Origin of the sequence: Photorhabdus viridis (genome assembly GCF_040256935.1) — a bacterium.
Taxonomy (GTDB): Bacteria; Pseudomonadota; Gammaproteobacteria; order Enterobacterales; family Enterobacteriaceae; genus Photorhabdus; species Photorhabdus viridis.
On the sequence record NZ_JBEJZY010000007.1, the window covers coordinates 57,672 to 115,342 of the forward strand.

Annotated in this window: 55 protein-coding genes and 2 pseudogenes (2 of these 57 cut by a window edge); 31 read left to right on the top strand and 26 right to left on the bottom strand. The window is 45.0% G+C overall.

Annotation, left to right across the window (positions count from 1 at the left end; translation table 11 throughout):
• The 3 genes from glsB to ABR397_RS04235 all read left to right on the top strand — a co-directional run.
• Positions 1-36, top strand: the 3' portion of a protein-coding gene (gene glsB, locus ABR397_RS04225; RefSeq protein WP_350304602.1) for a glutaminase B. It extends 891 nt beyond the left edge of the window; the window shows 36 of its 927 coding nt (coding positions 892-927); the start codon falls outside the window, past its left edge; it ends in the stop codon at positions 34-36.
• A gap of 28 nt (positions 37-64) precedes the next feature.
• Positions 65-787 carry a YggN family protein gene (locus ABR397_RS04230; protein WP_350304603.1) on the top strand — a complete coding sequence of 241 codons (723 nt, stop codon included), beginning with the start codon at positions 65-67 and terminating at the stop codon, positions 785-787.
• A 116-nt stretch (positions 788-903) separates the two neighbouring features.
• Positions 904-1,854 (top strand): siderophore ABC transporter substrate-binding protein, encoded by a 951-nt coding sequence (locus ABR397_RS04235; RefSeq protein ID WP_350304604.1) that lies wholly within the window; start codon positions 904-906, stop codon positions 1,852-1,854.
• Positions 1,855-2,071: 217 nt separating this feature from the next.
• Here ABR397_RS04235 and ABR397_RS04240 read toward each other — a convergent pair whose 3' ends face one another.
• From ABR397_RS04240 to ABR397_RS04265, 6 genes are all read right to left on the bottom strand, one after another.
• Positions 2,072-2,734, bottom strand: a complete 663-nt coding sequence (locus ABR397_RS04240; RefSeq protein WP_350304605.1) for a hypothetical protein — start codon at positions 2,732-2,734, stop codon at positions 2,072-2,074.
• A gap of 649 nt (positions 2,735-3,383) precedes the next feature.
• A complete protein-coding gene (gene hemW / locus ABR397_RS04245; protein WP_350304606.1) occupies positions 3,384-4,514 on the bottom strand; it encodes a radical SAM family heme chaperone HemW in 1,131 nt (376 codons plus the stop codon).
• A complete protein-coding gene (locus ABR397_RS04250; RefSeq protein WP_350304607.1) occupies positions 4,507-5,100 on the bottom strand; it encodes an XTP/dITP diphosphatase in 594 nt (197 codons plus the stop codon). The genes hemW and ABR397_RS04250 overlap by 8 nt, the downstream gene beginning before the upstream one ends.
• A gap of 26 nt (positions 5,101-5,126) precedes the next feature.
• A complete protein-coding gene (locus ABR397_RS04255; protein WP_350304608.1) occupies positions 5,127-5,675 on the bottom strand; it encodes a YggT family protein in 549 nt (182 codons plus the stop codon).
• Between the two features lie 18 nt (positions 5,676-5,693).
• The gene (gene proC, locus ABR397_RS04260) at positions 5,694-6,515 is read right to left on the bottom strand and encodes a pyrroline-5-carboxylate reductase (RefSeq protein ID WP_350304609.1); all 822 of its coding nucleotides are present in this window, start codon (positions 6,513-6,515) and stop codon (positions 5,694-5,696) included.
• Positions 6,516-6,540: 25 nt separating this feature from the next.
• Entirely contained in the window at positions 6,541-7,236 is a 696-nt protein-coding gene (locus tag ABR397_RS04265; protein WP_350304610.1) for a YggS family pyridoxal phosphate-dependent enzyme, read from the bottom strand.
• Positions 7,237-7,257: 21 nt separating this feature from the next.
• Here ABR397_RS04265 and ABR397_RS04270 point away from each other — a divergent pair, with 21 nt between their 5' ends.
• Positions 7,258-8,277, top strand: coding sequence for a type IV pilus twitching motility protein PilT (locus ABR397_RS04270; protein WP_350304611.1), 1,020 nt, complete (start codon positions 7,258-7,260; stop codon positions 8,275-8,277).
• A 47-nt stretch (positions 8,278-8,324) separates the two neighbouring features.
• On the opposite strand, the gene ruvX is transcribed toward ABR397_RS04270, so the two are convergent.
• The 4 genes from ruvX to rsmE form a co-directional block, all read right to left on the bottom strand.
• A complete protein-coding gene (gene ruvX, locus ABR397_RS04275) occupies positions 8,325-8,744 on the bottom strand; it encodes a Holliday junction resolvase RuvX (protein WP_350304612.1) in 420 nt (139 codons plus the stop codon).
• Positions 8,745-9,308: a YqgE/AlgH family protein gene (locus ABR397_RS04280; protein ID WP_036849968.1), complete on the bottom strand. Its 564-nt coding sequence runs from the start codon at positions 9,306-9,308 to the stop codon at positions 8,745-8,747. It abuts the gene before it with no gap.
• A gap of 108 nt (positions 9,309-9,416) precedes the next feature.
• Entirely contained in the window at positions 9,417-10,367 is a 951-nt protein-coding gene (gene gshB, locus ABR397_RS04285) for a glutathione synthase (protein ID WP_350304613.1), read from the bottom strand.
• Between the two features lie 9 nt (positions 10,368-10,376).
• A complete protein-coding gene (gene rsmE, locus ABR397_RS04290; protein ID WP_350304614.1) occupies positions 10,377-11,108 on the bottom strand; it encodes a 16S rRNA (uracil(1498)-N(3))-methyltransferase in 732 nt (243 codons plus the stop codon).
• 308 nt (positions 11,109-11,416) lie between these two features.
• Here rsmE and ABR397_RS04295 point away from each other — a divergent pair, with 308 nt between their 5' ends.
• Complete coding sequence (locus ABR397_RS04295) at positions 11,417-12,082, top strand: prepilin peptidase (protein WP_350304615.1); 666 nt, start codon at positions 11,417-11,419, stop codon at positions 12,080-12,082.
• A 31-nt stretch (positions 12,083-12,113) separates the two neighbouring features.
• Here the strand turns inward: ABR397_RS04295 and ABR397_RS04300 are convergent, their stop codons facing one another.
• Both ABR397_RS04300 and ABR397_RS04305 read right to left on the bottom strand, forming a co-directional pair.
• The gene (locus tag ABR397_RS04300) at positions 12,114-12,755 is read right to left on the bottom strand and encodes a DsbA family protein (RefSeq protein WP_350304616.1); all 642 of its coding nucleotides are present in this window, start codon (positions 12,753-12,755) and stop codon (positions 12,114-12,116) included.
• Positions 12,756-12,787: 32 nt separating this feature from the next.
• Positions 12,788-13,672, bottom strand: coding sequence for an MBL fold metallo-hydrolase (locus tag ABR397_RS04305; RefSeq protein ID WP_350304617.1), 885 nt, complete (start codon positions 13,670-13,672; stop codon positions 12,788-12,790).
• Between the two features lie 106 nt (positions 13,673-13,778).
• Between ABR397_RS04305 and ABR397_RS04310 the strand changes: the two genes are divergently transcribed.
• A complete protein-coding gene (locus ABR397_RS04310; protein WP_350304618.1) occupies positions 13,779-14,693 on the top strand; it encodes a LysR family transcriptional regulator in 915 nt (304 codons plus the stop codon).
• Here the strand turns inward: ABR397_RS04310 and ABR397_RS04315 are convergent.
• Entirely contained in the window at positions 14,676-15,611 is a 936-nt protein-coding gene (locus ABR397_RS04315; RefSeq protein ID WP_350304619.1) for a LysR family transcriptional regulator, read from the bottom strand. The genes ABR397_RS04310 and ABR397_RS04315 overlap by 18 nt on opposite strands.
• 124 nt (positions 15,612-15,735) lie before the next feature.
• Between ABR397_RS04315 and lysA the strand changes: the two genes are divergently transcribed.
• Positions 15,736-17,007: a diaminopimelate decarboxylase gene (lysA, locus tag ABR397_RS04320; protein WP_350304620.1), complete on the top strand. Its 1,272-nt coding sequence runs from the start codon at positions 15,736-15,738 to the stop codon at positions 17,005-17,007.
• Positions 17,008-17,072: 65 nt separating this feature from the next.
• Here the strand turns inward: lysA and fadE are convergent, their stop codons facing one another.
• Positions 17,073-19,508 (bottom strand): acyl-CoA dehydrogenase FadE, encoded by a 2,436-nt coding sequence (fadE, locus tag ABR397_RS04325; protein ID WP_350304621.1) that lies wholly within the window; start codon positions 19,506-19,508, stop codon positions 17,073-17,075.
• Between the two features lie 254 nt (positions 19,509-19,762).
• On the opposite strand from fadE, the gene lpcA reads away from it, so the two are divergent.
• Positions 19,763-20,344 (top strand): D-sedoheptulose 7-phosphate isomerase, encoded by a 582-nt coding sequence (lpcA, locus tag ABR397_RS04330; protein WP_350304622.1) that lies wholly within the window; start codon positions 19,763-19,765, stop codon positions 20,342-20,344.
• Positions 20,345-20,368: 24 nt separating this feature from the next.
• The gene (locus ABR397_RS04335) at positions 20,369-21,136 is read left to right on the top strand and encodes a class II glutamine amidotransferase (protein WP_350304623.1); all 768 of its coding nucleotides are present in this window, start codon (positions 20,369-20,371) and stop codon (positions 21,134-21,136) included.
• On the opposite strand, the gene ABR397_RS04340 is transcribed toward ABR397_RS04335, so the two are convergent.
• On the bottom strand, positions 21,107-21,841 hold the full coding sequence (locus ABR397_RS04340) for a murein L,D-transpeptidase family protein (protein ID WP_350304624.1): 735 nt from the start codon (positions 21,839-21,841) through the stop codon (positions 21,107-21,109). The genes ABR397_RS04335 and ABR397_RS04340 overlap by 30 nt on opposite strands.
• Positions 21,842-22,258: 417 nt before the next feature.
• Between ABR397_RS04340 and ABR397_RS04345 the strand changes: the two genes are divergently transcribed.
• The 8 genes from ABR397_RS04345 (at position 22,259) to nqrM (ending at position 29,451) form a co-directional block, all read left to right on the top strand.
• Positions 22,259-23,602, top strand: a complete 1,344-nt coding sequence (locus ABR397_RS04345; protein ID WP_350304625.1) for a Na(+)-translocating NADH-quinone reductase subunit A — start codon at positions 22,259-22,261, stop codon at positions 23,600-23,602.
• A gap of 3 nt (positions 23,603-23,605) precedes the next feature.
• Positions 23,606-24,844 carry an NADH:ubiquinone reductase (Na(+)-transporting) subunit B gene (locus ABR397_RS04350; protein WP_350304626.1) on the top strand — a complete coding sequence of 413 codons (1,239 nt, stop codon included), beginning with the start codon at positions 23,606-23,608 and terminating at the stop codon, positions 24,842-24,844.
• On the top strand, positions 24,837-25,634 hold the full coding sequence (locus ABR397_RS04355) for a Na(+)-translocating NADH-quinone reductase subunit C (RefSeq protein WP_350304627.1): 798 nt from the start codon (positions 24,837-24,839) through the stop codon (positions 25,632-25,634). The genes ABR397_RS04350 and ABR397_RS04355 overlap by 8 nt, the downstream gene beginning before the upstream one ends.
• Positions 25,627-26,256 (top strand): NADH:ubiquinone reductase (Na(+)-transporting) subunit D, encoded by a 630-nt coding sequence (locus tag ABR397_RS04360; RefSeq protein ID WP_021322988.1) that lies wholly within the window; start codon positions 25,627-25,629, stop codon positions 26,254-26,256. Before ABR397_RS04355 ends, ABR397_RS04360 begins: the two co-directional genes overlap by 8 nt.
• Positions 26,257-26,264: 8 nt before the next feature.
• Positions 26,265-26,861: an NADH:ubiquinone reductase (Na(+)-transporting) subunit E gene (nqrE, locus tag ABR397_RS04365; protein ID WP_021322987.1), complete on the top strand. Its 597-nt coding sequence runs from the start codon at positions 26,265-26,267 to the stop codon at positions 26,859-26,861.
• A 15-nt stretch (positions 26,862-26,876) separates the two neighbouring features.
• Positions 26,877-28,103 carry an NADH:ubiquinone reductase (Na(+)-transporting) subunit F gene (gene nqrF, locus ABR397_RS04370; RefSeq protein ID WP_350304628.1) on the top strand — a complete coding sequence of 409 codons (1,227 nt, stop codon included), beginning with the start codon at positions 26,877-26,879 and terminating at the stop codon, positions 28,101-28,103.
• 109 nt (positions 28,104-28,212) lie between these two features.
• Entirely contained in the window at positions 28,213-29,208 is a 996-nt protein-coding gene (locus ABR397_RS04375) for an FAD:protein FMN transferase (RefSeq protein WP_407072859.1), read from the top strand.
• Between the two features lie 15 nt (positions 29,209-29,223).
• Entirely contained in the window at positions 29,224-29,451 is a 228-nt protein-coding gene (gene nqrM / locus ABR397_RS04380; protein ID WP_350304629.1) for a (Na+)-NQR maturation NqrM, read from the top strand.
• Between the two features lie 197 nt (positions 29,452-29,648).
• Here nqrM and ABR397_RS04385 read toward each other — a convergent pair.
• From ABR397_RS04385 to ABR397_RS04405, 5 genes and pseudogenes are all read right to left on the bottom strand, one after another.
• A pseudogene (locus ABR397_RS04385) lies at positions 29,649-29,996 on the bottom strand (transposase); the annotation flags it as partial.
• 166 nt (positions 29,997-30,162) lie between these two features.
• On the bottom strand, positions 30,163-30,624 hold the full coding sequence (locus ABR397_RS04390) for a GNAT family N-acetyltransferase (protein ID WP_350304630.1): 462 nt from the start codon (positions 30,622-30,624) through the stop codon (positions 30,163-30,165).
• A complete protein-coding gene (locus ABR397_RS04395) occupies positions 30,624-30,884 on the bottom strand; it encodes a hypothetical protein (protein WP_350304631.1) in 261 nt (86 codons plus the stop codon). The genes ABR397_RS04390 and ABR397_RS04395 overlap by 1 nt, the downstream gene beginning before the upstream one ends.
• Before the next feature lie 77 nt (positions 30,885-30,961).
• On the bottom strand, positions 30,962-31,126 hold the full coding sequence (locus ABR397_RS04400) for a class I SAM-dependent methyltransferase (RefSeq protein ID WP_350304632.1): 165 nt from the start codon (positions 31,124-31,126) through the stop codon (positions 30,962-30,964).
• A 307-nt stretch (positions 31,127-31,433) separates the two neighbouring features.
• Entirely contained in the window at positions 31,434-31,589 is a 156-nt protein-coding gene (locus tag ABR397_RS04405) for a type II toxin-antitoxin system CcdA family antitoxin (protein WP_350304633.1), read from the bottom strand.
• 569 nt (positions 31,590-32,158) lie between these two features.
• Here ABR397_RS04405 and ABR397_RS04415 point away from each other — a divergent pair.
• The 13 genes and pseudogenes from ABR397_RS04415 to tssJ all read left to right on the top strand — a co-directional run.
• Positions 32,159-32,377 (top strand): annotated as a pseudogene (locus ABR397_RS04415) (type VI secretion system contractile sheath small subunit); the annotation flags it as partial.
• A 59-nt stretch (positions 32,378-32,436) separates the two neighbouring features.
• Positions 32,437-33,969, top strand: coding sequence for a type VI secretion system contractile sheath large subunit (gene tssC, locus ABR397_RS04420; protein ID WP_350304635.1), 1,533 nt, complete (start codon positions 32,437-32,439; stop codon positions 33,967-33,969).
• A 28-nt stretch (positions 33,970-33,997) separates the two neighbouring features.
• Positions 33,998-35,356, top strand: coding sequence for a type VI secretion system baseplate subunit TssK (gene tssK, locus ABR397_RS04425; protein WP_350304636.1), 1,359 nt, complete (start codon positions 33,998-34,000; stop codon positions 35,354-35,356).
• Positions 35,353-36,003 carry a type VI secretion system protein TssL, short form gene (gene tssL, locus ABR397_RS04430; protein ID WP_350304637.1) on the top strand — a complete coding sequence of 217 codons (651 nt, stop codon included), beginning with the start codon at positions 35,353-35,355 and terminating at the stop codon, positions 36,001-36,003. Before tssK ends, tssL begins: the two co-directional genes overlap by 4 nt.
• 12 nt (positions 36,004-36,015) lie before the next feature.
• Positions 36,016-37,668 (top strand): OmpA family protein, encoded by a 1,653-nt coding sequence (locus ABR397_RS04435; protein ID WP_350304638.1) that lies wholly within the window; start codon positions 36,016-36,018, stop codon positions 37,666-37,668.
• On the top strand, positions 37,661-40,138 hold the full coding sequence (locus ABR397_RS04440; RefSeq protein ID WP_407072856.1) for a type VI secretion system Vgr family protein: 2,478 nt from the start codon (positions 37,661-37,663) through the stop codon (positions 40,136-40,138). The genes ABR397_RS04435 and ABR397_RS04440 overlap by 8 nt, the downstream gene beginning before the upstream one ends.
• 20 nt (positions 40,139-40,158) lie before the next feature.
• On the top strand, positions 40,159-42,357 hold the full coding sequence (locus ABR397_RS04445) for a hypothetical protein (protein WP_350304640.1): 2,199 nt from the start codon (positions 40,159-40,161) through the stop codon (positions 42,355-42,357).
• Between the two features lie 5 nt (positions 42,358-42,362).
• Positions 42,363-43,304 (top strand): formylglycine-generating enzyme family protein, encoded by a 942-nt coding sequence (locus ABR397_RS04450; protein ID WP_407072860.1) that lies wholly within the window; start codon positions 42,363-42,365, stop codon positions 43,302-43,304.
• On the top strand, positions 43,301-44,212 hold the full coding sequence (locus tag ABR397_RS04455; RefSeq protein WP_350304642.1) for a formylglycine-generating enzyme family protein: 912 nt from the start codon (positions 43,301-43,303) through the stop codon (positions 44,210-44,212). Before ABR397_RS04450 ends, ABR397_RS04455 begins: the two co-directional genes overlap by 4 nt.
• Positions 44,209-45,693: a formylglycine-generating enzyme family protein gene (locus tag ABR397_RS04460; protein ID WP_350304643.1), complete on the top strand. Its 1,485-nt coding sequence runs from the start codon at positions 44,209-44,211 to the stop codon at positions 45,691-45,693. The genes ABR397_RS04455 and ABR397_RS04460 overlap by 4 nt, the downstream gene beginning before the upstream one ends.
• Positions 45,694-45,828: 135 nt before the next feature.
• On the top strand, positions 45,829-46,275 hold the full coding sequence (locus tag ABR397_RS04465) for a cytochrome c oxidase assembly factor Coa1 family protein (protein ID WP_350304644.1): 447 nt from the start codon (positions 45,829-45,831) through the stop codon (positions 46,273-46,275).
• 288 nt (positions 46,276-46,563) lie between these two features.
• On the top strand, positions 46,564-47,721 hold the full coding sequence (locus ABR397_RS04470) for a Sec62 family protein translocation protein (protein WP_350304645.1): 1,158 nt from the start codon (positions 46,564-46,566) through the stop codon (positions 47,719-47,721).
• Positions 47,712-51,359, top strand: coding sequence for a type VI secretion system lipoprotein TssJ (gene tssJ, locus ABR397_RS04475; protein ID WP_350304646.1), 3,648 nt, complete (start codon positions 47,712-47,714; stop codon positions 51,357-51,359). Before ABR397_RS04470 ends, tssJ begins: the two co-directional genes overlap by 10 nt.
• A 115-nt stretch (positions 51,360-51,474) precedes the next feature.
• Here the strand turns inward: tssJ and ABR397_RS04480 are convergent, their stop codons facing one another.
• Genes ABR397_RS04480 through ABR397_RS04490 form a run of 3 tightly spaced genes read right to left on the bottom strand, consistent with a single transcriptional unit; the run spans position 51,475 to position 54,095 of the window.
• Positions 51,475-52,710 carry an HlyD family secretion protein gene (locus tag ABR397_RS04480; protein WP_350304647.1) on the bottom strand — a complete coding sequence of 412 codons (1,236 nt, stop codon included), beginning with the start codon at positions 52,708-52,710 and terminating at the stop codon, positions 51,475-51,477.
• Positions 52,703-52,870, bottom strand: coding sequence for a hypothetical protein (locus tag ABR397_RS04485; protein WP_350304648.1), 168 nt, complete (start codon positions 52,868-52,870; stop codon positions 52,703-52,705). The genes ABR397_RS04480 and ABR397_RS04485 overlap by 8 nt, the downstream gene beginning before the upstream one ends.
• Positions 52,863-54,095 (bottom strand): ABC transporter permease, encoded by a 1,233-nt coding sequence (locus ABR397_RS04490; protein ID WP_350304649.1) that lies wholly within the window; start codon positions 54,093-54,095, stop codon positions 52,863-52,865. The genes ABR397_RS04485 and ABR397_RS04490 overlap by 8 nt, the downstream gene beginning before the upstream one ends.
• 437 nt (positions 54,096-54,532) lie before the next feature.
• Here ABR397_RS04490 and ABR397_RS04495 point away from each other — a divergent pair, with 437 nt between their 5' ends.
• On the top strand, positions 54,533-54,799 hold the full coding sequence (locus tag ABR397_RS04495) for an LCI fold-containing protein (RefSeq protein WP_350304650.1): 267 nt from the start codon (positions 54,533-54,535) through the stop codon (positions 54,797-54,799).
• Positions 54,800-55,225: 426 nt separating this feature from the next.
• Here ABR397_RS04495 and ABR397_RS04500 read toward each other — a convergent pair whose 3' ends face one another.
• The 3 genes in view from ABR397_RS04500 to ABR397_RS04510 are tightly spaced (at most 10 nt apart) and all read right to left on the bottom strand, a layout consistent with a single transcriptional unit that may run on beyond the window.
• Entirely contained in the window at positions 55,226-56,563 is a 1,338-nt protein-coding gene (locus ABR397_RS04500) for an MSMEG_0569 family flavin-dependent oxidoreductase (protein WP_350304651.1), read from the bottom strand.
• A gap of 10 nt (positions 56,564-56,573) precedes the next feature.
• On the bottom strand, positions 56,574-56,864 hold the full coding sequence (locus ABR397_RS04505; protein ID WP_350304652.1) for an MSMEG_0570 family nitrogen starvation response protein: 291 nt from the start codon (positions 56,862-56,864) through the stop codon (positions 56,574-56,576).
• Positions 56,852-57,671: the 3' portion of a sll0787 family AIR synthase-like protein gene (locus ABR397_RS04510; RefSeq protein ID WP_350304653.1), read on the bottom strand. The gene runs 236 nt beyond the window's last position; 820 of the gene's 1,056 nt are visible here — the last part of the coding sequence; its start codon lies beyond the right edge, outside the window; it ends in the stop codon at positions 56,852-56,854. The genes ABR397_RS04505 and ABR397_RS04510 overlap by 13 nt, the downstream gene beginning before the upstream one ends.

The following is a 57,671-nucleotide window of genomic DNA, read 5'->3' on the forward strand; positions in this document are numbered from 1 at the left end:
CTGTTAGCCGATCGTGTCGGGCGATCTGTTTTTTAACTCTCAGGTGGTTTTCTTAGGAGAAAATATGTTACGCAAAACTATCATTGCTATATCTTTGCTATTTGTTGCTCAGGCCCAGGCAGGTTATGAATGCCAGGTAAATCCACAGAATGACATTATTATTACTTCTCAATCAGTTCAGGTTGTGGGAGCAAGCGGCAATCTCCAGATTTCACTTGATGGTTCAGTTATCCGTGATGGTAAGAATCTGCACTTAAATACGGAACAGCGTCGGAAAGCGCAATATTATCAGCGAGCTTTGCGGCAGGATTTACCTTGGATTCAACAAGAAACCAGCAAACATCTGATAACTGCCCGTAAATCTTTGGACAAAGTGGTGGTAGATACTATGGGTAAAGACAGTAATATGCGTAACCGGCTGTCTGATCTTGAATCAGGGCTTAATAAACAGATAAACCGAATTATTGAAACCCGCTCAGATGGTATAGCATTTCATCATCAGGCGATTAAGCAGGTTGAAAAAGAGAGCCGTAGCTTAATTGAACAGAGCCTTGGTGGAGTATTACAGGACAGCATTAATGAGATTGGCAATAAACAATTCAGTTTGAATGGTGATAATAATCAGGCATTGCAATCTTTGCTTGGCAGTTTAGGTGGGTTGCAGAATAATTTGAAAGCTGAATGGAAAACTCAGGAAGAAGATTTCCAGCGTTTTGGTAAAGAGGTTTGTGGTAAAGTCAGCGGCCTTGAACAACAACGAATTGAATTACTGAATTCTATTAAGTAATTCCCAATAATTGCAAATAAGAATCAATTTCAAATTGATTCTTATTTATATTGACATATTTTTCCTGCCACCTAGAATGCAGATTGTTACTAATATCCTTTCTTGGAGCGCGGTATATGAAGAAGATAATTCCTGTCGTCCTGGCTTCGTTATTTGTTGTTGCAAGCCATTCCGCATTTAGTCAGACATCTGCTGTATTCACTCCAAATGCTGTTGCCTCCCTAGTTGGAGATAGGATCACAGTGAAACATCTTTCTGGTGAAACGGATGTCAAAAGGAATCCTCAGAAAGTTGTTTTATTTGATTTCGGTACTTATGATTCATTAGCTAAATTAGGCTTGTCAGATCGGGTTATTGCATTACCTACTGGTAATACGCCTGAATATCTCCGCAATAATTTGCCTAAAGAGGTAAAAAATGCAGGTGGTATAAAAGAGCCGAATTTGGAAGAATTAGCACAAATTAAACCTGATCTGATCGTTATCACCGCCCGCCAAGGGCTTTTCTATGAACGTTTGTCAAAAATAGCGCCAACCATTAATCTGGGAACTGATAGTAAAAATTATCTGGTTTCAGTTGAAAGTAACTTGAAGTTATTAGGTGAGTTGTTTAGTAAGCAAAATGAAGTGAAAGAGCAGATTATTGAATTGGAAAAAACAATTGTTAAAGCTCAGGATAAAGCTAAAGCTTCGGGTGCTAAGGTTTTAGTATTATTGCATAACGCAGATAAATTAATGCTGAATAACCAGAGCGTCGTGTTTAATGTGGTTAAAGCGCAGAAAGCGGAAGTGCCTATTCCAGTTGGTGAGGATAAAACCAAACGCATTATGGTGACTTCCGATATGATTGCTCAGGCTAATCCAGATGTGATTCTCATTATTGATCGCGGCGAAGCAATTGGTGCCGGTAAACTTGATAAAGCGAAATTTGAAGATGATAAAGTAAAATCTACTTCTGCATATAAGAATAGCAAAATTACTTATCTGAAATCTGATCTGTGGTATTTATCTGGTGGTGGTTTGGAAAGTTTAACAGCACAAATTAAAGCTGTTGAGGATGCCATTTAATCATGCCGTTTTTTCTATAGTTGAATTTAAGCAGTGATTGAAGTTTTATAATATGTTGTTTTATAGCCTATCCCAGTAGCCTTCATGGGATAGGCTGTTAGTTTGATAGTTAATATTACCGGTGATTGTTAGGTTTAATTCTGGATGTTTATATTGGGAGGAACTTATAATAAATAATAAGTTCCTTCATAGTTAAATAAGATTACAAATAAAGGTTTTATGAACAAACATGAACTGCGTTTGCCGCATCAATCCCCAATGTAGCTATAGCCGCACCAGCCAGAGCTAGTTCTGCAATAAATGCGGCTCCATCTGTAGCAAACCATATAGTTAATTGTGCTGCTGCGGTTACCCCAGTAATTACCCAGTCATACCAATGCATTGAGTCCTTTAATGCCTTGATTATTCCAGAAAAACCTACAGCATTCTTAATTTCAGAAATTAATGACCAAATAATCTTCGCTTTATCAAGAAGAGAAGTCGCATTTTTAAAGTCTTCGATTGTAGCAAGTAATCCACGTAGAGTATCCTGGCCTAACTCTTTTAATAATGCGCGTGTGGCTGCACGAGTTTCAGCTTCATTTATACCTAAAAATTGGAATACAAGACCAAAAGCATCAGCAACAACCGTACCAATTGCAAGAATACATGGAGATACACCTGCGTATTCAATTGGCTTTAATTCTCTATCAATGCGAAGATGAGTTAGGTTATTAAGGAATAATCTCTTGTGAGCATCATTTACAACTATGTCAAGGCTGATATTTGATTTTTGATAATCGGAAAGTTGATCATAAAAGTCTTTATAATACGGAGTCAGTGCTTTAGCCAGCTCTTCTTTGGATAAAGTATATAACATTTCTTTATTTTCAATATTCATTTTTTATACCAATTCAAGTTAAGAGTGATTTTTGAGAGTGATTGTGCTTGTTAATAAAAATATAACAAAGAGAAAATTAAATATAGTCGCATTTGAAGTAATTTAAGTGATATTATTGTGCTGTAATTCACATATATTAAGAAATTATGAATTTAATTTTATGGAAAATGTATTTTTTGATTTTTTCAAGTTGAAATTAATGTGTTTCTTAATGATAAATATTAACTATTATCTACATGGACAAATATATTTGTAGGGAAAGTTAATAAATGTTATTTTATTTGTTTTTTACATGGTGGGTTTTTATTGTTGATAATTGAACTATTATTTTAATGTTAACGCTTTAATTGAACTGTAACTTATATGTTATTTAATTTGTGATTATTCATAGTTATTCTCGTCATTTTGATAAAAATGATGTGTTATCAACTTACCTAACCGTTGGGGACCGGAGGTTTTTTGGGGTGTTATCTTATTATCTTTATTGATTGAGACACTGAGCATTCAGTTGTTATCGTCTAACGGGGAGCCCCTACTGAAGTTCAGTAAGGGGCAATGTATTATGAATAAACTCGAAACCAGTGCCGGTATCGAGTTTATGCACAAGATGATATTTGTGGAACGGAATTTTTCGAAGGCAATTTTTGCATTAAATAAACAGTTCCAATAATGAATTCAGGAACAATTTCCCTTTCTGCGTAATTTGCCAATGTGTTGCTGTTTCAGAGAGATAACCCGCGGCTAAGGCTTGATCAATTTGATTGCGGATTGAACTTTCCGATAATCCGGTGAAATCACTGAAATCTTGTTTTGGCATGGCTTCCAGTAAACGGAACCGGTTCATAAAAAATTCAAATGGCCGATCTTCATTTTCTACCTGATACTGTTTATCCAGATAGCGTCCTTGCATATATCCGCGAGGATGTTTGGTTTTTACTGTACGCAGAATACGGCCATCTTCAAAGGTGATTTTTCCATGAGCGCCACAGCCAATACCAAGATAATCGCCAAAACGCCAGTAGTTGAGATTATGCTGGCATTGATAGCCTGGTTTGGCATAAGCAGAAGTTTCGTATTGCTGATAACCTGCTGCTGTCAGCAATTGATGCCCTTGTGAAAAAATATCCCACAAAGCATCATCGTCAGGCAGAACCGGAGGACGGGAACCAAAGCTGGTATTCGGCTCAATAGTCAGTTGATACCACGAAAGGTGCGGTGGTGATAACGCAATTGCCTGACGCAAGTCATCCAGTGCTTCATCAAGGCTTTGGTTTGGCAAACCATGCATCAAATCCAGATTAAAACTGCGTAGCTCTAGGCTGGCAGCTAAATGTGCAGCCCGTTTGGCTTCATCCGGCCCGTGAATACGGCCAAGGCGTACCAGTTTATCCGGGCTGAAACTCTGGACGCCAATGGATATTCGGTTAATGCCGGCTTGCTGATAACCACTGAAACGGTCGGTTTCCACTGTCCCCGGGTTGGCTTCCATAGTAATTTCAGCTTGCGGCGATACTGGCAGGAGAGTACGAACACCATCCAGTAATTGTTGCATCCCTTGTGAACTGAGCAGGCTGGGGGTCCCACCACCAATAAAGATGGTGGTGATTTCCCGGCCGTTGACCATTGGCAGATCCGCTTTCAGATCTGCTAATAAATGGCCGACATATTCCTGATGTGGAACATCACCTTTCAATGCATGTGAGTTGAAATCACAGTAAGGACACTTTTGTACACACCACGGAATATGGATATAAAGACTCAGTGGTGGAAGCTTAAGCATTACGCAGAGTATCCAACATCATTTTCAGTGCTTGACCTCGGTGTGAAACAGCATTTTTTTGTTCACCACTTAACTCAGCCGCAGTACAGCCTAATTCCGGTACGTAGAAGATGGGATCGTAACCAAACCCGCCATTACCGGCAGGTTCACGGGCAATAATCCCCGGCCAGCGCCCATGAAATACCAGAGGCGTCGGATCTGTTGCGTGGCGCATATAAACCAGTACACAGTTAAACTGAGCCTGACGTTGATCATCAGGAATATCTTTCATCGTATCCAACAGTTTTGCCAGATTTTGCTGATCGGTAGCATTTTCATCCGCATAACGGGCTGAATAGATGCCAGGAGCGCCGCCAAGGATATCTACGGATAAACCGGAATCATCAGCAATCGCTGGCAGGCCGGTAATTTGTGCCGCGTGACGAGCTTTAAGAATGGCATTTTCAATAAATGTCAGGCCAGTTTCTTCGGCGGAATCTACGCCTAATTCAGTTTGAGCAACGATATCCAGACCAAAATCAGCCAGTAATTGCGCCAGTTCACGAACTTTTCCGGGATTGCCGGTTGCCAGAACAACTTTTTGCATTATTTTGAACCCAATTTAATTCTTATTTATTGTATCAGCCATGAGAGAACATCAGCGCGGAGATAGTTCAGCGCGTAGAGGATCAAAATGACGAGCATTGCGGAGAAATCAAGGCCACCCATTGCCGGGATAATACGGCGGATAGGCGCCATCAGTGGTTCTGTCAGTTGCATCAGAGCGTAGTCAATCGGATTGCGGCCCTGGCTTATCCAGCTTAACAGAGCACGCGCCAGCACCAGCCAAAATACTAGCTTGCCTGCGGCTGTCAGCAGTTCAATTAACCCTATAGGGATGAAAAGTGTGAGGAAGGTAAACGCTCCGGTACTGAACCAGAGTTGCATGGTTAATTTAAGCAGTACCAGAGCATAGGCTATAACAATGGAAGCGGTATCAAGCGGACCAATAGCCGGGAGCACACGGCGCAGTGGCCGAACGACCGGCTGAGTAATTTTCACGACAAACTGGGCAAATGGGTTGTAAAAATCACAACGGGCCCATTGCATCCATACTCGAAGTAATAAAACAACGATGTATAAATCCAGAACGGTGAACAGAATAAAAGTTAAAAATTGCATTTAGCAGCCTTGATAAAATTAAAATTGTTTTTCTATTTCCTGTGCGCGGCGAATAGCTGCCTGCATGGCACTGGATACGATTTCCGGCAATTTGCCTTCATAAAAAATGCGCAATGCTTCCGCAGTGGTACCGCCTTTAGATGTTACCTGCTCGCGCAGGGTTGCAAAAGGGAGATCTGCATTTGATGCGGCCAGCGCCGCAGAACCAGTTGCTGTTTGCAAAACGATTTCACGGGCTGTTTCACTGTCAAAACCTAGGCGTTCTGCCTCCTGTTGCATTGATTCCATAAACAGGAAGAAATAAGCGGGGGCGCTACTTGCTGTGGCGATAATATCATTAATGACGCTTTCATCTTTTACCCAGTGGGTTTTACCGACGCTGTTCATCAATGCTTGAGTGAAATCACGGTCAGACTGACTGATTTGCTCAGGTGCGAATAATCCACTCAACCCGTGACCGACTAATGCTGGGGTGTTTGGCATGATACGGATAATGTTGAGCTTGTCCTGTAATAAAACTTTAAAGCGTGCAACAGAAATTCCTGTTGCGATAGACAAAACCAATTTATTACTGAAATCCACCTGCTCTTTTAGCGGCTGGCAGACATCTGCCATCACTTGCGGTTTTACCGCCATAACAACAACATCAGCTTCCTGGGCGCAGCGGATATTATCACTGCTGCTGTTGACGCCATACTCTTTTGCCAGTACATCGCGGTGAGCATTGCCTGGAGCGCAGACATTAATCAGTTCAGCAGGGTAGCCTTCTTTTACCAATCCGGCAATGATGGCGTGAGCCATATTACCTGCACCAATAAAAGTAATTTTACGTTTTTCCATTAAATACCTCGTAGCATTGATATGGTTAATTGTGATATTGACGTGCACCGAAAATTGCCGTTCCGATCCGCACTAATGTGGAACCACAATTAATGGCGGCAACCATATCATCAGTCATCCCCATTGAAAGGGTATCTATTTGAGAATATTGAGTTTTCAGGTTAAAGAAAGCCTGTTCCATTTGCTTGAAAACCACCAACTGGCGTTCATAGTCGGGCTCCGGTGCAGGGATAGCCATTAAACCACGCAGCTTCACATTCGGCAGTTTGCTTACTTCGGCTGCCAGAGTGGGGAGTTCAGCAAGTTGAATACCTGATTTGCTCTGTTCATCACTGATATTTATTTGAATAAGAATATTCAGCGGTTCCATTCCCTCTGGGCGTTGTTCGCTCAAACGCTGTGCTATTTTCAGGCGGTCAACCGTATGGCACCAGTTAAAATTTTCTGCCACCAGACGACTTTTATTAGACTGTAACGGACCGATAAAGTGCCATATCAAATCATTACGATTTGCAAAATAAGCAATTTTTTCTACCCCTTCCTGTACGTAATTCTCACCAAACTGGCGCTGACCGGCAACGATTGCTTTTTCGATATCTTCCACAGGTTTAGTTTTACTGACTGCAAGCAGAGTAATTTCTTCTGGAGAGCGTTCGCATTTCTGTGCGGCAACAGCGATATGGGTCCTGACATCTTGTAAGTTTTGTTCAATATTGTTCATAGTGACTCAGGAGATTAAAAAATGAATATGGATAAGCTAGTGGCCCTTAGTGTAAAGCATAATGCTTCTGATCTGCATCTTTGTGTTGGGCAAGCTCCTGTATTACGTATAAATGGTGTGCTTTATTCACAAACTCAACTGCCATCTGTAAATAATACTTTGTTGGAAGAGTGGAGCAGGCAGTTTTTATCAGAAAATCAGTTAAGACAGCTATTAATTTGTGGGCATGTGGATTTCGCGATGGAGACAGAAAACCACCAACGATTGAGAGGCAACATTTTTCGCCAGCAATCGGGGTTGTCAGTCGTTCTACGATTAATTAGCTCTCAGTGCCCAACTCTGGAACAGCTAAAAGCACCTGAAATTATCAGGGAAATGATTTTACGGGAAGAAAGTGGATTGATTCTGGTGACCGGCGCGACAGGCAGCGGGAAATCGACAACCTTAACCGCCATTGTGGATATGCTGAACAGTCATTGTTGTCAGCACATTATTACATTGGAAGATCCTGTGGAATTTATTCACCATAGCCGCAATTGTTTGATACAACAACGACAAATCGGATTGGATTCCTCTAGCTATCAGGAAGCGCTGGAAGGTGCTCTTCGGCAGGATCCTGATGTATTGTTGTTGGGTGAGCTACGGGATAAGGAGACAATACGTCTGGCACTAACTGCGGCAGAAACAGGGCATTTGGTATTTTCAACTTTGCATACCAGAGGTGCAGTACAGGCAATTGATCGGCTGGTGGATATATTTTCGGCGGAAGAAAAAGGATGGGTATGCAGTCAGCTTGCAGGGAGTTTGAAAGCTGTGATAGCGCAGCAATTGGTTTCTGCACAGGATGGAGGACGGATCGCTGTGTATGAAGTGTTGGTGGTTAATCAGGCGGTCAGTCATCTGATACGGGAAGGCAAAAATCATCAAATAACAACGCTTATGCAGACCGGTGCTGCCAGTGGGATGCAAACTTATGAGCAAGGCTGGCAGCAGCGTAAATTACAGGGATTATTGGCAGAGCAGACGGAGGTTAACAGTTAATCGCTGTTGTTAGTTTAGTTGATCCGCAGTTATTGTTAGTTGATAGCTTAATAGTGCTGCTCGAACCAGCTTTCCAGAATAATAACAGCGGATGCAGCATCGACTTTACCTTTATCTAACGCTTTGTAGCCTCCACGGTCAAACAGATGAGCGCGGGCTTCAACCGTTGTCAGGCGTTCATCCTGGAGTTCAATTTGCACACCAAACCGGCCATGAAGCCGGTTTGCAAATTTACGTGCCTGTGTTGTTACAAGTTGCTCAGTGCCATCCATATTGAGGGGAAGGCCAACAATAACTAGATCTGGCTGCCACTCTTTAAGTAATTTTTCGATTTGCTGCCAATTGGGGATACCATCTGTGGCTTTAAACGAGGTCAATGCTCTGGCGGTACCCGTAATTTCCTGCCCGATAGCCGCGCCAATACTGCGGGTACCAAAATCGAAAGCCATTATTGTGCGATTACCCATCTATGCATGTCCTGCCTGTGGAGCAATATTATAGATATTGATGCCAAGCAAAGATGCGGCTTCACGCCAGCGATCTGCAATAGGGGAGTTGAAAATAATATGTGGATCAGCGTTTGCGGTTAGCCAGCTATTTTCCATTATCTCTTTTTCAAGTTGCCCCTTTTCCCAACTTGCATACCCCAGCGTGACCAATATCTGTTTTGGTTGGCGTGGCGTGCCTAGGGTTTCAAGTACATCTTTGGATGTGGTAATCATTGTGTCATCGGAAATTTTGATACTTGAACTGAAACCTGGTTGTGGTGTATGCAATATAAAACCATGATCTTCAGCAAGCGGGCCGCCTGTCATGACCGGTTTGTTTAGGCTGATACTTTCATCCCGATCTTCTGGTGAGATTTTCAGTTTTTGTAGAACTTTCCGAACAGAGATTTGTTCTATTGGTTTATTTATCACCAATCCCATTGCTCCGTTTTCGTTGTGTTCACAAACGTAAACAACTGAGCGTTTGAAGTAGGAATCAGATAATGTGGGCATGGCGATAAGAAAATGGTGCTGTAGATTCATTTTGTTTTTGGTAATTAACCTGGCTATTTAAGGATTATTTAGCCCACAGTATGTGGGCTAAAAGTGCAAATGACAAACCTTGACAGGAAAATTAACGAAAAGAGCTTTTTATTTCTCCAATCGTTTTTCAATCGCATTCATCAACATGCCGGTTATTGAAATATCAGGGAAAGCTGCCTCTATCTCGCGTGCACAGGTTGGGCTGGTGACATTAATTTCGGTCAATCTGTCACCGATAATGTCCAGTCCAACAAAAATTAACCCTTTTTCTTTTAACGTTGGCGCAACAGCTCTGGCTATAGCCCAGTCACTTTCTGAAAGCGGGCGCGCTTCACCACGACCGCCGGCAGCAAGGTTACCACGGGTTTCACCCTGGGCTGGAATGCGGGCCAGACAATAAGGGACAGGTTCACCATCGACAATTAATATCCGTTTGTCGCCTTCTTTTATAGAAGGTAAGAAATTTTGTGCCATGCAGAAGCGATTGCCGTGTTCTGTCAGGGTTTCAATAATTACGCCGACATTTGGGTCATCTTTTTTCAGGCGGAATATAGATGCGCCACCCATGCCATCCAATGGTTTAAAGATGACATCACCGTGTTTTTGATGGAATGTACGCAGGTGAGCAGCATTGCGGGTGACTAATGTGTCCGGTGTTAAATCAGGGAACCAGGCTGTGAAGAGTTTTTCGTTACAATCGCGCAGGCTTTGTGGCTTATTGACGATAAGTGTGCCTTTCTCTTCCGCGCGCTCCAGAATATAGGTGGCGTAAATGTACTCAGTATCAAATGGAGGGTCTTTACGCATTAGGATAACATCCAGTGTTTCCAGTGCCAGATCTTGTTCTCTATCGAATTGATACCATTGCTGTGGATTGTTTTCTACTTGCAATAGGCGGGTACGTGCGTGAGCTTTTCCTTGGTGCAGATAGAGATCGCTCATCTCCATATAATGAAGTTCCCAGCCGCGGCGTTGCGCTTCCAACAGCATAGCAAAACTGGTGTCTTTCTTGATTTTGATGGATGAAATGGGATCCATCACTATTCCGAGTTTGATCATTCTTTCTCCTTAACCCAAATCTCCGAAACGCACTTGTAATGCAGTAATTGCAGTAAGCGCTGTCGTTTCTGTTCTTAAGACACGTGGTCCTAACAGGATATCAGTAAATTGGTAATTAGCTGTCATAGCAATTTCATCTATTGATAAGCCTCCTTCCGGACCAATCAGTAAGCGTACTTTTTCCACAGGTAAAGGCAGGGTGTTGATGCTTTGGCTGGCGCGTGGATGTAAATTTAATTTTAAGCTGCCATCATTTTCTGCACACCAGTGTTCAAGTTGCATCACCGGACGAATTTCAGGTATGCGATTACGGCAACATTGCTCACAGGCAGCAATGGCAATTTTTTGCCATTGCTGAAGTTTTTTAGCCAGCCGTTCTCCATCTAGTTTGACGCCGCAGCGTTCAGAAATTAAAGGTGTAATAACATTCACCCCTAACTCGACAGATTTTTGAATGGTAAATTCCATTTTCTCTCCGCGGGATATGACTTGCCCCAGATGCAGATTAAGTGGTGATTCGTTATCGGCAAGCTCACTATTGTTGATGTGCGCTTTGACAGATTTCTTATTGGCTTCGGTAATTTCAGCATTGAAGATCTGATTACTGCCATCAAACAGTTGTAACTGTTGACCGTTACTCATTCTGAGTACACGCCCGACATGGTTGGCTGCCTCATCACTCAAATAAATTTCAGTGTCGGATGAGAGTAATTCCGGGTGATAAATGCGGGGTATACGCATGTTTTTCTTTCCTTCCAGCGGGGTATAGCTATACATAAGGCAATAAATAATGGTGTTATGATAAGGTAGGCTCAAGCCAATTATCAAGTTATCTCTGATACCGGTTTTTATCTCTGAATAAATGTTGCGAGTCTGCTCGCAGATTTATCTCTTATTTGAATGTTTTATATTTATTTTGTTGTTTTAGAGCGGATTTTATTATTATATTGTTGTGTCGAAAATATAATGGGAATTGATTTTATTCTTTAATTAAGATGTTTCAATGTAATTGATTGAAATTAAAGTGATTTCATTTGACTGGCGTTAATATGATGATTATTATTCTGGCTGTTTCTATTGGAATGGCGGCGGGGATCACTTTAAATAAAGTGATATCTGTATTTCCTGAGGTTATTTATGGATATGAGAAAATATCTTTTGGTTATTTCCAGGTTGAATTAGTTACACTGTTTATAACTGCTTTTTTTGTTATTTATCTTCCATTGGGATTTCATTTATATGTTGTTTTAATATTTATTTGGATGCTGATTATACTTTCTTTTATTGATATAAAAATTCAATTATTGCCAGATATAATAAATTATCCACTTTTATGGTTAGGGTTATTATTGAATTTAAATCAAACTTTTGTGCCTATTGAACAATCTGTCATAGGCGCGGTTGCTGGTTATTTGATTTTGTGGTCGCTCTATTGGTTGTTCAAAATTCTCAATCACAAAGAGGGGATAGGGTATGGTGATTTTAAGTTAATGGCGGCGGTTAGTGCCTGGTTGGGTGTTGGCGCAATTCCTTTATTAATGTTCCTATCCTCACTGTTTGGCATTATTGGGTGTTTATGGGTGTGGAAAACACGGAAAAATTATTGGGCGCCTGTTGCTTTTGGTCCATATATCGCCATTTCTGCGGTCATAATGGTTTATTTGAACTTACAGGGCATTGATGGGTTTGGTGGATGGCGCCCGATAGCTGAATAAGGTATGGGCGCCAGTAGTCACAGTTGTGGTATTAAAACTGAGAGTGAATCAGAGCATCTTGCCAACGTTTTGGTTGTCCCAGATATTTATCAAGAGAAATGACAGATAGCTCGTTTCTGTCATTTTCCTGAATAAAGGTAGGGAAACCGGAGCCGCCAACTTTTGCCAATAGTTCACGGCTGTTCCTGATGTGTTGGAGACTTTCTGATTCATTATTCAGTGCCAGCTCTTTCTGGAACTGTTCTGAATCAAGCTGTAATTCATTTGCTAAATTCAATAATGTTTCAGTTTCGCTGATTTTTAATCCACGAACATAATGCGCTTTTTGTACTGCCAGTAACATTTCGACACCTTTACCAGACAACTGTTCTGCTGCAAGGATGGCTGATATTGGTGGTAATGAATCCATCATCAGTGATTTATCGTTTAACAGTGCGACATATTGTTCACTGAAAACTTGCCCGGTCAGGCTTGCGATCCGTTTATCCTGACTAAGGATATAATCACGCCATGCGCTGTCTATTTGGCGTTTGTTATCTCCAGTTAGCATTCCGCCGCCATGCAATTTAATTTTCACATTTGTGGCCTCTTGCGCCGCTTGTATTAGAGCGGAAACGCCATAACACCAGCCACATAGGGGATCATAGATATAGTGCAGAGTCATTCCGGGCATATTTACTTATTCCTGAAAAAGAGTTAATTGGCTTATTGAGGCCACTTCATTTCGCCTTTCAGCACTTTGGCGCTCAGTTCGAGGCTGGATTTGTCTCCAAGTTTTGGATAATATTTTTCCATTGCGGCTATCAGCGCTTTTGAATCTTTCGCTTTTGGTAATTCTTTCTCAAAAGTAGTTAGGTATTTTTGAGTGAACTTGACCGATTGCAATGTCATTGGTGCGTTACCAATGAAATGCCCCGGCACCACAATGGTAGGTTTCAGTTTTTTGATACGATCCAACGTTTGCATCCAATTCTTGCGGGATTCTTTAGTCTGTGTATCTGCCATCCAGACATGAATGTTGCCTGAAACGGTGACGCCACCGACTACCGCTTTCAGTTTTGGTATCCAAACGAAAGTGCGATCAGCCGCAGGGCCATCAAGACCTACAACGATCAGCTTTTCACCATCAACCGTAAAAGTGTTACCTTCCAGCGGCTGCGGCACGATAACTTTTTTGGGTGCCTGTTCTTTCAGGACACCTCCCCAATGAGCCAATTTGCCGTCTTTGGTTTGGTTGATTGCTTTAATTGTTTCTGGTGATGCAATGACTTTTGCGTTAGGGAACGCTTTGGTCAGTGTATCAAGGCCAAAATAGAAATCAGGATCAGACTGACTGATGTAGATAGTTGTCAGTTTTTTGCCGGTATACTTAATTCTTCTGGCCAGTGCTTCAGCGTCATTTTTTTGGAACTGAGCATCGATCAGTACAACTTCTCTATCACCGATGATGAGCTCAGAAGAGACGGGAAATACGCTTCTTTCACCTGGATTGAAAATATCCAGTTTTAGGCTAGTGGCTTGTGCCAGAGAAGTAGTACCCAAGGAAAGGATACCTGCTAGCGCAATATTTAATGTTGTTTTGCGAGTCATGATTGAATTCCTGATGTTGTGTGTAGCAAGGTTCATAATAAGTTGCGTTTTTCGATGAAAAAACCGCATAATTGGCAATTATTTGTTGCATAAATCGAGCTAATTGATGGATAGAGTCACTGCTGCGCAAGTGTTCACTATAATTGTAGAACAAGGCAGCATGATTGCCGCATCGGAACGGTTAGATATGTCGCGGGCAATGGTGTCGCGCTATTTGGCTGAAATGGAGAAATGGGCGGGAGTACGCTTGTTACATCGCACAACCAGAAAGATCAGCCTGACATCAGCGGGAGAGATCGCCTATCAGCGCAGCTGTAAGCTGTTGCAATTGGCGGAAGAGATACCGGTCCATCAGCCAGTCGCTGCCCAGGAGCTCAGTGGTCTTTTGCGGATAAGCAGTTCTCAATCTCTGGCAATGAGCGCACTGTCTGTAGCTATTCCTGAGTTTATGCAAATTTATCCTCAGATAGCTATTGATATGCAGATGAGTAATAAGGCAATCAACCTAGTTGAAGAGCGGGTAGATTTGGCGTTACGGATCACGAATAATCTGGAACCGAATTTGATTGCCAGACCGTTATCGACTTGCCACTCTGTTGTTTGTACAGCTCCTTCCTATCTGGCAGGAAAAATTATCCCTCATAAGCCCGCTGATCTGGCATTGCATAACTGTATGACTTATAACTTCTTTGGTAAAAGTCTTTGGTTGTTTGAACGTCAGGGGGAAAAATATTCTGTTCCTGTTAGCGGCACTTTGAGCGCCAATGAATCCATTGTCTTAATGGAAGCAACATTGCAAGGTGCGGGGATCGCTATGCAACCTTATTATTCTGTTGCTTCTCATCTGGCATCAGGAAAACTGATTCAGTTGTTGCCGGAATATCAACCTCAGGCTATGGGTATTTATGGTATTTATGCCAGTCGTCAAAATATGCCGGCAACGCTCAGGGCATTACTGGATTTTTTGGTGAAATGGTTTGCTTCTTCTCCGTACTGGCAAAAGTTAATGCTGAAAAGCTGACTTCAATTTCTGAGGAAACAGGGCAATTTGTGCTTTCAGGTGTTCAATAAAAGTATCGACTGGGGCGGAAGAAGGGCGGTGAATGGGTTTGATCAGACTGACAGTAAAAGGAATGTTAATACTAAACGGGCGGGCGCATATTTCAGTTTCGCCGTGGTGGTCCAGATAATCAAGCACGGTCAGTGGGTTGACAATAGAAACGCCGATGCCTTCCCGTACCATTGCACATACTGATGCGGCACTGTGGGTTTCCATAATCATGCGGCGGTTAATATGGTGCTCGGCGAAGATTCCATCAATAAGTTGACGGTAGCTGTCTGTTATCGAAAGGCTGATAAAATTTTGTCCACTGAAATCTTCTGGAATTAGTAATGATTTATGACTGAGCGGATGAGCGACAGGCAATACACAAATTTCATTCAGTGTGATCAGTGTTTCTCTTTGTGTGCCAGGTGGTGTTTGCAAATGTTCGGTCAGGCCAAGGTCATGACGTTGAGCTGAGAGCCACTCTTCCAATAGCGGTGATTCCTGTGGAATGATGGTTAAATTAGCCTCAGGATATTGGCGGGTGAAGTTATGACAAACTTTAGGTAATAAGGATTGTGAAAATACCGGCAGGCAGGTAATAGAAAGTTGAGCGTGTTGAAATTTACGGATACTGTCAGCCGCATTCATTATTCTTTCAAGCCCATAATAAGAGCGTTGAACTTCTTCAAAAAGGCGTAATCCTTGGGCTGTCGGATGCAGGCGACCTTTTACCCGGTCAAACAGTTTGAATTTTATCAGATGCTCGAATCGTGCTAATTCACGGCTGACCGTCGGTTGTGAAGTTTGTAATAAAACCGCCGCTTCTGTCAGATTTTTTGCCGTCATTACCGCATGGAATATTTCAATATGGCGCCATGAACAAGCCGGCATAAATAGCTCCTTTAGTTGATAACTCTATATCACAGATGAATAGACTATAGCGAAATAGATATTTTTATTCCTGTTTTTTACTGCCAATAATGGGTTATCTGCTGATTTTGTGAGAGAAACCCTGATGAACACCTTTATCCGCAATAGTCATTCTGGTCTGATACCCGAAAATTTGAGCTGTCTGCCAGAAACTTATGGCGCTCCGTTGTGGGTTTATGATAGCGAAACGATTATCCAAAGAATCAGGATGTTACATCAGTTTGATGTGATTCGGTTTGCGCAGAAAGCTTGCTCTAATACTCATATTTTGCGTCTTATGCGTGAATATGGTGTGAAAGTTGATGCAGTTTCACTGGGTGAAATTGAGCGTGCTTTGCGGGCTGGTTTTTGTCCAGGTCAAGAAATGGCAGAAATCGTTTTTACTGCTGATTTGATAGATGTGCCAACGCTTAAACAGGTAACCGAACTGGATATTCCAGTGAATGCGGGCTCTATTGATATGTTGGAGCAGATTGGTCAATGTAAAAAAGGGCATCCGGTATGGTTGCGGATTAACCCTGGGTTTGGTCATGGTCATAGCCAGAAAACGAATACTGGTGGTGAAAACAGCAAACATGGTATTTGGTATCAGGATCTCCCACTGGCAATTGAGAAAATACGGCACTATGGATTGAAATTGCTTGGTTTGCATATGCATATTGGCTCTGGTGTTGATTATCAACACCTTGCGAGTGTGTGCGATGCTATGGTTGAACAAGTTATTCTCTGCGGTGAAGATATTCAGGCAATTTCAGCCGGTGGTGGTTTATCTACGCCTTATCGGCAGGGAGATGAACAGATCGATATCGCTCACTATTTTGGGTTGTGGGATGATGCCCGTAAAAGAATTGAGCAACATTTAGGTCATAGCGTTGAGCTGGAAATTGAACCAGGAAGATTTTTGGTTGCAGAATCCGGCATTTTGATGACAGAAGTTCGGGCTGTTAAACAGATGGGTAGCCGTCATTATGTGCTGGTGGATGCGGGATTCAATGACTTAATGCGTCCGGCAATGTATGGCAGTTATCACCATATTTCGGTTTTGCCTGCTGATGGGCGCCAGCTTGAACAATTTCCATTGCAGGAAACATTAGTCGCAGGTCCGTTATGTGAATCAGGCGATATTTTCACACAGGTAGAGGGTGGTGGGATTGCGCCAAGAATGTTGCCACCTGTTCAGGTTGGCGATTATCTAGTTTTTCATGATACCGGTGCTTATGGTGCGTCAATGTCTTCTAATTACAATAGTCGTCCGCTTATCTCCGAAGTGCTGTTTATTAATGGTAAACCTCAATTGATTCGCCGTCGTCAAACGATTGAAGAGTTATTAGCATTGGAAGAGATATCCTTGTCATAAAATACGGGACGATACCCTAGGATATTGCCCCGTGATTAATTTTTACTCTTTTTCAGTCGTCAGCATCAGGCCGCTTTCGTTTTGGGTTTTTTGTCCTGAACAGGAACAGCCAACGCCTCCGGTTCAAATTCATCGACATTAATAGAACGCAGACGGCTTGCTTCAGCGCGTTTTAGAATTGCCGCCTCGTCTTGCGTAATCTTACTCTCCACCAGCGCCCGTTCTGCCAGTTTATCCAGGCCGGTAAAGCCAAGGCGTTTGCCAGCTTCGCGGCTCAGACGGGCATGAATCGGTTCTGCGGCAATAATGTCGTGCAGAGCTTCTTCCAGTAGTCCGTGAGGGTTATGTTCGCTCGGTGTCAAGAACTGACCACGACCGATGCGATCACGGGTAGCTGAAGGTTGTTGTAAGAGCTGCGCCAGTTTGTGATCTAAATGGTCAGATGGCGCTGAATGCACACGTCCTAATGGGAAGACAATAACGCGCATCAGACCTGCGACCAGGCGGCTTGGGAAATTACGCAGTAAATTGTCTATCGCCTGTTCTGCCTGATACAAGCTATCCTGAACGGCCCAGTGTACCAGCGGTAAATCTTCTTTCTGACGACCTTCATCTTCATAACGTTTCAAGGTCGCTGAAGCCAGATATGTTTGACTCAAAACATCCCCAAGACGGGCAGAGACACGTTCACGACGTTTCAGGCTGCCACCTAATACCCCCATTGCCACATCTGATAACAGAGCTAGGTTGGCGCTCTGACGGTTTAATTGTTGATAATAACGGCGGGTTGCATCATTAACCGGCGTGCTGCTGGTGCGGCCATTGGTCAGGCCAAGCCAGAAGCTGCGTAACAGGTTACTGGCAACGTGACCGAGGTGGCTAAACAATGCTTTATCAAAATCTTTAATACGGTTATTTTCAACCGCGGCCATTTCATCCAGTACATAAGGATGACAGCGAATAGCTCCTTGACCATAAATAATCATGTTGCGGGTCAGAATATTAGCGCCTTCAACGGTAATGGCGATAGGTGCGCCCTGATAAGCGCGGGCAACGAAGTTGGATGGGCCAAGGCAAATACCTTTACCACCGGCAATATCCATTGCATCAATAACCGAACGCTGGCCTCTGTGAGTACAATGATATTTTACAATAGCTGATAACACGGAGGGTTTCTCGCCCAGCATGATACCTGTTGTAGCAAGTGTTGAGGCGGCGTCCATCAGGTAGGCGTTACCGGCAATGCGTGCCAGTGGCTCTTCAATCCCTTCCATTTTACCAATTGGCATTTTGAATTGACGGCGAATATAAGCGTATGCGCCAATCGCCATGGCAACGCTTTTCAAACCACCGGTTGCGTTTGACGGCAGGGTGATGCCGCGGCCGACAGACAGACACTCAACCAGCATACGCCAGCCTTGTCCGGCCATTTTTGGTCCACCAATGATATAGTCGATCGGTACAAAAATATTTTTACCGCGAGTCGGACCATTCTGGAATGGAATGTTTAGTGGGAAATGGCGATGGCCAATTTCTACTCCTGGTACATTTGTTGGGATCAATGCACAGGTAATGCCTAATTCTGTTGTATCACCCAGTAAATGGTCAGGGTCAGAGAGTTTGAAAGCCAGACCAAGTACGGTGGCGATAGGGGCAAGTGTGATGTAACGCTTGTTCCAGGTCAGACGCATACCCAGAATTTGTTCGCCTTGCCATTCTCCCATACAAACCACGCCTGTATCTGGGATAGAACCGGCATCTGAACCGGCTTCCGGGCTGGTCAGTGCGAAACAAGGGATCTCTTCACCACGGGCCAGTCCGGGTAAATAACGGTTTTTCTGCTCGTCGGTGCCATAATGCTGTAATAATTCACCTGGGCCAAGGGAGTTAGGTACACCTACGGTGATGGCTAGAATGCCGGAAGTACCTGCCAGTTTTTGCAATACCCGAGCTTGCGCATAAGCTGAAAATTCGAGGCCGCCATATTCTTTTTTAATAATCATGGCAAAGAAGCGGTGTTCTTTCAGGTAGTTCCATAACTCAGGCGGTAAATCAGCAAGTTCATGGCTTATCTGGAAATCATTGGTCAGGCGGCAGGCTTCTTCTACCGGCCCATCCAAAAATGCTTGTTCTTCAACGGTTAACTGAGGTTTTGGATAATCATGTAATTTTTTCCAATCAGGCTTACCCCGGAACAGATCGCCTTCCCACCAGGTAGTACCGGCGTCAAGGGCCTCTTTTTCAGTACGGGACAGGCTCGGCATCACTTTACGGAAGGCTTTCAATGCCGGAGCGGAAAGTAAGGAATGACGCATTGGCGCAAAATTCAGCGGGAACAGAATGATGGCCATTGGCAGTAAAATCCAGTAGCTCCATGCATCAATAGCGCCCATCAGGACGGTATAGACAAGAAGCAGCAGGCTGCTGAGATTGAGATTAACTTTGTGGTAGCAAAGCATCCCAATTAATACTAAGAATAGAACAATACTGAATGTGGTCATAATAAAAGCTCCTGGTTAATCTCAGGGTAAGTCATCAGAGGTCTGACCTGTTGTGATGTTCCTTTCTTTTTAGACCAGTAATGTGTTTTTATCAATATATTTACATCTTAATTACAATACAGCTCACAAACTGATGGAGATCGCGAGCAGATTAATTTCCCGGAAATGTGATGTTGTCTTCTTTCGATACCCTTGATCCGGTAAACTGCCCTTTGGCGCAACATTAAAGATTACCTGACTGAAGTGAGGAACCTATGTATCAAGACCTGATCCGTAGTGAATTGAGTGAGGCCGCGGATACGTTGGCAAAGTTTTTAAGTAACGATGCAAATATTGAAGCGATTCAGAAAGCAGCGGTATTACTGGCTGATTCATTTAAAGCGGGTGGCAAGGTACTGTCTTGCGGTAATGGTGGTTCGCATTGTGATGCGATGCATTTCGCGGAGGAATTGACAGGCCGTTATCGCGAAAATCGCCCCGGTTATCCGGCGATTGCAATTTCTGATGTGAGTCATCTTTCTTGCGTCAGTAATGATTTTGGTTATGAATTCGTTTTTTCCCGTTATGTGGAAGCGGTCGGGCAAACGGGAGATGTTTTGCTGGGTATCTCCACTTCCGGTAATTCAGGCAATATTATTAAGGCCGTTGAAGCTGCCCGCTTGAAAGGTATGAAAGTGATTACGTTGACCGGCAAAGATGGTGGCAAAATGGCAGGAACGGCTGATGTGGAGATTCGTGTCCCGCATTTTGGCTATGCCGATCGTATTCAGGAAATTCATATCAAAGTGATTCATATCCTGATTCAACTTATCGAAAAAGAGATGGTTAAAGCTTGATTTTACAGGTTACAGAGGTAGGCAATGTGTGAGTTACTTGGCATGAGTGCAAATGTGCCAACAGATATCTGCTTTAGTTTACGTGGTTTGATTCAGCGTGGCGGTCATACCGGACCCCATAGAGATGGTTGGGGGATCACTTTTTATGAGGGTCGGGGTTGTCGCACATTTAAAGATCATCAACCAAGTTGCCATTCACCCGTTGCCCGTTTTGTACAAGAATACCCGATTAAATCCAGAGTGGTGATCTCTCATATCCGGCAGGCTAACCGGGGTAATGTTGCGTTGGAAAATACCCACCCTTTTATCCGTGAGATGTGGGGGCGCAATTGGACCTATGCCCATAATGGGCAACTTAGAGGTTATCGGCGGCTTGAAACCGGTCAATATCGCCCAGTCGGGCAAACTGACAGTGAACATGCTTTTTGCTGGATTTTGCATCAACTTTCACAAAAATATCCAAGGACTCCCTCTAACTGGCCTGCGGTTTTTCGTTTTATTGCTTCACTGGCGGACGAACTCAGGAAAAAAGGTGTATTCAATATGCTGCTGTCAGACGGATGTTTTGTGATGGCATATTGTTCAACCCATCTTTATTGGATTACCCGTCGTGCGCCGTTTGGAAAAGCAAAACTTTTGGATCAGGATGTTGAAATTGATTTCCAACAGCACACTCAACCTGATGATGTCGTTTCTGTCATTGTGACTCAGCCTTTAACCGGCAATGAGTCCTGGAATCGGATTGAGCCGGGTGATTATGCGCTATTTCATCTTGGTGAACGCATATTGTGATTGATTCTGTAAAGATGGCGATTTATAAGGTGTTGCGTTAACCGTATATTGACCATTGATGACGTTAATCGCTGCCGGCCGGTTATTTTTGATAAAATACTCATAGGCCGGTTGTAATTGCAGCCAAAACATATAATGGGAGGATGAACGGTGGCGTAACATATTCTGCGGTGTCATTCTGAATGGGTAAATGCTGATATCAATTTCATACTGTCCGCGCAATAGTGCACTTTCTGCATAATGGTAAATCTCATCCATGTAACCGTTAGTCATCGCGTAACAGCCGACAGATTTACACTCGCCGTGGATCATTAAATGGTTGCCGGAATAGCCTCTGGATTTATCGTATTCATTTGGAAAACCGAGATTAATAGATCGGTAATACCGACTATTTGGATTTAGCTGACTGGTTTTTACACGATAAAAACCTTCTGGGCTTTTCAAATCACCTTCTGTGGTTTTAGGGCCGAGGCCACCAGAGTAATTACAAATGGGGTAGCTTTTAGTCAGTTGGTAGTTTCCATGATTATTTTTAGTGTAAAGCTCCAGTGTCCGCTCTTCTTTGAATATTTGGATAAAGATGGGATAGCCGGGTGGCGTGGGGGAGATTTTCTTAAGTTGAACTAAAGTATCCTGAGCATAGACAGATAGGGATGAACTAAAAGACAACAATGTTATTGCAGCAAAAGCAGCAGTTTTTTTCATGTGACTACCATATAGAGATGTCGTGGGCTAACCTGGAATTTAGCTTAAGATTGCCATGAGTGATCGACTTTGTGAATAAAAAATAATAACGATGGTTTTATACTGCAAAGTGATTATAAGATCAAAAAACAATCAGTTGTCGGGAAAGGTGATACAATAGTTCGTTTTTTACGATCTGTTGATGGTTCAGGGCCAAAATTATTCCTGTTTGCTTGAACTAAATCACTTGATTAGTCAGACAGTCGAAGAAGGGAGATGTTAAAATTGCCGCCCTGAGATTGAAAGAAAATCGTAACCATTATCGGAGAATTATAACCTGAGCACGATTCGTGACTTAAGGGGTTTTTTATAGAGTGGCTATGTTACCGCCAGGTAATTTGTAGCATATGATTTAATTGATAAACTTGTGCAAATCTTATGATTAAAATTAAAAAAGGACTCGACCTCCCGATTGCAGGAGCGCCTGCTCAAGTGATAGAAGACGGTCCGACGATTCGCCATGTAGCACTGCTGGGTGATGAGTATGTTGGAATGCGTCCTTCTATGTTGGTTAAGGAAGGTGAGCATGTTAAGAAAGGCCAGATTCTTTTTGAAGATAAAAAGAATCCAGGGGTGGTTTTCACCAGTCCGGCCTGTGGGCAGGTAGTTGCGATCAATCGTGGTGAGCGACGGGTTTTTCAGTCAATTGTGATTGAGATAACTGGAGACGAGCAGGTTGATTTTGACCGTTATGATCGTTGCCAACTTACCCAGTTATCCCGGGAACAAGCAGAAAAGAATCTGATTGATTCCGGATTATGGACTGCACTGCGTACCCGCCCTTACAGTCAAAGCCCTACTCCCGGTTCCTCGCCGAAAGCAATTTTTGTAACAGCAATGGATACCCAGCCCCTGGCTGCAAATCCACAGGTGATTATCGCTGCTGAGAAAGAGGCTTTTGTTGATGGTCTGAATGTGCTGACCAGATTAACCGAAGGTAAAGTTCATGTTTGCCACGGTGCAGGAAGCTTGCCGAATGCCGGTAATAATGCACAAATCACTTATAATCAGTTCTCTGGTCCACACCCTGCGGGACTTGCTGGAACTCACATCCACTTTATTGAGCCCGTCAGCGCGACTAAAACGGTATGGCACCTGGGATATCAGGATGTGATTGCTATCGGTAAGTTATTCACTACCGGCACACTTTATACTGACCGTATTATTGCACTGGCAGGACCACAAGTTGAGAAGCCGCGTCTTATGCGTACCTGCCTGGGCGCAGACCTGCTTGAGTTGACTCAGGATCAATTGAAAGCGGGTGAAAACCGTATTATTTCAGGTTCTGTATTGTGTGGTATGCAGTCAGATGATGCTCATCACTATCTTGGCCGCTTCCATACCTTAGTTTCTGTTTTGCGTGAAGGCCGCGAAAAAGAGCTGTTTGGTTGGATCATGCCGGGTGCCGATAAGTTTTCTGTTACCCGTACCACTATTGGTCATTTTCTGAAAAATAAGCGTTTTGCTTTTTCAACCACAATGAATGGCGGTGAGCGCTCTATGGTGCCAATCGGTAACTACGAGCGTGTTATGCCTTTGGATATTATGGCAACGCATTTGCTGAGGGATCTGCTTGCAGGTGATACCGATAGTGCTCAGGCACTGGGTTGTCTGGAGTTGGATGAGGAAGACCTGGCGCTTTGTACCTATGTCTGTCCCGGCAAATATGAATATGGTCCGGTACTGCGTGAAGTGCTGACTAAGATTGAGCAGGAAGGATGATCCATGGGCCTGAAAAACTATTTTGAAAAAATTGAGCGCCACTTTGAGCCCGGGGGAAAATTAGAAAAATATTACCCGTTGTATGAAGCGGTAACGACGGTTTTCTATACACCAGGTACAGTGACTTCTGGCCGTGCCCATGTCCGTGACGCTATCGATCTAAAACGTATGATGATCACGGTATGGCTGGCGGTATTCCCGGCAATGTTTTGGGGAATGTATAACGTTGGTCAACAGGCAATCCCTGCGCTGTATCATTTATACAGTGGCGCAGAACTGCAACAACTGCTGGCATCCGACTGGCACTACCGTGTTGCTCAATTCTTTGGCGCATCACTGACGCCGGATGCGGGTTGGGGCAGCAAAATGTTGCTTGGCGCAACCTACTTCTTGCCTGTTTATGCTGTTGTATTTGCTGTTGGCGGCTTCTGGGAAGTGCTGTTTGCCGTTATCCGTAAACATGAAATTAACGAGGGATTCTTCGTTACCTCTATTCTGTTTGCGTTGATTGTTCCGCCAACGATTCCCCTGTGGCAGGCAGCGTTGGGTATTACATTCGGTGTTGTGATTGCGAAAGAGGTTTTCGGCGGCACCGGTCGTAATTTCCTGAACCCGGCACTGGCTGGCCGCGCATTTCTGTTCTTTGCTTATCCTGCACAGATTTCGGGTGACTTGGTATGGACTGCGGCTGATGGTTTCTCTGGTGCGACCCCGTTGTCTCAGTGGGCTGCTGGTGGTAGTCAGGGATTAGTCAATACAGTTACCGGTCAGCCTGTGACTTGGATGGATGCTTTTATTGGCAATATTCCGGGTTCCATTGGTGAAGTTTCTACCCTGATGATTTTCATCGGTGGAGCAATCATTCTGTTTACCCGCATTGCTTCATGGCGCATTGTCGCTGGTGTCATGTTGGGTATGGCGGCAACTTCCTACTTGTTTAATGCGATCGGTTCAGACACTAACCCACTGTTTGCTATGCCGTGGCACTGGCACATGGTTCTGGGTGGTTTCGCTTTTGGTATGATTTTTATGGCGACAGATCCGGTATCTGCCTCATTTACCGATAAAGGTAAATGGTGGTACGGCATTCTGATTGGTGTGATGTGTGTTCTTATCAGGGTCGTTAACCCGGCATACCCGGAGGGCATGATGCTGGCAATTCTGTTCGCCAACCTGTTTGCGCCATTGTTTGATTATCTGGTAGTACAGGCCAATATTAAGCGGAGAAAAGCCCGTGGCTAATGATAAACCAAAAAATAATGACAGTATCGGCAGAACGTTTATCGTTGTTTTTGTGCTATGTCTCGTTTGTTCAATTGTTGTAGCAGGCTCTGCGGTAGGGCTGAAATCTCAGCAACAGGAACAAAAACTGCTGGATAAACAGCGTAACATTCTTGATGTCGCCGGGTTATTAACTCACCAAATGAGTGTTGATGAGCTTAAAGAAACGTTTAAAAGCCGTATTAAAACTGAATTACTGAATTTGGATACGGCAACGCTTGAAAAGAGCCATAGCAAGTTTAACCTGAATGATGCGTTGCGCAGTGATGATACCAGTATCGCATTGCCTCCTGAGAAGGATCTGGCGAAAATCCGCCGTCGCGCCAATGTGGCGGAGATCTATCTGGTGAAGGACGAACAGGGTAAAACCAGTGAAATCGTTCTGCCTGTTTATGGTTCTGGTCTGTGGTCTGTCATGTATGCTTTTATCTCTGTTGATGTGGATGGCAAAACCGCCCGCGGTATTACCTATTATTCACACGGAGAAACTCCTGGGCTGGGTGGTGAGGTCGATAATCCACAATGGCGTAAAAAGTGGATAGGTAAAAAGCTGTATAACGATGAAGGCCATCCGGCGATCAAAATTGTCCGTGGCGGTGCTGCTGCTGATAATCCCTATGGTGTTGATGGCCTGTCTGGTGCGACTCTGACCTCTGCCGGTGTGCAAAATATGTTTGATTTTTGGTTAGGCGATAACGGTTTTGGTCCGTTCCTGAAAAAAGTACGCGAAGGAGCGTTGAAAGATGGCTGATAGTAAAGAAATAAAACGCGTCCTTCTTGGACCACTATTGGATAATAACCCGATTGCATTGCAGGTTCTGGGGATCTGTTCCGCGCTGGCAGTAACAACCAAACTGGAAACCGCATTGGTGATGACAATCGCTGTGACGTTGGTTACCGCATTTTCCAGCTTTTTTATCTCATTGATCCGTCATTACATCCCCGGTAGTGTACGAATCATTGTACAGATGGCGATTATTGCATCACTGGTTATCGTAGTAGATCAGATTTTGCAGGCATATGCTTATGAAATTTCCAAGCAATTGTCGGTATTTGTTGGTCTTATCATTACTAACTGTATCGTGATGGGGCGTGCGGAAGCTTATGCTATGAAGTCTCCACCTATTGAGAGCTTTATGGATGGTATCGGTAATGGCTTGGGGTATGGCGTTATTCTGGTACTGGTTGGTTTTCTGCGTGAGTTGTTTGGCTCTGGCAAATTGTTCGGTATTACCGTCATGGAATCCGTACAGAATGGTGGCTGGTATCAGCCTAATGGCTTGTTCCTGTTAGCACCCAGCGCGTTTTTCATTATTGGTATGCTGATTTGGGGTCTAAGGACTTTGAAACCGGCGCAGGCTGAGAAGGAGTAACTGACAACATGGAACATTTTATAAGCCTGTTTGTCCGTGCCGTCTTTATTGAGAATATGGCGTTGGCTTTCTTCCTCGGTATGTGCACTTTTTTGGCTGTATCGAAAAATGTCACGACAGCGTTTGGTTTAGGTATTGCAGTAACGGTGGTTTTGGGGATCTCTGTTCCTGCCAATAACCTCGTTTATAACTTTGTCTTGCGTGACGGTGCATTGGTTGAAGGGGTTGATCTCAGCTTCCTGAACTTTATTACTTTTATCGGCGTGATTGCTGCATTAGTGCAGATTCTTGAAATGATCCTCGATCGTTATTTCCCTTCACTCTATAACGCGCTTGGCATCTTTTTACCACTGATTACCGTTAACTGTGCGATTTTTGGTGGTGTTTCTTTCATGGCGCAGCGTGACTATAACTTTTCTGAATCCATCGTATATGGCTTTGGCTCAGGTATAGGCTGGATGCTGGCAATTGTTTTGCTGGCTTCTATCCGTGAAAAAATGAAATATGCTGATGTTCCGGCAGGTCTGAAAGGATTGGGGATCACCTTTGTCACCACGGGTTTGATGGCATTGGGTTTTATGTCCTTCTCTGGTGTGCAGTTATAAAGGCGAGAAGCGTTCATGGATATAATAATTTTAGGCGTAGTGATGTTTACCCTGATTGTGTTGGTACTAACCGCCCTGATTTTGTTCGCAAAATCAAAGTTAGTTAACACCGGGAATATTAAAGTTGAAGTTAATGGCGATCCGGAAAAGAGCTTTACCGCTCCTGCCGGTGATAAGTTGCTGAATATGTTATCAAGCCAGGGTATTTTTGTCTCCTCTGCCTGTGGTGGTGGTGGCTCTTGTGGTCAGTGCCGTGTAAAGATTAAAGATGGTGGTGGCGATATTCTGCCAACAGAGCTTTCCCACATTAGTAAGCGTGAAGCGAAAGAGGGTTGCCGTCTGGCTTGCCAGGTTAATGTAAAACAGGACCTGAAAATCAAATTACCGGAAGAGATATTCGGTGTTAAGAAATGGGAGTGTGAAGTTATCTCCAATGATAACAAGGCCACTTTCATTAAAGAGCTGAAACTGAAGATCCCTGATGGGGACGTCGTGCCTTTCCGTGCTGGTGGTTATATTCAGATTGAGGCTCAACCACATACTGCTCGTTACTCAGATTATGATGTGCCGGAAGAGTACCGCGAAGACTGGGATAAATTTAACTTGTTCCGTTTTGTCTCTGAGGTGAAAGAACCGACAGTTCGTGCTTACTCAATGGCAAACTACCCGGAAGAGCACGGCATTATCATGCTTAACGTTCGTATTGCGACGCCGCCGCCAAGGGATTCGGAAGCGCCTCCGGGAATTATGTCTTCTTATATCTGGTCGCTGAAATCCGGTGATAAAGTGACTATTTCTGGTCCATTCGGTGAGTTTTTTGCAAAAAATACTGATGCGGAAATGATTTTCATCGGTGGTGGTGCGGGTATGGCACCTATGCGTTCTCATATTTTTGATCAGCTTAAGCGATTAAATTCCAAACGTAAGATCAGTTTTTGGTATGGCGCCCGTTCTAAACGTGAAATGTTTTATACCGAGGACTTCGACCAACTGGCGGCTGAAAATGAAAACTTTACCTGGAATGTGGCTTTATCTGATGCATTGCCTGAAGACAACTGGGATGGTTACACCGGCTTTATCCACAATGTTTTGTTTGAAAACTATTTGAAGGACCATCCGGCTCCTGAAGATTGCGAATTCTACATGTGTGGACCTCCGGTAATGAATGCCGCAGTAATCAAGATGTTAAAAGATCTTGGTGTTGAGGATGAAAACATCATGCTGGATGATTTCGGTGGCTGATAGGCCATAAACAGTTTGATTTAATACTGGCGCCCACAATTTGTGGGCGCTGGTGGTTCAGAAAGGGTAATGAATTGTGAGTAAAAAGATAAGTAGCTGGATAGCGTTAATGTTTGCAGTGCTGCTGTTGGCTGCCTGTGATGGTCAGGAGCAACAAAATATTCATGGTCAAACGATGGGGACTTATTACTCCATTAAATTTGTCACTGGTTCGTCGGCTCCCTCGCTAGAAATTTTGCAAAAAGAGATTGATCGTTTGCTGGAAGAGGTTAACGACCAGATGTCAACTTATCGCCCTGATTCTGAATTGAGTCGTTTTAATCAAAGCCGTGAAATTAATAAACCATTCCCTGTATCACCGGCGACAGCAAAAGTGGTCAAAGAAGCGATCCGTATTAATAGATTAACCGATGGCGCATTGGATGTAACGGTGGGGCCGTTGGTTAATTTATGGGGTTTTGGCCCGGAAGGTCGTGTGACGAAAGCGCCTTCTGAAAGTGAACTGGAAAAACGTCGTGAATGGACGGGGATTGAGAAACTGGCGGTGGAAGGCAATAATCTGATTAAAACAGTGCCAGAGCTGTATGTCGATTTGTCATCTATCGCTAAAGGTTATGGTGTAGATGTTGTTGCTGAATATCTGAAATCGCAGAATATCAACGATTATATGGTTGATATTGGGGGTGAAGTTCGTACATCAGGCCATAATGGTAAAGATCTGCCGTGGCGGATTGCGATTGAAAAGCCTTCTGATACTGGAATGGAACAAAGTGCTCAGGAAGTGATAACGCCTGGAAATATGTCGATTGCCACTTCTGGCGATTACCGTAACTATTTTGAACAAGATGGTGTGCGCTATTCACACACGATTGATCCAAAAACAGGTGATCCTATTTCGCACAATCTGGTCTCTATTACTGTAGTTGCGCCGGTTTGCATGAGTGCTGATGGGCTTTCTACTGGGTTGGATGTGTTAGGGCCGGAAAAAGGATTGAAAGTGGCAGAAAGCTTGAATATCCCGGTTTTTATGATTGTAAAAACAAAAAATGGCTTTGAAGAGCGTTATAGTAAAGCTTTTGAGCCGTACTTACAGAAAAATCAATGAGAGGAGGGGAAGGGCGTGTTGACAGTATTTATTGCAACCTTCATCTTTTTCCTGCTGGCTTTTGCGGGAATGTCATTGGGTTATATGATTAAACGTAAAAGCATACAGGGGAGCTGTGGTGGTTTAAGCAGCATTGGGGTAGAGAAAGTGTGTGATTGCCCAGAACCTTGTGATGCCCGTAAGAGACGTATGGCGCGTGAAGCAGCCCGGCAGGTTCAGTTAGAGAAGCATCGGATTATCTGAGCTTAACAAACCGGCGGAATTCTCCTTCCTGAATGCTAATTGAGGGCAAAGCGCACTTTTAGTATTTGGGGGGAGATGGATATTTAAGTGTTAATAGGGTACGAAAATGATTTGAAAAGTAGCGACATGAATTATTTAAGGGAATACAAACATGTTTACTTCTAGATTAACGATGTTGTACTTATTATGTGAATCTACCAAATCAGTCTATAAATCGTCTCATGATGCAAAGATATCCCTTTATGTTGCTTCAAATAATCAGCCACCTGTTCAGGGCTTAAATCTTTCCAAATTAACCGTTTTATCCACCTTTTTACTTCCGGCGTTATTTTCACGGCTTTCTTAGCAAAATGACGACGCGCCAATACCTTCAAATGAGCCTGTTCAGGGCAGTATGTCTGGACTTCTTGATTTCTCTTCAATTCTCTGCTGATGGTCGATGGGCTTCTCTTAAGTGACTTCGCAATAAAAAGCTGTGAAAAACCCGCTTCTCTTAAACTGGAAATCGGGTATCTTTCTGTTTCGGTCAGTTGTGTATAGGCCATAGTGCATTTTCCTTTGGCGAGAAAGATGCCTACTATAGCAACTGACCGCCCTTCTGAAAAATTGCACTTATTAGTCGAATCCGCCCTATATGAATAATTTGATATCCCTGATGGGCTAAAGCTGTCGTAATACCTTCACGATATCCTAATACAATAACCGTGTTGTTCATTCATTTTCTCCTGATCGCCAGATATAGAGATCGTGTTTGTTGGTATTAAAAGGGCCTAAATATTCAAATCCTCGTTGAGTAAAGAAATGAATATTCATCGCCAGTGAACGACGTAATGCAATAATGATAGGTAATTGCTCCTGCTGGACTGCTTCTTGGCAAATGATATTGAGTAATTTGCTGGCAATTCCCCGGCACCTGAATGCAGGTAATACAGATAAATAACTGAATGTTAAATTATCGTCTTCTTGCTCAATTAATACAGCTGCAACAACCTGATTATCATATTTAGCAATTCTCCAATAAATTAACTTCTCCATAATATTGACAGGCGTTTCATTCAGTGCTGTCGGCATAAAATCAGCCACAAATGGCAGATAAACGTCTTGCAAGAGTGCCAATATTCCTTGGATATCTTCTTCAGTTGGTATAGAGAAGCTGATCGCTATTTCTGACATTATTCGTTTCCAGAATTAACCTGCTTAATAACCATAAACAGTTGGCTTTCATATAAAATTGCCAATTTCCCCTCAAATTGATATTTATCCACCAGCATTTTTAATCTTTCGATAAATAACTCACCGTGGACAGATAAAGCACGTTGCACTTGAGTCGATGAACGACTCATCCCGATAAATGTTTCGCCGGGAATAAGCATACTCCAGCGGGTATTGAGTGTAATATGGAGGGCATTTTCATGCAGGAATGCTGTATTCAATTCCTGCTCATAATCAAAATCCCGATAGTAACGGCTATAGTTAGGGCTTAATTCTTCCAGCAGATTTTCATACTCATTCAGAAATTCACTATGCCGGTTCCAGCACCAATATCGACAACAGACAGTGTCCTGTCTTTAGGCAGCCAGTGGCAAATTTCACGGAAAAGTGACTGCGGGTAATGAGGACGGTAGCGATCATAACCTTTAGCTAAACCATCAAATTTTTCTTTATGCTGTGTCATATTATCCTCCGCTCCTTCTCTTTGGGTGATGGGTTTTCGGGCAATTGATTAAAAATGTAATTGAGTCGTCCACCTGCTCGGACAACAGCCAACATTTGTTCGGATGGTGGATAAAAATCCGCTCCCCTTTAGCGGGAATGGTACCACTGAATTGAGATGTACTCCTGAAACTAACTTCACCGGATATAAAGATGGCAGAGTATTCAGTGGAGAAAAAGGGGCGCCGATCACATCACTACACAATTTTGTGGGAACTTTCCCTTTGAAATTCTCAAAACGCTCTGTACTGGTCAGACAGTAAACCATATTAGTTAGTGATATGATTAAGTTCTTCCATTCCTGCTTTGTTTTCACGCTTCCAGCGCTCAGATTCAGTTGCTTTCAGTTCCGCAGTTAGTGCTTTAATGTCCATGGCAGAAACATCTAAAAAACTCTCTAATAAGTATTTAGGTTTTAAAATCATTATTATCACAGATAAGCGATAAAATAATTATCATGCTTGGTCATATATTATGAAGATTATAACTTTTCCTGACGGAATCTATTCTCATTCTCACATATTGATTGATAATTATTCTCTTTTTCACCGATGCTCTAACGTGGGTTTTTATTATTTACTTGATTGAAAAATAATATAAATAATAAAAGTGCGGCAGTGTAATATATAGCCGAGTTACTCTATCTATTATAGAGCAATAGATGATCGGCTATCATTTAATGAAAATAAATACAATTTCTTTTTAAAAGAGAATGCCGATTCGTTTAGGTTTTGTTGATATATTGTTTGTTTCTTTCGCCATTTTGTGGGTTTTATCTCTGACAAGCCTCAAGCAAAAAGTGCTTTTTTAAAAAAATATCTTGATTTTTTAAAAGAGAGTTTAGAAAATCGCCGTTGGTTAGGAAATGACCCGTCCAGTAAATGCTGTTATTTATTGTGGTGGGTATTGTCGGTGTTCTCTTATTTTCTGCTCGGTTAACTGCCTGTCCTGAAATACCTGAATCCGGTTTTGCATTCCTGAAATTTATTATGGCATGACTCATGCTATTGAGTTCTTTTTCATTGTTGAGGAGCTGCTCGTGATACAGAGTTTCCAAAACGCGATCCCCAAATCGCGTGTGAATATTAAATTGGATTTGCATACTAATACGCTGGCCGGAAACGGTAGCGAAGAAAATATCGTATTCACCTTTCAGAGAATAAACAATTTCGAGCCTGAGCAAATGGCTCTCCAAATTCCTCAACTGCGGGCTTAACTGGTTTTTGGCATTGGAAAAGGCATGATCCGATTTAAGTTAAGTAAGGAAATGTAATGACTGTACAAGAGCAGACAGCTTCTGCGGTGGCAACCACCATTTACGCCGAAGGCCGTGTTTATCAATCGTTGTTTGAGAAAATCCATTTACAGCCAATCGAACGATTGAGTGATATTGACCGCTTTCAGAATAGCGATGTGCTGGCTGAGGTGACGGAGGGTGAACGGGTGACTGCGGCGGTCAGCGTTTTTCTCAATCTGTTGAAAATTTCAGCATGTAAAATTAAGCGGCTGGACAAGGCCTTGTTAGATCATCATATCGGTGAACTGGATAACCAAATTGGCCGCCAGTTGGATGTGGTCATACATCATCCGGCGTTCCAGAGAGTCGAATCCGCCTGGCGAGGCTTGAAATTTCTGGTTGATCGGACTGATGTTCGCCAGAACGTCAGAATTGATGTGCTGGATGTGACCAAGGATGAGCTGCGGCGGGATTTTGATGATGCGCCGGAAATTATCCAGAGTGGTTTCTATCGCCACACTTACATTCAGGAATTCGACACGCCGGGCGGCGAACCTATCGGATCGGTGATTGCCAATTATGAGTTTGATGCCAGTCCACAGGATATTGTCCTCTTGCGCAATATCGCTAAAGTATCAGCCGCAGCGCATATGCCTTTCATTGCCGCTGTGGGTCCGGCCTTTTTTGGCAAAAAAAACATGGATGAAGTGGCCGCGATTAAAAACATCGGTGACTATTTTGACCGCGCCGAATACATCAAGTGGCAAGCGTTCCGCGACAGCGACGATGCCCGTTATATCGGCCTGACTTTGCCGCGAGTGTTGGGGCGTCTGCCATACGACCCAGATACCGTGCCGGTGCGGATGTTTAACTATATCGAACAGGTAAAAGGGCCGAATCACGATAAATATTTGTGGACCAGCGCGGTTTTTGCTTTTGCGGCCAACATGATCAAAAGCTTTGTGAAAAATGGTTGGTGTGTGCAGATTCGTGGGCCTTTGGCAGGTGGCGCTGTTACCGATTTGCCGATCCATCTCTACGATCTGGGGACCCGCCATCAGGCTAAAATACCATCAGAAGTGATGATCTTGGAAACTCGTGAGATTGAATTTGCCAATTTGGGTTTTATTCCACTTTCTTACTATAAAAACCGGGATTATGCCTGCTTCTTTTCTGCCAATTCCGTACAGAAACCCGCGTTGTACGATACCAGCCAAGCGACGGCTAACAGCCGTATCAATGCACGTCTACCGTATATCTTCCTATTGTCACGTATTGCCCATTATTTGAAGTTGATCCAGCGGGAGAATATCGGCACCACTAAGGATCGGCGTCTGCTCGAAATTGAACTGAATAATTGGATCGATACGTTAGTGACGGAGATGACTGATCCTGCCGACGATTTGCAGGCATCTCATCCGTTGCGCGAAGCGCGCGTCATTGTTGAGGATATTGACGATAATCCGGGGTTATTCCGGGTCAAATTGTATGCCGTACCGCACTTTCAGGTAGAAGGGCTCAATATCAGTTTGTCTCTGGTTTCTCAGATGCCGAAAGCGAAAGAGTAACCGTTCACCCGTTCACCAGGAGATTATGATGAGAATTTTACGTCCTCTTTGGATTGAGGATACCTTTTTGTCGCCGCAACAATTTCAGCAACAGGTACGCTGGGAGGTGTTGACTAACAATTGTATTGCCCGTTTAGGGGTGACCTGCCCTTGGGGGATAGACAACATTCAGTTTGATCAGGATGCACTGCGCTTAGGCCGCCTGAAAGTTCAACATCTCCGAGTCCGTTTACAGGATGGCACTCTGATTGATACCGATCATGCGGATAATTTGCCTGCGGCTTGTGATTTGCTGCAAATCATTCCCGATGAGTTGAGCACCGTTGAGGTCTTACTCGCGTTACCCCTGGAGCACGCCAATGGGGGAAACTGTCGTCAGAGCAATGAGGCGATGGTACCGGGCCAGACACCGCTACGTTATCAGCAGGAATGGGTTGAGGTGCAGGACCGATACGGCAGTACGTGTGAGTCCATTGCGGTTGAGCGCCACGCACTGTCCTTGCGCTTTGCCCATGACGAAAATGAGGCTTACCAAACGTGTCCGCTGGCCCGTCTGGTGCGTGATGAGAAAGCGGGTTGGAAACTCGATAATCGCTTTATTCCTCCGCTGATTTCTTTCGCTGCTCATCCGCCACTACTGGAACAGCTCGATCTGCTGTTCATGCAGCTACGTACTAAACGTAGCCGTCTGATGGGGATGCGCCGCGAGAGTAATGAACGAATGGCGGATTTTGCTGTTGCTGATGTGTCATTGTTCTGGTTGCTGAATGCACTCAACAGTTATGAGCCAGTGTTGAAGGCTTTTAATGCTGCTCCTTCGCTGCACCCGGAAATCATCCACCGTGAACTGGTCAAGTTGGCCGGTGCGTTGCTCACGTTCTCTCTGGATCATGATCTTGATGTCATTCCACATTATAAACACGATCAATTAAGTGATGTTTTCCCGCCGTTGATGCGGCTTATCAGCACCTTATTGGAAGCCAGCCTGCCATCTAGGGTGGTAGCTATTGAACTGGAAGTGGTGCGCGAAAATCAGTGGAAAGCCTCACTTCACGATAGACGCCTGCGAGAAGAAGCCGATTTCTACCTCTCAGTACGATCGCCAATGCCGGCGCACTTACTGCAAACCCAGTTTCCGCAGTTGTGCAAAGTGGGTTCCCCTGATGATATTAACCGGCTGATTAACCAGGCACTGAGGGGTATCCCTTTACATCCGCTTAGTCATGTGCCGGCGGCGATCCCACTGCGGCTGGAAAACCAATATTTTGCTTTCGATCTGAATAACCCGTTGGCTAAAGCCATGCTGGAAGCGGGGAGCTGTGCTTTCTATGTGCCTGGGACATTATCGGGTATTCAGTTAGAACTGTTTGCGGTGCTGCGCTCATGAATAAAGTGATCTCAATTGATGATTTGATGCTTGACATTGAAGTCTGGGTGATTGCGCTGAAAAACGGTGATGAATCGATGCACGGTGAGGCGTTATATCAAAAAGGGATTGAATTGATAGAGACCGCTCAGCAGCAATTAAATGAAGAGGATGTGAGTGAAGACAACATCAATCAGATGATGTACGCCTTGTGTGCGTTGCTGGATGAAACCGTATTAAGACGCCCGGTTCAGGATAACGGTTATGAAATCTGGTTGAAAACACCGTTGCAGGCGCGGTTTTTTAATACCCATTATGCAGGGGAGTGGTTGTTTGAACGTATACGTCATGTGTTGAATCAACCGCAACCCTCTCAGCTGGTGCTGGCCTGTTTCCAACGCATATTGGCGCTCGGCTTTCAAGGGGAAGACCTTGCGCATGTTGCTCAGGAACGCCAGTCATTATTGGATGAATTGACTCAGCGTGCCGGCGTTATGGTGGTGCAACCCCATCAGGCCATCGGGGTAAATGAGCGTCGCCATCAAGGCCGGTGCTGGCATTCACGTTCCCCGTGGTTTTGGGGCGGTCTGGCTGTTGTCGTCGTGGCGTTGATGTGGTTGGGTCTGCATCTCTATCTTCAGCAATGTCTGTCTGTTGGACAAGGCTAAGGAGAGAGAGCGTTGAGCTGCGTATTCAAACGAACACTGTGGCTTTTGGCTTGCGTTTTGGCGGCGGTGCTGTGCCGGTTTTTCTTCCCATTAGGGAACGCGTCTGTTGCGCTGGGGTTGGGGGTGATCCTCATCGTAGCGATGATTGGCTGGTGGCAAGCGGGGCGTGTTATGCGTGAGGCGCCCGGCCAGGAAAATCTCCGCCGTTTGCTGGCAGAACTGCCACCTGCCGCCTGGCATCAGCCGGTGGTGCTGACTTGTGGGGAAAATGTGGCAACTCTGTTTGCCGGGGAACCGGTTCGCATCACCCCACAAGGCTGTTTTATCTGTGCATCCCGCCGAAATGAGATAGCCACATTAGCGGAAGCCATCATTGCCGTCAGACCGGGCTGGGGCGCTCAAATCAGCGTGTTGCTGGCATTCTTTCCTGAGCAGCAACACGATCAGCCGGTGATGGCGGCACAAATTCGGGAGTTTCGCTATCAGGTTGCCAGGGTGGCTCAATTGACTGCATGTCGTACACCGATACTGATTGCCGGCTATCTTGATGGCGATATCAGCCCGTGGTTCGAATTGCAGGCAGATAGCTCGATGATGACGGTATGGAGTCAGGAACACTCTGCTGTTGGCATGAATATTTGGTTGACCGAAGGAGAGACGCCACAACGTACGGCGCGTTTGCAACAGGTGATTGCAGTGGCGGCATGGCAACGTTGGATGGTGGAAAACGTCCTGAGTGAGTGCCAATCGCAGGAGTCTGTCAGCCAGCCCTGTTATTCCATAGCAATGGCGTTGATGTTTTTGCCACAAACTCCGCGGGCAAACAACCTGTGGACGCAATGGCTGGTTTCCCGCACCACCTTACCCCGCATCAGTCACAGCCTATCGGGGACGGTGATCGCACCGCCATTTCCTGATGCCATGTTGCGCTTGTTGCCTCGTCATAATGGCGATACACCACGACGGCGGGCAGTGGTTTGGGCTATCGGCTTGCTGACCGGGTTTACTTGCCTGGCCTTGACGGGCAGCGCATGGAATAACCAGCGTCTGTTGCGTCATATACGCAGTGATTTACAACACTATTACACCATCGGTATGACCAATAATCGTACCCGGGCACAGGCTTACCATCAGCTCAGGCTTGATGCCGCATTGCTGGAAAAATACCAGCGTGATGGTGTGCCGGTGCGTTTGGGATTAGGGCTTTATTTAGGCGATCGCCTCTATATGCCTTTGATGAAGGCGATCAACCATGCGGTATTGCTGGCGCCACCGCCTGCTTTGCCGAAGAACGATAAGGCGCAGACGTTGACGCTTAACAGCTTATCACTGTTTGATCCTGGGCAGTCACGCCTTAAATCGGGGTCTGTCAAAGCCTTGGTGAATGTATTGAGTGATATCAACGCTAAACCCGGTTGGATGATAGTGATAACAGGCTATACCGATTCCACGGGTGATACTGCAAAAAACCAGGCGCTGTCACTAGCGCGGGCAGAAGCGGTACGCGATTGGATATTACAAGCTAGCGATAGGTCACCTGCTTGTTTCACCGTACGAGGTGAGGGGGCAGCACAGCCGATCGCCACCAACTCAACGACTGCGGGGCGAGCTGCCAACCGCAGGGTTGAAATCAGCCTGATGCCGGGGAAAGCGAATGATGAATAAACAACTACTGCAAACGGGCAAACTGTGGCTGCAAGGCCACTCCCGTTACCAGCTTGAGGTTCGGCGTTGTGATGCGGTGCTGGATGTTTTCAGTTTCACAGGGGAAGAGCACTTATGCGCGCCGTATCGCTACACCATTGATTTCACCAGTACCACACGGGATATCGACCCGGTGGGGATGTTGAAGCAATCCGCGACATTTACCTTGCAGGCGCCGGATAATCCCGGTCAGGTGCGTAAGGTACACGGGGTGATTACCCGTTTTAACCGGATCTCCACTTCGCGGGATGAAACGCACTATCAGGTGTGTCTGGAACCGCATTTGGCGCTGTTGCGTCATACTCGCCGCTGTGCGATTTACCAGAACCAGTCGGTCCCGGACATTGTGGAAAAGATCTTGCGCGAACGACATGCATTTCGGGGGCAGGATTTTCTGTTCACGCTGGCTCAGGATTACCTAAAGCGGGAACTGGTCGTGCAGTGGCAAGAGAGTGATCTGGATTTTGTCCATCGTATCCTGGCGGAAGTGGGGATTTGGTACCGCTTCGACGTGGACAGCCGTCTGGGCATTACTGTGGTCCGGTTTGGTGATAATCAGCGCAATTATCAGTACGACGTGCTGTTGCCGCTGCATAACCCGGCAGGGATGAACCACAACGCGAATGACTCGGTGTGGGGCCTGCATGTTGAACATCAGGTGGTCGCGCAGGGGGTGAAAGTGCGTGACTACAACTACCGGGAAGCGGTGAGTGACCTGCAATTTCAGGTCACACGGGAACAGGATACGACGACGGAAGGCGAGGTTTATTGCTATGGCGACCACTTTCTGACTCAGGGTGAAAAGATCCGGCCACAGGTGGAAACGGCGGCATTTTATGCCCGACTGCATCATGAGCGCGATTTGTGCCGTCAGCACATCATTGGCGGCAAAAGCTCGTCGCCGCTCTTAGCGCCGGGTCAGGTACTGGAAGTGACAGGAGAAAGCCCGACGGTGTTGAAGAAAGGGCTGCTGATCGTGTCAACCCAAAGCAGCGCGCGACGGGACAGCAACTATCTGGTCAGTTTCAGTGGTATTCCCTACAGCGAAATAATGAGCTACCGGCCTGCTCTGATAGCCCGGCCCGTCATTGCGGGAACCGTGCCGGCGCGGGTGACCAGTGACTGGCCGAACGACACCTACGGTCATATCGATAAAATGGGGCGTTACCGCATCAAATTTGACTTCGATCTGGATGAATGGACTTTGGGTTATGAAAGCCTGTGGGTGCGTTTAGCCAGGCCGTATGCGGGAGACACTTACGGCTTTCACTGGCCGCTGTTAAATGGAACGGAAGTGGCGGTGGCCTTTGAGCAGGGAAACCCGGATCGGCCCTATATCGCCCATGCATTGCATGACTCGCGTCATGAAGACACTGTCACGATTGAAAACTTCAAACGCAACGTGCTGCGTACGCCAACCAATAACAAGCTGCGAATGGATGATGAACGGGGCAAAGAACATATCAAGTTGAGCACCGAATACGGGGGTAAAAGCCAACTGAGCCTGGGCCATCTGGTTAATGGACGGCGGCCGCATCCGCAAAAAAGGGGGGAAGGTTTCGAACTGCGAACCGACGACTGGGGAGCTATTCGTGCCGGGAAAGGGTTATTTATCAGTGCGGATGAGCAGACCAAAGCTTCAGGTCAGCAACTGGAGATGTCGGCAGTGATCGAACAGTTAGAAACCGCATTGTCTATCGCTAAATCATTATCGCAGGCGGCAGAGATCGGCCAGGGTAAACCGGGAGATTCTGCGGGGCAGGCTGCACTTAACCAAGTGCTGGAAGGGTTGAAAAAGCCGGGAATACTGATGCATGCGCCACAAGGAATAGGGATTATCAGCCCTAAGACAGTCAGGGTGGCATCGGGCCACAGCAGTGTTGGCGTGATAGCGGGGAAAAATGCAGATATCAGTGCATTAAAAGACATTACTGCTGTTGGCGGTGAGTCGGTGAATCTGTTTGCGCAAAAGTCCGGCATGAAATTATTTGCCCATCAGGGAAAGCTAGAGATACAGGCGCAGGACGATGGGTTATCCACACTGGCGAAAAAGGATGTTGATATTACCAGTGTGGAGGGAAAAGTCACGGTTAGCGCCAGTCAGGAAATCTTGCTGACCAGTGGCGGGGGCTATATTCGGATTAAAGACGGCAATATCGAATTGGGTTGTCCCGGCAACATACTGCTGAAAACGTCCAACGTACAAGTGATGGGCGCTACGAATTTTAATGCGCCGCCGCCGGCTTTATCACAGGGTTTTAGTGGGTTTTTTACCTTGAAGGATCAAGATAGCGGGCAAATTCTACCTCATAAGCGTTATCGCATCACCACTTCCGATGGACAGGTATTTGAAGGGAGAAGTGATGAAAACGGTAAAACTGTTGAGATCCATACGGTGACGCCGGACAAGCTGAATATCGAACATTTTTAAGTTTCTGAGAGGAGAATCTTATGGCCGTATCTACTGGGAAAACCGCTGTAAAGCCGCAAAACACTGATGTGTACGTGAAGGCAGAGCCTGCACTTTATTTCCACCCTGACAGTGAAACGCTGATTTTTGTGGATAAAGAAGATATCCATGCTTTGGAAGTAGAGCATAACTTTCTCAGTCACTGCGTGGAACAGCGTATTGAGGCTGAATTGAAATTGGATACGCTGACTGAGCAGTGTACCAGACAGACAATGGTACCTGCTGATGGGTATGAAGCGCAGCTTAAAGCGGTGTATGACGAACTCAATGGTGCTTGTGATCAACTGCATAATCAATTGACGACATTAAGCCCTCTGGAAAACTTGCCTAAAACCACGTTACTGGATGAAAACGCCAAGAAAAGCGCGATTGGTATCACTGAACTGATTGCGATGAATAAGGGGTATCAGGGCTACAAGTACACCTATGTCCGGTCGGACAAAATCAAAAGTCACTGGCGGCGCTATAAGCTGAATGATCAGGATAAGAAAAGCGGCGGTAAAAGTTTCCTGCGGGAAGTGGCCTATACCGACAAAGACGGTAACAACCGTACCCGGATTGAGATCGACGGCAAGAAACTAGAGGGGCAAATCAACAAACTGAAACCTTCATTAACTGTGATAGATAAAAAGCTGATTAATGATCACAGTGGTATCTGGGGGCAATGGGCGCAGGACTTGAATGACAGCCTGAAAACGTCGCCATATGAGGGAGAACACATTTCGTTCAGTTCGGAATCGCAACTCATGCGCTGGTCTTACGGTGCTGGGGTTAAAGCTTCACTGAATCCGTTGGAAATCACAAAAAATGGCATAAAGGGGCTGTTGGCGGGTTCAGGAAAAGCCAATTTTTATGCCAATTTTGCTCTGGCGGAATCAAGGAGCAGAGGGACGTTGCATTTGCCGGACAGAACTGGGGTGAAGTGGTGCTATCCCCGGAAAGATGGCAGTGAAGGCGTGTTGGGCATGTGGCGGTTTGACCTTACGCTGATGTTATCAGGCAGTGTGGGGGCCAGTCTGGGTATTGAAGTGGGAGTGAACCTGAAAGGTGATGTAGCCAAAGGCGTACCGGCAAAGATGGCGCTGGATGGCAACGGGATACCGGGGCGTCGCAAGGTGGATATATCCAAGATGCTGGAAGATTCGGATGCTGGGGCTGAATTGGGTGTGTTTGTCGGGGCAGAATGCAGCGCCAATCTGAGTGGTAGCCTGATGTGGAAAAACCCCGAAAAAGATCCCATGAAATTTCAGCCACTGGCGAAAGTGAGTGTTGGTGCTACGGCACAGATTGGCGGAGGGTTCAGTGGCATCGTGTCATTCAGTTATCAGGACGGACTTATCCGGGTAATCGCGAAAGGTGGCCTATGCTGGGGCGTGGGTGGTAAAGGTTCGGTCAGCTTTGATATTGATGGCGAAGAGATTATGACGGAATTTATGCCCTGTCTGGCGTATATGCTGCGTAATGTGGATTACGTGAAGATGACGGAACTGATAGCAGAAAAGAGCTACTACGCATTCTGTATGATGCCGTTGCTGGAACTGGGGGAGATAGCGCTGGGAAATGAATTCAAAAACTTGAAAGATGACTTAGTTGCCTCTTGGAATGATAAAGAAAAACGGGTGGAGTTGATGAAGAAAATTAATGACAGCCAAGGGGATGTATTGAAATACGCACCACCAGAAACCCGGGGAGCAGTAATTGCAGCACTGATTGAGACAAACTTCTGGGATGAGGTAGCCAGTCCAGCTAGTCACCGCGAACTAAAAGGTGAGGCTTTGACAGTATTTAGTGCTCGTAAACGGGCAGTGTTGATGACACTGAAATGGGTGCAGTCAAGGCGTGATTACGAGAATGTGATGAAGTTCCTGCATAAAATACCGGGTGAAGAGAGTGGTGAATGGAAGACAAATGAAAAAGAGGTAGTTGCTTTTTTAGGTCGGGGTGAATCGCCTCAAGTTTATGGGCGTAGTGATAATTTTATTCCTTATGCGGCTAAAGTGGTTATTGAGCCAAGCCATTATGCAAAAAATCTGAAAGACATTTATAACTCATTACCGACCACTGAAGAGTTGGCGAAGTGTCTGAATGAGCCATTGAAACCAGTAAATGCAGAGTTGTTTAAAAGCATTACACAGGTAGTGGTTGAACAGCACAGCTATGTGAGGATATTTAAATCATGAAACGAATAACCCGTTATCTCATGATAGTCGGGCTGGCACTGTTGATGCTGGTAGGCTGCAAAGATGAAAAGAAAATTCAGGCAGAGCAGCAGGTACTAGTGAAGGAAGCGTTGGCGGAAATGGTACCAGTGGTTGGTGGCAGCTTTATGATGGGCGATTTTGGTCGGCGGGTGGGCGAACATCTACCCTACAGTTTTAATCAGGATAACAAACCGGAACATAAAGTGACGCTGGACAGTTTCAGTATTTCTAAATACAGGGTGACTTGGGGACAGTTTAATCGTTACCGGGAGATTCTGGGGTTACCTAAGAATGATTTCTATCAGCACCTTAAAAAGTATGAGATTTATTATCCCTCTCTATTGGGAGAAAAATATCCGGCTTCAGTGTATTGGCAGGAGGCTAAGGATTACTGTCAGTGGGTAGGTAAAGTGAGTGGTGAACAGGTAGATTTGCCGACGGAGGCTCAGTGGGAGTATGCAGCGCGTAGTCGTGGTCAGCTATTTATCTTTGCCAATAATAACAATGTCTATGAGCCAGGAATAAATCTTGCGAATGAGATTCTTCCCGTTGGCTCTTACCCGCCGAATCCGTTGGGGTTGTACGATATGATGGGTAATGGTACGGACTGGGTTAATGACTGGTATGCGGCAGACTATTATCAGCATTCGCCGGAATATAACCCGCAAGGCCCTGTCAAGGGGACAGAAAAAGTGATCAGGGGACAGATGGGATATGATATATGGGGGCATCGTGTTATAGATCGCGGTAAAATAGCTTTGAATTATTTTGAAAACCCCAAAAGTAATCCTCCCGGCTATGGCTTTCGTTGTGTGGTCAATACACCTGAAACCCAAAACGCCGCTTTAGATCTGAAAAATTCCAGTAGCAGCCAGAGTATACCTGTGGCTGAACAGTCCTCTTCTCAGGGAGAGGCAAAATCATGAAACGAATAACCAGTTATCTCATGATAGTCGGGTTAGCACTGTTGACGCTGGTGGGTTGCAAGGATGAAAAGAAAATTCAGGCAGAGCAACAGGCGCTGGTGAAGGAAGCGTTGGCGGAAATGGTACCAGTGGCTGGAGGCAGCTTTATGATGGGGGATTTTGGCCGGCGAGTAGGAGAGCATTTGCCCTACAGTTTTGATTTGGATAACAAACCGGAACATAAGGTGGCGCTGGACAGTTTCAGTATTTCCAAATACCGAGTGACTTGGGGGAGGTTTAACCGTTATCTGGCTATTTTGGGGTTGCCGAAAACAGCAACATATAACTATCTGAAAGACGCAACGGATGTTCCACATTTTGTTCTGAGTACGGGGAATAATTATCCGGCATCGGTGGCTTGGCAGGAGGCTAAAGATTATTGCCAGTGGTTGGGTAAGGTCAGTGGTGAGCAGGTGGATTTACCGACAGAGGCTCAGTGGGAATATGCGGCCCGCAGTCGCGGTCAGCTTTTTATCTTTGCCAATAATAACAATGTCTATGAATTGGATGCGAATTTTACGAATAATTTTCTCCCTGTCGGTTCTTACCCACCTAATCCATTGGGGCTGTACGATATGATGGGTAATGGTGCTGATTGGGTTAATGATTGGTATGCCTCAGATTATTATCAACATTCGCCGGAGCATAATCCGCAAGGTCCTGAACGTGGTGATGAAAAGGTGATAAGAGGAAGAGCGGAAGGGGGAATTTTTTTTAGTACCACAATTACGAGGGCGAAGAATTTGCTTGAAAAAGGAAAACGCAACCCTCCAGGCTACGGGTTTCGCTGCGTAGTCAATTCTCTTAAAGCCAACGACGCTAATTTAGATTTAAAAAATTCTCACAACAACGAGGAAATATTGAAATGATAAAACGAACGATGTGTTATCCCATAACCGCTGGGCTGGCATTGCTGGTACTGGTGGGCTGTAAAGGTGAAAAGAAAATTCAGGTAGAACAGCAGGCGCTGGTGAAGGAGGCATTGGCGGAAATGGCGCCTGTGGAAGGGGGTAGCTTTATGATGGGCGATTTTGGCCCGCAGATGGGTAAACACATTCCCCTCACCCCGGATCAGGATAACAAACCGGAACATAAAGTGACGCTGGACAGTTTTAGCATCGCTAAATACAAAGTGACATGGGGTCAGCTTAACCGTTATTGGGCAATTTTGGGGAAGCCGAAATCAGATGCGTATAACAGCATGAAAGGAAACTCTGGCGAGTATTTTGCCCGGATTTCGGGAGATAACTACCCTGCTTCGGTGGAGTGGCAAGAGGCTAAGGATTATTGCCAGTGGTTGGGTAAAGTCAGTGGTGAACCGGTGGATTTACCGACAGAGGCGCAATGGGAGTATGCAGCCCGTAGTCGTGGTCAGTTATTTATCTTTGCTAACAATAATAACCGTTTTGCATTGGGCAATAATTTTACAGATCTCGTTAGCCCGGTGGGTTCTTATCCGCCGAATCCTCTGGGGTTGTATGACATGATGGGTAATGGTAAGGATTGGGTTAATGACTGGTATGCGGCTGACTATTATCAGAATTCACCAGAGCGTAATCCTCAAGGGCCTGAGCAGGGTGATAAAAAGGTAATGAGGGGCATAGCTGGCAAAGATGAATCTCTTAGTACAACAGTGACAAGGAGCAATACATCTTCTGACTCTTTTAAAAATGGCGATCATTATCTTCCTGGCTATGGTTTTCGTTGTGTCATTAATCGTCCGGAAGTTAAAAATTTAACGCCAGACTTAACAAGCATTCGCAGCAATAAAGAAGCGCGGGTGGAACTGATGAAAAAAATCAATGCCAGCCAGGGCGATGTGTTGAAGTCTATACCATTGGAAACGAAAGGGGAGGTAATTGCCGTTCTGATTGATCCTAACCTTTGGAGTGAAGTGGTAAACCCGGTGAATCACGACGAGCAGACGTGCGGGGAAGGTTCTGTACTTAATGAGCGTAAGCGAGCAGTGTTGGCGGCGTTAAAATGGATACAGTCAAAGCGTGATTATGAAAATGTGATGCAACACGTGGAAATAATTCCGATGGCTGATGGGGAAAAGAATTGGCAGATCAATGAAGCGAACGTTATTGCCTTTTTAAGCAAAGGTGAAACGCCGAAAAATTATGGGCGCAATGATAATTTTATTCCTCTTGCCGCTAAGGTTACGATCCAATCGAGCCATTATGCTGAGAATTTACGGAAAATTTATCGTTCACTACCTGCTGTTCAGGCAAATGCCAATGAACCATTGAAACCAGTGAATACGGCGTTATTAAGTAGCTGTCCACAAGTGGTGGTTGAACAACATGGTTGGCAGACGGTAAATGTAAGTGCTAAACGGTCTGAGTAGTTATAGAAAATAGCAGTCATTTATCTGAACAACGATATTTGTATTTATATTCAAATCTTAGTAATAAGTTAGCATTTATCATCAAAAAATGTTTTTAACATGGCATTCTGCCATAATAGATAAGGTATTAAAGATATGAAGATAAAAAAAGAGTGGTCTCTGACTGATAATGAAGCCATGACGGGTACGCCTTCTCTTGTTGGAAAACACCGTTGGTTGGGAGGAAAATGGAAATGGGTTATTCTTTGCATGATGCCTATTATTATCGGCGGTGTGTTCGCTATAATTATTCATTCAATGAAATCCTCGGAACCTTATGAAAAAGCGTTATCATTGGCGCAATCCAGTTCTGTGGTAAAGAATATATTAGGGCAGCCTATTGAGGTAGGTTGGTTTGTTTCTGGTAGTATCAGTAATAGCGAAGCGGCATTGGAAATACCTATTAAAGGAAATCGCTCCGGCGCTACAGTGTATGTTGATGCTGAGAAATATTCAGGTCATTGGCGATATAAGGAGATTTCTGTTCAGCCCGATGACGGTAGTAAGTTAATAGACCTGCTGAATCCCAGTTTGAGTAAATAATACAGGTTCTGCAATGTCGGGGGATAACTTTAAAATGCGAAATTAACGATGTGTTGGTAATGGATAACTCCATGAAATAAATATTATTTTCTTTTGTGGTTTTATTAATTTCTTAATTCTCCTGAGCGTGATTAATATTATCTTGGGATAATGAGACTCATTTCTGCACGAGAAAACCGAGAAACTTAGGGTGAATGGTATTTTATTCAGTGTAATTAAATATCTTTCTCCCCCTTTATGTGTTTGTCAGGTTATCTCAAGTGTACTACATGTTTCTATGGGGTAAATATGGGTTGGAATAAACCTGTTATAACCATGCAGCAAGAGCCTGTCCCTCCCGTATTATGGCGTTGGCTGGTTTCATTGATTGCTATTGTTGGCATCTGTATTGCCGGCTATCTGCTATGGTCTGAATTTATCAGGCAGTCCCTGTGGTGGATGATCTTTGGCGTTGTCGGCTTGATATGGCTTACCGCATTTGGACTTCGTTTATATCTCTTTGGTTACCGGCTGGAGATGTATCGTCTTTGGCATGAAGAGTGCCAATATGTTGAGAAAGCATGGCAATCTTGGGCGGGCCGATATATATCAGTGTTATACAGTTGCGTATTTTTGCCGGAGAATATTACCGCTGACACCATAGTACAGGAAGAATCGAAAATTGAAGTTCAATATGGCAAGCGAAAAGTCATAGATTATTTTCCATGGTCAGAAGATAAATGGCGTGACTCAGTACAGATATTATTGCATAGTGTAGAAAAAGCCATTTTGGATATACTGCCTGATAAGTTAATCTGTGCAACTGTTATCACGAATTGTGTTGAACAGGAATATGAAAAATTAGAAAGTGTGCTGAAGGAAAGCTGGCAGTCGGTTTTTCCTTCTGGTAAGCCATTATCTCAGTTAAATATATCGCCTTGTTTGTCTGCAATGCATATTGATAATTGGTTAAAAGAAACAACCAATGAAGTGCAATTATTGATATTGATGCAAATTGAAAGCCATGAACAGTTTTCAGAAGGTTTAGCTGTATTTCTTATCACAACAGATGATGTGACGAAAAAATTTGACCTGGCTGAGAAAGCCAGAATATACCGGCCTATGGCAATTGATTCAGAAAATTTTGAACGAGAGCTCCAAATCTTTATCAGTACCCAATTACCCGCAAAAATGGCGACAGAAATGATAGGGGATAATGGCAGCATGCATTCATATTTCTCACAAATAATGTCTGTGATCCAAAAGCAGAATGCAGCATTAAAGCTGGAACATATTGAGAATATCGAAAGGTTTATCGGTGTACCCGGTCCAGGCGCTTATTGGTTGACGACCGGATTGGCTATTGATCTATCTCAATATAATTCAGGAAGTTATTTAGTTTTGTCAAAAAATGAATGTAACTGGGTGATAAATACCGTTCAGACATTGGAGGAGCAATGGAAATAATCGGTAATAAATGGACCAGAGCCGGTAATGCATTGCTATTTATCGTACTTGCTTCTGTGCTGGCATTTTGTATCTGGTCTTATGGTGAAAAAGTCGGATTGGATGAAAATGATAAAAAAACGTTTGCCTGGGGATTGGCTGTTTTGATCTTGGGTGTACTTCATCTTGCGCCGATAATCGCCGGGATCTATCGACAGGAATATATTAGAAGGAAAATCGAACAAGAAGGGCTGTATCCAGCCAAGGAAAAGCGTTTAAAAACTCATTCCTCTGAAGATGAGTATGTCGAGGTTATCAATTTTCACCTCAACCAGCGTTATGGCCGCTTCTGGCGTCGCAAAGTGCGCATATTGCTGGTGATGGGCGAACCGGAACAGGTAGAAGCAATCGCCCCGGGATTGACGACCCAGCACTGGCTGGAAGGCCATGACATCGTTTTGCTGTGGGGCGGAAGCCCGCAGGTCGAACCCGATAGTGTGCAGTTAAAGGCTCTGCGTAAGTTGCGCCGCCGTCGTCCGTTGGATGGCGTAGTGTGGGTGATGACGGAGGAACAACTCAGCCAGCGGCCTCAGATGGAGACCGCATTGCGGATGTTACAGAAGCAGAGCCGGCAGCTTGGCTGGCAGGCGCCGGTATATGTGTGGAATGTGCGGCACAGCAACTGGGATCAGCGTGACCGCCCGACGCAGACGATTGGGTGTTTATTGCCGGAAGCGTGTACGCCGCAGGTGCTTGAGCAGAGCCTGAATCAGTTGCCGCCGCAACTGACCGCCCGGGGAATTGGGCAGGCGTTAGCGGAGAACCGGCATGATTTCTTGTTGCGACTGGCGCAGTACATGTTAGCGGGCGGAGTGGAGCGCTGGGTTCGTCATCTGAGTCCACTGTTAACCCGGCAACCGATATGGCTGGCGGGGGTGATGTTCAGTTTACCGCTGGTGGTGCAGCCAGGGATGACGGAGCATGGCTGGTGGGCTGATGCCAGTTGGGACGGAATACGGGAAGATGTCCGTCGCGTCCGGGGGCAGGCCGTCGGTTTCCCGTGGGAGAAAAGTGCCCAGTGGGGCTTGATTGTGCTGACGGTTTTGTGGGGGTTGGGCAGTATGACGTCATTTTTCGCTAACCGCCACCAGATAGCCCTGAGCCGTGAGCGGGTCAGCCAGGCCGGTGACAGGCACGGCCCGTTATCGGAACGCCTGCTGAGTCAGCATGCCCTGCAACAGGAGATTGACCGGTTACTGTACCGTACCGAAGAGGGCGCGCCCTGGTACAGCCGTTTCGGGCTGAATCAGAATGCGGCTCAGCTTAGGGCCCTGTGGCCGGTTTATCAGCGCAATAATACGCGGCTCATGCGTGACGAGGCCGCCCGGCGTTTGCACCAGCATTTGGTTGCCTGGGTCAATTTGCCGTCTGACAGCCCACAGCGCCGTAAGTTGAGTCAACGGGCATACCATCAATTAAAAGCCTATCTGATGATGGCCCAGCCGGAAAAAGTCAATGCGGATTTTATGAGCCGGATACTGATGGCGGAGTGGCCGCACCGTGAAGGGGTTACCGACGGCTTGTGGCAAAACACCGGGGCGTCACTGCTGGCGTTTTATGCCCGGAATTTACCGCAGCACCCGGAGTGGAAAATCCCGGTGGATAAGCCGCTGGTCAGCGAGGTGCGTCAGATACTGCTGAATCAGCTGGGGCAGCGCAATGCCGATGCGATGCTCTACCAGAAAGTGTTGCAGCAGGTCGCCCACAGTTACGGTGATTTGCGGCTGGAACAGATGACCGGAGAGACGGATGCCGGGCAGTTATTGACGGCGACCGGTGTCGTGCCGGGGATGTTTACCCGTCAGGCCTGGGAAGGACAGGTCCGGAAAGCGATAGCGGCGGTGGCGGCTTCCCGGCGGGAAGACATTGACTGGGTGTTAAGCGACGGGCATCAGCCGGTATTGGAGGGGGTTTCACCGGCGGCATTAAAGGCGCGTCTGACGGAACGTTACTTCACGGATTTTTCGGGCGCCTGGCTGAACTTCCTCAACAGTTTGCATTGGCATAAAGCGCATAACCTTTCCAACACCATTGACCAGTTAACCCTGATGGCCGATGTGCGCCAGTCCCCGCTGATTGCGCTGATGAACACATTAGCATATCAGGGCGAAACCGGGCGGCAGGACCCGGCCTTATCGGATTCGTTAGTTAAATCAGCGCAAAACCTGTTCCGGAAAAATAACGTCCCGGAGATTGAGCCGCAGGGCGGTCCACCGGGGCCGATGGACAAAACCTTTGGCCCGTTGCTGGCGCTGATGGGAAAAAGCCGCTCGCAAGGCATGATGGCGACGGACAGCGCTCTCAGTCTGCAAACCTTCCTGACGCGGGTGACCCGTGTGCGTCTCAAATTGCAACAAATGGTCAATACCGATGACCCGCAGGAGAAGATGCAGGCGCTGGCGCAGGCGGTATTTCAGGGCAAAAATGTCGACCTGACCGATACCCAGGAATATGGCAGTTTGATGGCCGCCAGTCTCGGTGCGGAGTGGAGCCGTTTTGGTCAGACGGTGTTTGCGCAGCCGTTAACGCAGGCGTGGCAGACGGTGCTGCAACCCGCGCAGGCGAGTATGAATGTGCAGTGGCAGGATGCGGTGGTATCGGACTGGCGGGCCGCTTTTAGTGGGCGCTACCCGTTTGTGGAGGCGGAGGATGAGGCTTCCCTGCCGATGCTGGGGCAGTTCATCCAGGCGGATTCCGGGCGGATAGAGCAGTTTTTGCATTATCAGTTAGCGGGCCTGTTGCATAAAGAAGGGAAACGTTGGGTGGCGGATAACGCAGGCAGCGAGGGATTGCATTTTAACCCGGCATTTCTGACGGCGATTAATCAACTGAGCCAGTTATCGGATGGGTTGTTTGCGAATGGCGGTCAGGGGCTACGGTTTGAACTGCGGGCGAAACCGGCGCGGGATGTGGCGGAAACCGACCTGACGATAGACGGCCAGACGCTGCGTTATTTTAACCAAATGGAAAGCTGGCAACGCTTCCGCTGGCCGGGAGACAGGGATAACCCCGGTGTGGTATTGACGTGGACGGGGGTGAACACCGGGGCGAGGCTGTTTGGCGACTACTCTGGCGATTGGGGATTAATCCGCTGGCTGGAGCAGGCGCAAGTGACAGTGCTGGAGAAAAGCCGCTACCGTCTGACGCAGACGCTATCCGACAGTATTGTCGCCGTGACTGAATCCCTTTTCTATAAGCAGGTGAAGACACTGCATCTGGATTTCAATGCCCGCAGTGCGCTTAACACCAATGGCGCACAAATTCCACTGAGTACGGTGGTGCGTGTTTATCAACTCAAGGACAACAAAGCCTTTGAACAGGCCAGTTATGCGGAACTGTTAAAAGGGGATAGTGAAGCACTGAAGGCGGACTGGCTGGCACAGCGGGATATCAGAGTGGCGCCGAAAGGGAGTGTGGCACTGGATATGCCGATGGAGAAAGCCGCGCGGTTTGTGGCGGTAGTGGGGCTATTCCATACACCGGATGCGGTCCATAATCACTGGCGGCTGGTGATCAAACGCGATGAACTGGATGCAGATAAACCACGCACTATCGAGCTGGGTAACGGCACACTGACACTCAACGCTTTGAACGAGTAACCGATGGGCACCCAATTTACGAAATTTTGATGTTTAAGCAAGGTAAGGTTTGTCAGCAGCTTGAACCCGCAGAAAACCGCGGGTTTTGTTTCGCTTATTCCCAACTTATTGTTTTTCAACGGGGCAGTGCGATAAATCCCTCTTCCAGTCCATGGACCTCCATACCTTCCGGCATAGCCACCCCAACTGTTACCTGGCGAGACACCGCCTGACGTTTTAAATCCGGGCGCCAATTTACGATTAATTGTCCATTGCTATCGTGAGTGAGTGCTGCTTCTGGTACAACCATTCCCTGTTCATTGCGATAAATCACAATATTGATTTTGGCGCTCATACCGGGTCTGATGGGATAACTCTGGTTCATGGATGAAGTCACTTTAATCACAACATCATAATAAATCGCCGATCCGGGTTTATCCGTACTGACGCTTTGCATAGCAATGGTTTCAATCTCTCCATCTAGAGGGTGCTCAGAAAATCCCTCCCCACTAATTTTTACTGCCTGCCCTTCTTTGAGTTTGGCGAGATCAGCTTCTTCAACCTGTGCCAGTACCTGATATTGTGTTGTGTCCATAATTTCCAGTAAGGGCATCCCTTCGGTAACTCTAACGCCTGTTTGAATCGTTAAGAGCTTCTTACTTTCTCCCTGTGCTGCCCTAAGCGCAACACCCGAAAATGGCGCTTTGATTTCTTTATATAAGTATTGTTCCTGTAGCGCCTGATAGCGGCTTGTTGCATTCTGAAGCTCCATCTTTGCGACATTTAAATTATCAAGACTTCCTTTTTGTCTAATGGACGTAAGATCGCCCTGCGCTGAAGCGAGTTCCATGAGTTGTCGGCGAAGTTGCTGCTGGAGGGTTTCCACTTCCATTTGTGGAATGATGCCCCGTGAAAAAAGAGTCTGTGTTTTTGCGAGATTATCTTTTAATTCCATAACCATATGGTTCGCGTTTTCGACGTTTCTTCTGGCCCGAATGACTTCCTGACTGTTTTCCCAGTCATGCAATTGGTCAACGACAGATGAGGCTTTGATCATCTCAACTTGCGCTTGTCGAAGCTCAATATCAAGCTTCCGGGTATCAAGCGTAACTAATGTCTGGTCTGCTTTCACCCGTTGCCCTTCTTTGACTAAGACTTGTTTGATAATTGCATCAAATGGCGCGGGGATGGTTTCAAGACGCCCAGATTGCAACTTGCCAACCAGACCTAGTTGTTTTTCTATCAGGCCGTGTTTTACTTCAATCCACTGCACTGGCTCCTGAGCTGGCGATTGCTCTGAGGACAAAAAGGCAAAAAAACAGGCCGCCACGACAAATATGCCAGCTATGGCCCATCGATAACGTTTAATCATTGAGTGTTATCTCCCAACTTTCCAGTGTCGTGCCAAGGCCTCGCAGACTGTAATCAGGTTCTGATAAAGTTAACCGCTCTTGTTCAGATGCAGAGATCCCTGTGCGGGGAAAAAGGAAAAACAAGGCCAAAGAGCCATAAAGTAAATATTTTTTAATCATCACGTAATGCCTGTACGGGTTCCATCTGTGAAGCTTTATGTGAGGGATGAAAACCGGAGATAAGCCCGGCCACAATTGAACTACCTATCCCTAAAGGAATGGATAAAGGGGCAAGAGAAAACGACCAGCCAGAATAAAGAACAAAAAGAAAGGAGACGATGACACCTACCAGCGTACCAAGGATTGCGCCGGCTAAAGTCAGTGCTACCGCTTCATACAAAAAAAGGTGTCGGATATCATGGGGTCTTGCGCCTAAAGCCATACGCAACCCAATCTCTTTTCGTCGGGCTGAAACGTTCATAATCATCACATTTGAAATTGCAATGCCGCCAGTCAGTAGAGAAATGCCCGCCAACCCAATCAACATGAAAGAAAAGGTTTTGTTTTGATCTGCCTGCCCTTTCAGTAGTTGCTGAGCTACCCGAACCTCAATTTCAACCGCTGGAAACTTGCGCTTGAGCAGCGCCAATAAATCCTTCGCATCGGTTTCTGTGGTGGCGGTCGTTATGGTACGAGCGATGATGCCGTTCAGATCAGTATTGGATGATATTTTACGCATGGCATTTATAGGGGCAATCACCACCGAATCCAGAGAAAAAGGAAAGATGGGGTTTTGCCCTTTTATATCGAAAATACCGATCACTGTGTATAAATAATTGCCAATCTGAATCTGCTTGCCAAGTATACGGGATGGCTCCCCTTGACCAAGGGTAACGGCCACTTCATTGCCAATGACCAGATAAGGAGAGTGCTGATCATAATTAGAGATAAATCGGCCATGACGAAGTCGCAATTGCATGACTTTCTCAAGTTCCGCAGAGGATCCTATCATGGTAAATGTTTCTGTTTTCCCATTATAGCGTCCGGGAGAAGGGTAATAGATCCAAGGTGCTGCTGAAGATAAACTAGGAATAGCCGTTGTCAAATCGGCCATTTTAATTGATGTATTATCAATCCCATGATCATAGGTGTTCAGGTTTGCTGTAATGACGTTGATATCAAGCCCGCTGAACATCTTCAACGCAGCAAGTGTGGCGTTATGTCCTGTATTAACAAATGCCACAACAGACGCACAACCAATAGCAATACCCGATAAAGCAAGCAGAGTACTTCTCCCCGTTGCCATTAAGTTACGCCAGGCTTCTCGCCATATCATTAATACCGGCATGCCATAATTGCCGGACTGACTATTATCATGCATGGATTGCCATCCCTCTGGTTTCATGCAATTGACCATCAATCATACGTAATTCACGCTGTAAGTAGAATTTATAAGAACCATTGTTTTTTATAATTTCTCCGCTTTAATATTTATCAGCAGTAATAGCCCTTTATTAAAATAACCGACTTCTGCTAACACTAAGAAATTAATAATTTAATAATAATTTAAATTCAATCTCATTAAATATATTTAATAGCAGTGAATTGCAATTATAAATAAATTATTTTCTTTGTGAGAATAATAACTGAGTCATTATTTTTCATAAATTATCATAATAGAGGTTAGGTTTCAAATCTAGAATGAAATATATGGTTGTTTTCTAGGTTTTAAAATTGTAACATAATCTGGTGATGATTTAGATTTGGCATGCATTATTACATATAACTTTATAAGTGATACATTCAAGTTGCAAATTACAAAACTATTAAAGGAGAATTGTTATGCTCAAGAAATTATTAACAGTTGGTACATTAGTAGCAGGTATTGCATTAGCCGGAGGAATTGGGGTTGCATCGGCAGCTGGAGCGACATACAAGTGTGGAAGTGTGTATATTACTGATAAGCTTATTGTAGGTAATACCATGTGGGTTGTTAATCCTCATAATAACTTTGCAAATGTATTTAATTATAATGGAAATACATGGTATTTTAGAGGAAACGTTAGATCGTGTGACGGCGGTAAATGGGCTGGTTACTATGAGCGTTAGTAGTTAAAAGATAAGATTTTACCGATCTAGTTATATGTTTAAAATACATTGATAAACCTCGTTAAAAATAACGGGGTTTTTTGTTTTTATCATGAATAATAATATTTCCTATTTTTCTTTATTAACCTGTTTAAACTGCCTTTCATAGATCTATTTTCTGCATTCAAGATATTGATTTTATTTAATTATGTTGAAATTTTCATACAAAGCCGTGAATTGCTTATTTATGTAACTAATAATAGCATTATGATAATGGAAGTTAGGTTTTCAATCCAATATAAAAATAAAGGAAAAATAAGGAATGCCTACCATTTTAAACAGGGTTTATCAGAAATTTTAACCCGCAGAAAACCGCGGGTTTTATTTTATTTACCCAAGATAACACATGTTAAATATAGATAAAATTGTCAATCAAGGTCTCAAAAATCACATTTGAGATATTCTCTTATCTTTGATTTCAGATTTAGCACTTTTAATCAAAGTAGAGAATATAGGTATATTTTGCTGACTTATTTGTTGCTCAATATGCTGCACCACATAGGCGGCATCCTGATCGATCCCCATAAAACGCCCAGAACCCCAAGTATATAACCACGGCAGACCAATAAACGTGACATCCGGATCAATAGTAATACCCCGGTCATGTTTTGGATAACCATTGGCTTGAAAAATATCTAAATCAAGCCATGAATAATCTGGTCTAAAACCAATACACCAAATCACGGAAGTAATATTTTCTTTTGCTAAATCAATATGTGTGATTTCCTGCTCAGGCTGCCAAACCGGTTGATACACCGATGCAGGTTCATCGGTTGCAATATTGTTTTTCGCTAAATACTCATCAATCGAGGCATTAATGCGATTATAAGTGGCATCGGCACTGTCCAGATTTTCTGATAAATTTGGACTAAACCAGAATTGACCCTCTTTAAAGTCATCAAAATATCCGAACAATTGCATACCTTCTAAGGCAAATTTGCGCAGGTCAATATCACGCCCACCATCACGTCCTGTGACATAGTGGTTGGTGCTGTTACGTACTTCCTCACTATAACGATGATTGTTGACAGTCGTTTCGTAATACCCCATATCAAACAACCACTTCACCACATCTTTACCGCGATAGAATCGAGCGCAACGTGGTGCATTGCCTGTTGATAAATAGACTTTTTTGCCCGCCAGATGTAAATCTTCGGCAATTTGTGCGCCGGACTGCCCTGACCCAACCACCAACACCGCTCCTTCAGGCAGTTGATCTGCATTTAAATACTCTTCCGAATGCATCACTTTCACTTGCTTCGGCAAGGCATCGCTTAGTTTTGGATAAATCGGGGTGTGATACCCACCTGCTGCAACGACGAGTTGTTTAGCCGTGGTTGTACCGTGATTGGTTTTAATGACAAATTCATGTGCTGCTACTTTTTTCACGTGTTCTACTTGAATATTTAAAATGGCAGGAGGATTTGTTTTTTCAATAAATTCGTCAAGATATGCCACAATCTCAGGCTTAGTCATAAAGCCGTCAGGTTCTTTTCCCTGATAAGGATGTTCAGGCAATAGACACTGCCAGTTCGGTGTCACCAAAGTAAAATTATCCCAACGTTTATGGCGCCAGCTATGGGTCAACTCGGATTCTTTTTCTAATATCACATGGTCAATGCCTGTTTTTTGCAAATAATGGCTGATACATAAACCTGCCTGACCACCACCAATAATCACCACATCATAATGTGGCTGTAACATTTGATTTTGGATATTTAACATGGGACACCTCTCATTGATTCGTCATTTCAATAACTTCAATTTGATCTTCTGGACTTAGCCCGAAGAATTTGGCTTGGCGTTTGATCATTGTTAGAGTGTCCATGGCCGAACTACAGGCAAAGCCATAACGTACCTGTACCCTTTCCGATGCGGCATTCAGGCCATTTTCAACCTGATGTAAGAATTGCGTACTTGGGTAACGCTGACCAATGGACAGATATTCATAAATCACCGTTGAGGGTGAGTAATATTGCATCAGCTCCCCATCAGGCCATTTCACAGTAAAATTCACACTGGGCATAATATAGACTCCTGCTGACTTTTAGCCTCAATCTGTACGGATTGAGCCTGTAACTTTGTTAAAACATCGGCATAACAAAAACCGGTAAACATTTGCTGGTTAAAATCCCAAAATAGGTCGTACTGCTGTTGTTGCCGCACTGCAATCGCACCACTGACATTGGTTTCACCAATCACTGCGCAGGCAATGCCTTGACGGTGAAATAGCCCGATAATTTCTTCGCATTCATTTGCATCGGCAGTCAGTAAAAAACCAAAACTGGGGAAAATTTGCAGCCATTTAAACCAGTCCACATCATCAGGTTTAGGAATGGCATCTAAGTTGATATGCGCCCCCGATGCTGTCGCTTCGAGCAGCATCAATAAACTGCCTAAAATACCGGCATTGCTAATATCACGGGCGGCCTGAACCCAATTTGCCTCTGCTAATTGCGGCAATAAGGCAATTTGTGACTGTAAAATGCGGTCAGGCACCCGTTCAAAGCATTTCCAATAAGTGGTATTAGAGTGGAATTGCCCTTGCAGATTTAACGCAATCAGAATTTTTTGTTGTGGTTTGACATGCAGCACCGAGAGCAGTTTTCGCGCTATGCCTTGAATCGCAACGGATAAAGTGGGCTGATAAACGACGTCAAGATTGGTATGTCCACCGACCAATGGCACACCATAAGCACGACAAGCATCCTGCATACCTTGCATTAACAACCGGGCATGTTCGCTACTGGTATGCCAAAAACTATTCACCACCGACAATGCCCGGCCACCCATTGCGGCAATATCACTGACATTCGCCATCACCGCTGACCAT

What these genes read in the sequence shown, in the direction of transcription:
- ABR397_RS04305 (WP_350304617.1), bottom strand. Translation starts at nt 13,672, where the DNA reads ATGACTCGCAAAACAACATTAAATATTGCGCTAGCAGGTATCCTTTCC.
- lysA (WP_350304620.1), top strand. Translation starts at nt 15,736, where the DNA reads ATGAACACCTTTATCCGCAATAGTCATTCTGGTCTGATACCCGAAAAT.
- ABR397_RS04350 (WP_350304626.1), top strand. Translation starts at nt 23,606, where the DNA reads ATGGGCCTGAAAAACTATTTTGAAAAAATTGAGCGCCACTTTGAGCCC.
- ABR397_RS04500 (WP_350304651.1), bottom strand. Translation starts at nt 56,563, where the DNA reads ATGTTAAATATCCAAAATCAAATGTTACAGCCACATTATGATGTGGTG.
- nqrF (WP_350304628.1), top strand. Translation starts at nt 26,877, where the DNA reads ATGGATATAATAATTTTAGGCGTAGTGATGTTTACCCTGATTGTGTTG.
- ABR397_RS04280 (WP_036849968.1), bottom strand. Translation starts at nt 9,308, where the DNA reads ATGAATCTACAGCACCATTTTCTTATCGCCATGCCCACATTATCTGAT.
- tssC (WP_350304635.1), top strand. Translation starts at nt 32,437, where the DNA reads ATGACTGTACAAGAGCAGACAGCTTCTGCGGTGGCAACCACCATTTAC.
- ABR397_RS04255 (WP_350304608.1), bottom strand. Translation starts at nt 5,675, where the DNA reads ATGCAATTTTTAACTTTTATTCTGTTCACCGTTCTGGATTTATACATC.
- ABR397_RS04265 (WP_350304610.1), bottom strand. Translation starts at nt 7,236, where the DNA reads ATGAACAATATTGAACAAAACTTACAAGATGTCAGGACCCATATCGCT.
- ABR397_RS04310 (WP_350304618.1), top strand. Translation starts at nt 13,779, where the DNA reads ATGGATAGAGTCACTGCTGCGCAAGTGTTCACTATAATTGTAGAACAA.
- tssK (WP_350304636.1), top strand. Translation starts at nt 33,998, where the DNA reads ATGAGAATTTTACGTCCTCTTTGGATTGAGGATACCTTTTTGTCGCCG.
- lpcA (WP_350304622.1), top strand. Translation starts at nt 19,763, where the DNA reads ATGTATCAAGACCTGATCCGTAGTGAATTGAGTGAGGCCGCGGATACG.
- ABR397_RS04495 (WP_350304650.1), top strand. Translation starts at nt 54,533, where the DNA reads ATGCTCAAGAAATTATTAACAGTTGGTACATTAGTAGCAGGTATTGCA.
- ABR397_RS04465 (WP_350304644.1), top strand. Translation starts at nt 45,829, where the DNA reads ATGAAGATAAAAAAAGAGTGGTCTCTGACTGATAATGAAGCCATGACG.
- rsmE (WP_350304614.1), bottom strand. Translation starts at nt 11,108, where the DNA reads ATGCGTATACCCCGCATTTATCACCCGGAATTACTCTCATCCGACACT.
- ABR397_RS04390 (WP_350304630.1), bottom strand. Translation starts at nt 30,624, where the DNA reads ATGTCAGAAATAGCGATCAGCTTCTCTATACCAACTGAAGAAGATATC.
- tssL (WP_350304637.1), top strand. Translation starts at nt 35,353, where the DNA reads ATGAATAAAGTGATCTCAATTGATGATTTGATGCTTGACATTGAAGTC.
- ABR397_RS04445 (WP_350304640.1), top strand. Translation starts at nt 40,159, where the DNA reads ATGGCCGTATCTACTGGGAAAACCGCTGTAAAGCCGCAAAACACTGAT.
- ABR397_RS04490 (WP_350304649.1), bottom strand. Translation starts at nt 54,095, where the DNA reads ATGAAACCAGAGGGATGGCAATCCATGCATGATAATAGTCAGTCCGGC.
- ABR397_RS04405 (WP_350304633.1), bottom strand. Translation starts at nt 31,589, where the DNA reads ATGATTTTAAAACCTAAATACTTATTAGAGAGTTTTTTAGATGTTTCT.
- hemW (WP_350304606.1), bottom strand. Translation starts at nt 4,514, where the DNA reads ATGCTTAAGCTTCCACCACTGAGTCTTTATATCCATATTCCGTGGTGT.
- ABR397_RS04335 (WP_350304623.1), top strand. Translation starts at nt 20,369, where the DNA reads ATGTGTGAGTTACTTGGCATGAGTGCAAATGTGCCAACAGATATCTGC.
- ABR397_RS04485 (WP_350304648.1), bottom strand. Translation starts at nt 52,870, where the DNA reads ATGATTAAAAAATATTTACTTTATGGCTCTTTGGCCTTGTTTTTCCTT.
- proC (WP_350304609.1), bottom strand. Translation starts at nt 6,515, where the DNA reads ATGGAAAAACGTAAAATTACTTTTATTGGTGCAGGTAATATGGCTCAC.
- ABR397_RS04375 (WP_407072859.1), top strand. Translation starts at nt 28,213, where the DNA reads ATGTTTGCAGTGCTGCTGTTGGCTGCCTGTGATGGTCAGGAGCAACAA.
- ABR397_RS04295 (WP_350304615.1), top strand. Translation starts at nt 11,417, where the DNA reads ATGATGATTATTATTCTGGCTGTTTCTATTGGAATGGCGGCGGGGATC.
- ABR397_RS04455 (WP_350304642.1), top strand. Translation starts at nt 43,301, where the DNA reads ATGAAACGAATAACCAGTTATCTCATGATAGTCGGGTTAGCACTGTTG.
- ruvX (WP_350304612.1), bottom strand. Translation starts at nt 8,744, where the DNA reads ATGGGTAATCGCACAATAATGGCTTTCGATTTTGGTACCCGCAGTATT.
- ABR397_RS04360 (WP_021322988.1), top strand. Translation starts at nt 25,627, where the DNA reads ATGGCTGATAGTAAAGAAATAAAACGCGTCCTTCTTGGACCACTATTG.
- ABR397_RS04230 (WP_350304603.1), top strand. Translation starts at nt 65, where the DNA reads ATGTTACGCAAAACTATCATTGCTATATCTTTGCTATTTGTTGCTCAG.
- ABR397_RS04505 (WP_350304652.1), bottom strand. Translation starts at nt 56,864, where the DNA reads ATGCCCAGTGTGAATTTTACTGTGAAATGGCCTGATGGGGAGCTGATG.
- ABR397_RS04440 (WP_407072856.1), top strand. Translation starts at nt 37,661, where the DNA reads ATGAATAAACAACTACTGCAAACGGGCAAACTGTGGCTGCAAGGCCAC.
- ABR397_RS04340 (WP_350304624.1), bottom strand. Translation starts at nt 21,841, where the DNA reads ATGAAAAAAACTGCTGCTTTTGCTGCAATAACATTGTTGTCTTTTAGT.
- fadE (WP_350304621.1), bottom strand. Translation starts at nt 19,508, where the DNA reads ATGACCACATTCAGTATTGTTCTATTCTTAGTATTAATTGGGATGCTT.
- ABR397_RS04345 (WP_350304625.1), top strand. Translation starts at nt 22,259, where the DNA reads ATGATTAAAATTAAAAAAGGACTCGACCTCCCGATTGCAGGAGCGCCT.
- ABR397_RS04470 (WP_350304645.1), top strand. Translation starts at nt 46,564, where the DNA reads ATGGGTTGGAATAAACCTGTTATAACCATGCAGCAAGAGCCTGTCCCT.
- ABR397_RS04270 (WP_350304611.1), top strand. Translation starts at nt 7,258, where the DNA reads ATGAATATGGATAAGCTAGTGGCCCTTAGTGTAAAGCATAATGCTTCT.
- ABR397_RS04315 (WP_350304619.1), bottom strand. Translation starts at nt 15,611, where the DNA reads ATGCCGGCTTGTTCATGGCGCCATATTGAAATATTCCATGCGGTAATG.
- ABR397_RS04480 (WP_350304647.1), bottom strand. Translation starts at nt 52,710, where the DNA reads ATGATTAAACGTTATCGATGGGCCATAGCTGGCATATTTGTCGTGGCG.
- ABR397_RS04240 (WP_350304605.1), bottom strand. Translation starts at nt 2,734, where the DNA reads ATGAATATTGAAAATAAAGAAATGTTATATACTTTATCCAAAGAAGAG.
- gshB (WP_350304613.1), bottom strand. Translation starts at nt 10,367, where the DNA reads ATGATCAAACTCGGAATAGTGATGGATCCCATTTCATCCATCAAAATC.
- tssJ (WP_350304646.1), top strand. Translation starts at nt 47,712, where the DNA reads ATGGAAATAATCGGTAATAAATGGACCAGAGCCGGTAATGCATTGCTA.
- ABR397_RS04235 (WP_350304604.1), top strand. Translation starts at nt 904, where the DNA reads ATGAAGAAGATAATTCCTGTCGTCCTGGCTTCGTTATTTGTTGTTGCA.
- ABR397_RS04300 (WP_350304616.1), bottom strand. Translation starts at nt 12,755, where the DNA reads ATGCCCGGAATGACTCTGCACTATATCTATGATCCCCTATGTGGCTGG.
- nqrE (WP_021322987.1), top strand. Translation starts at nt 26,265, where the DNA reads ATGGAACATTTTATAAGCCTGTTTGTCCGTGCCGTCTTTATTGAGAAT.
- ABR397_RS04460 (WP_350304643.1), top strand. Translation starts at nt 44,209, where the DNA reads ATGATAAAACGAACGATGTGTTATCCCATAACCGCTGGGCTGGCATTG.
- ABR397_RS04400 (WP_350304632.1), bottom strand. Translation starts at nt 31,126, where the DNA reads ATGACACAGCATAAAGAAAAATTTGATGGTTTAGCTAAAGGTTATGAT.
- ABR397_RS04250 (WP_350304607.1), bottom strand. Translation starts at nt 5,100, where the DNA reads ATGCAAAAAGTTGTTCTGGCAACCGGCAATCCCGGAAAAGTTCGTGAA.